Below are 57671 nucleotides of genomic sequence, written 5' to 3'. Positions count from 1 at the left end.
GCCGACGACCGGTGGCTGGCCCACGCGTTGGGCCAGCAGGCCGGCGAGGCGGCACGCCGCGAGGATGACCGCCAGCGCGAGAAAGAAGTGAACTGCCGTTGCCGCGGGCATGTCAGGTCCTACGTTCTGCAGTGCAGACCGTAGAGGTCCTATGGGGTTCGGAGCGCAGCGCTACGCGGGCGGGCTCCCCTAGTCCGTCTATGACTCACCTCATCGTTTCCGACCCGACGTGTGCACGTCTCGCCGGAGACGATGCATCTTCGATGCAGTGGTATTGACAGATTGAGCGGTCGCTAACCGTGGGAATTGTTTCCGATTGATGACGCGCGCTGATCGGTCGCCCGACCTGCGGTGTCAGGCGCCCGACTCGGCGCCGTTCGACTCGCCCTCGGCCCGCTCATCAATTTGCTCGTTGATGTAGCGAACGAGCACCGTGAGCATCGCGACCGTCGGTACAGCAAGGAAGGCGCCGACGATCCCGTACAGCGCGCCGCCCGCGGTCACCGCGAGCAGTACCACCGCCGCGTGTAGTTTCATCACGCGACTCTGCAGCAACGGCTGCAGCACATTTCCCTCGATCTGCTGTACGGCGATGATGACGGCGAGCACCAGCAGCGCATTGACGAACCCGTTGGCCACCAAGGCGATCAGCACCGCGAGCGCACCGGCGACGAAGGCGCCGATGAACGGAACGAACGCACCGATGAACGTCAGCACGGCCAGCGCAGGCGCAAGCGGGACACCGAGTACCACCAGGCCGGCGCCGATGAATACCGCGTCGATCAGAGCCACTCCCGTCTGCGCACGGATGAAGCCGCCGAGGTTGTCCCACATCCGGCCGAGCACCGTTTCCAGATGCTGGCCTGCGCGCCGCCCGGTCAGTCCGACAAGCCAGGGTGAGAACTTGCGGCCGTCCTTGAGGACGAAGAACGACAGCACGACGGTCAGCACCAGTGTCACCAGGACGCTGCCGACCGTGCTGACCCCGCTGACGACACCGGTCGCGATCGCCGAAGACCTTTCCCGCATCGCGTTGACCAGTGAGTCGGCGAAGCGGTCCAACTGCTCTTGTCGGAGGTTGAGCGGGGGTCCCGCGGTCCAGTCCTGCAGCCGAGTGATGCCCTCGGTCGCCTGGTCGATCAGCGCAGGCATCTGGTTCAGCAGTGGCGGGATGATCAGCGCGATGAGACCCGACGCGATGGCCAGGAACAGCAGCAGCGTCGTCAGCGCCGCGGCGGCAGGCGGCAGACCGGCGCGGTCCATCAGCACGCGCGCCGGCGGCCACAGGACCGTGCACAGGATGACGGCGAGTAGGGCCGGCAGGAAGATCACCCACAGCTGGGCCACTAACCATCCGAGCACCACCGCGCCCGCAGCGATCGCCACGATGACCCACGACCACTTCGCCATCCATAACGCGCCGCTGCCGATCAGGGCTCCACGATCCCGCTTGGGTGCTGCGCCGGGGCTGTGTCCGCTCACGAGCATCCCCTTCTCAGCGTCCACCTCAAGTCGACAGGACCGAGGTCGTCTACCCCGACCCGTTGTATCGAAACCGCACCGCTTCCACGCCGGGTCTCGCTGATCTGGCAGGTTGAGGAACTATCGCCCGGGGTGGTCGAATTCCACTCGGTCGGCACCCGCGCAGCGCGACGGGGTCTATCCGGCCGGTGCGAGGATGCGCCGGAGGAAGGCGACCTGATCGTTGACGACCCGCTCATGCCAACCCTCACCGGGATATACGTCGAAATGGTCGCAGGGGTAGTGATGAACCGTCGCGCGCATCCGTGTCGCAGCCGCGGTGGCCGCTGCAGGCGGGGCGGTACGGTCCTGATCACCGATCTGCACGAGGGCCGGGCAGGTGACTCGAGCGGCGCTCGCGATCGGTCGATGAGCACCGATGACCAACACCAATCGGGCGGCGAATTCATTGCGCCAGGTGGGTCCCGCGATGCGACGCATGCCTTCGAGGGACCCGTCGGCGCTCAGACCGGCCACCTCCCCCGGTGCACCCACCACCGGGATGAGCACCGGCGAGCGGCCACGCACCTTCGCCGTCACATCCCGTATGCCGTGGGCCATCACGCGCAGGACGTAGCGCGGCCCGAGTGTGCGCAGCATGTGTGCCACCACGGGTAGCCCGTCGGTGGCCGGCGTCAGCGAGATGATTCCTGCGAGGTGCGAGTCGTCGGCCGCAACCTTGATGACGTGCCCACCCGACAGCGACACACCCCAGGCCACGATCCGCGCCGGGTCCACATTCTCGAACCGCCGGGCGTGGTCGATTACCGCGTGATAGTCGGCGACCTGCCCAGACAGCGAGATCAATTGCCTTGGCTGTCCCGAGGATTCGGCGAAATGCCGGTAATCGAACGTGACGACTTCGGCGCCGGCACCGGCCAGCGCTTCGGCGAACGCGAACAGCCCGCAATCCTGGGTGGCGCCGAGACCGTGGGCCATGACGACGCAGGGGCGGCCCGCCGGGCCTGTCAGCGCGTCCGTCGTCGCGGCGAAGCGCCGCGCCGCGATGATGTCGCCGCCGCCAGGAATTTGAATCCGCGTGCCTGTCATTGCGCCGTTCCCTTCAACGACGCTGACCCCTTCAACGACGCTGTCCCCTTCAACGACGCCGTCCCTCGGAACAGCGCCGTGTGCCATACGTGAATGACCGCCGCGAGAAGCGGACCGGCGGCCTCCGGCCCGTCATCGGAGCGCACGTGACGGTCGAGGACCCGCTCGTTCATCGAGATCAGCGCGTGCGCAAGCGGTCCGGGATCTCCGACGTCGATGGCGGGCTGGGTGGTGATGAACTCGCAGACGAACTCCTCGTACCGCTGTAGCCACTGGTCCCAGATCGCCCGTGCCTCAGGGTCGGAGTCGCGGGCGTCGAGCATCGCCCGGAACAGGGTCCGGTGGGCGTGCCACGACTCGAACGTCCGCGTCATCGCGTCGGCCACCGACGCGCGCGGGTCGCCGCCGCCGGCCAGGAAACCGCCGATGGTGAAGACGTCGTCCTGGAAGATGTCGGTGAGCAGTTCGGTGACGACTTCGTGCTTACCGGCGAAGTAGAAGTAGAACGCAGGCCGCTTCAGACCCGCTGCCCGCGCCACCTCGGCGACGCTGATCTCGGCGAGCGACTGGGTCTGCAGTTGCTCCTCGAAAGCCTCGAGTAGCCGCAGTCGGCTTTCGTCCCCGCGCGGTTGCGGCCGGCGCGCGTTGCGGCGGGACGTCTGCGTCGACTCAGGCGGCACCGGCTGCCTCGCGTGCCCGGCCGGCCAGCTGGACCGGACCGAACTTCTCGACGCGGCGCCTACCTGCCGGCAGCTCACGCTTGCGCATGTCGCGTTCGTAATCCCAGTAGTCCACCTGCTGGGTGTGTCGCGGTTTGTCGGCGAAGTGACCGACGTACTTGCGTTCGTCGGCGGCGATGACGCGCCACATCTCGGCTTCGGACGGCGGCCGGTACGTACCGGCGAGATACGCGGCGGCCAACCGGGCCTGGCACTCCACGAAGGGGAACAGCGTGGGCACCGCCTGGGCGAAGCCGAGGAAGAGCAGGTCGTCGATCCCCGGTTTGAGGATCCGCTTGTAGAGCGGGAGGCGGTTGTCGGGAGCCTCGATGAAATTTCGGTCGAAGAACGGGAACGTGATGTTGTACCCCGTCGCGTAGATGATCACGTCGGCTTCCACGGTCGAACCGTCGACGAACACCACCGTGCGTCCGTCCAGGCGTTCGATATTCGGTTTCGCGGTCGCGTCACCGGAGCCCAACCGCATGAGCAGTTCGGCGGATTGGGTGGGGTGCGCCTCGAGGAAACGATGGTTGGGTTTGGGCAGCCCGTAGTTCTCGGGATCGCCGAACATGAACCGCGCGAACGGCTGCATCGCTCGCCGCTGCCACGACAGCGGGATCACCGGCAGCGAGCGCGCGACCCTGTCGGCGGTCTTCCCGAAGATGTACTTGGGCACGATCCACGCACCCGAGCGGGTGGAGAGATAAACCGTGTTGCGCCAAGACTTCTGGGAGAGCTCGGAGACCAGGTCGGCCGCCGAGTTGCCGATGCCGACGACGACGATGCGCTTGCCGCGCAGATCGAGCGGTTCGGTGGGGTCGATGTAGTGGTGGGCGTGGATGCTCTCGCCGGTGAACTCGCCGGGGAAGTCGGGGGTGCGCGGATCCCAGTGATGCCCGTTCGCGACCACCAGCGCGTCGTACCGTCGCGTATGCCCGTCCGCGGTGTCGAGTTCCCAACCGCCGTGGGGCAAACGCCGCGCGTGCTTGACCTCGTTCTGGAACTGAATGCGGTCCAGCAGGCCGAAGGTTTCGGCGTAGTCGTCCAGGTACTCCTTGATCTGGGAGTGATGCGGGAAGTCGGGGAGGTCGTCGCGCATCGGGAAGTCGCGGAACGACAGGCATTCACGTGAGGTGTCGATGTGCAGCGATCGGTACGCGCTGGAGTGGCCGTTCGGATTGCGGAACGCCCAGTTCCCGCCGATCCGGTCGGACGACTCGAAGCAGTCGTACTCGACACCGGCGTCCGCGAGGTTTTTACCCGTGGTCAAACCGCTGATGCCTGCGCCGATGATCGCCGTCGTGGGTGATGAAGACATGTTGCCTACCGTTGTCGTGAACTCCGTCACCGGCAACAGTACCAATTTTCTGACAGCTGTCAAAGAATGTGCGGGCCTCGCCGCGCCTAGCCGTGCGACCGCCCTGCCTAGACGGTGAAGCCCCCGTCGACGTTCCAGTTCGCGCCGGTCACGAACCCGGACTCGGGGCCCGCCAGAAAGCTCACGACGGCAGCGACATCGCCGACGTGTCCGTAGCGGCCTTGTGCCGTCACCTTCTTCAAGCGCTCGGGAAAGTCACCGCTGTTGTCGGGATTCGCATCGGTGTCGATCGGGCCCGGTTGGACGTTGTTGACGGTGATGCCGCGCGGGCCGAGCTCACGGGCCAATCCACGGGTGAAGGACGACACCGCGCCCTTGGTCATGGCGTAGACCGAAAGCCCCGGTCCCGGAACCCGGTCGGCGTTGATACTGCCGATGTTGATGATCCGCGCGTCCTCCCTTAGGTACTTCACCGCTGTGCGGACCGCCCAGAACATTCCGCCGATGTTGGTCGCGACCAGACGGTCGAATTGCTCGGCCGGGAAGTCGTCGATCGACGCCAGGTGGGCGACGCCGGCGTTGTTCACCAGCACGTCCAAACCGCCGAGATCGGCCACGCTCTGGTCGACCGCGGCGGCAACTTGAGCGGGATCGGCGGCGTCGGCATGGATGGCCACGGCCCGCCCGCCGCGGTCGGCGACTTGGGCCACGAGCTTTTCGGCATCCGTCGCCGATGCCGAGTACGTGAAAGCGACCTCGGCGCCGTCGGATGCCAAACGACGCACGATTTCCGCGCCGATCCCGCGTGAACCGCCGGTGACAAGCGCTCGCCGTCCGGCCAAGGGTGTGGTGCTCATGTCTTCTACCTCTCCGGGGAGTTGCGAACTCAGTACGTTTGACGTCAAGTCCCGGAGGGCGTGCCTCATTCCCGGTACAGGGAGCCGCGAAGAGTGCCAGCGTTTCGGTCGGCTAGGTGGTAATCCGCATCTCGGCATCCGGGTGCGAGCTGAGCGTGACGATGATCGTGCCGCTACCCGTCGCGAACGTGGCGTTCGCATATCCGATGAAGCCGTAGTGCCCGTCGATGGTCGAAACGGCTGTGATGTCGCTGCTTCCCGAGGCGCCGGTGTCGAGGTTCACCCAATCGGCCGTGACGGTGAGAGAACAGGAGCCGTCGTAGGTGCCGGCGTCGTAGCTGATCGCCACGCGGACCCCGTTCTCGACGCGATCGCCGAACTGGACCGGGGTTACCTGGGCTTCGGCGCTGACGCTGCCGCCGCATGTCGGCGAGGCCACCGCGGGAACACGGTCGAGTTGGGCGAATGGCTCAGCATGGGCCGTCGCCGCCCCCAACCAGAATGCAGCCAGCACGATGGCGACTGCGCCGGCGGCACGAAGCGAGCTCATGATCGTGTCATCGGCGATCGCGACGACGGCGTTAGCGGTTTTTCCATTCGTGACCGGTTTTCGAGAAGTTGGGGCGTCGATTCGCCCATGATTGAACCCTGAAAAGCCAACCGGTCCTATCCGTCGATTCGATCAGCACGTTGCGGCGCTGGTCGATGCTTGTCATGGCCCTCACGGCGACGTTGTGCGCCAATGTCTTTATCAACGGTGCGGCGTTCCTGATCCCGGAGTTGCACCTCGACGACGAGCTCCACCTTGCACAGGCCGGTCTGCTGTCCGCGATGCCCAGCTTCGGGGTGGCGACGACGATGTACGCGTGGGGCCACGTGGTGGACCGAGTCGGTGAGCGGACCGTGCTCACAGCAGGTTTGGCACTTACCGCCGCGGCGGCGTTCGCAGCGGCAGCAGTCGATTCTCTGGTGGCGACGGGGGCGTTTCTACTTCTGGGCGGGATGGCCGCGGCGAGCAACAGTGCCGCCAGCGGCAGACTCGTGGTGGGTTGGTTTCCGCCGAACCGGCGCGGCTTGGCGATGGGGATTCGCCATACGGCATCCCCGCTGGGCGTAGGGCTGGGGGCGCTGGTCATCCCCCAGCTCGCCCAGCACCACGGCGTCGCCGCGGCGCTGTTGTTCCCCGCGGTCTTGTGCGCGGCGTCGGCGGTGATCAGCGCGATCGGCGTGGTGGACCCGCCGAGGCCACCGCGGTCGGAGGCGCCGACCGAGCATCTGGCCAATCCCTATCGAGGTTCGACGGTGCTGTTGCGGATCCACGCCGTCTCGATGCTGTTGGTGGTGCCGCAGAGCGTGGTGTGGACATTCACCCTGGTCTGGTTGATGGCCGACCGCGGGTGGTCGGCCGCGTCGGCGGGGGTCGTGGTGACCGTCGCGCAACTGCTCGGTGCGGTCGGCCGGGTCGCTGCCGGGCACTGGTCGGACCGCCTCGGTGCGCGGCTGCGCCCGATCCAGATCATCAGTGTCGCCGCCGCGCTCGCCATGTTGGTGTTGGCGGTGACCGATCAGCTGGGCTCTCCGCTGAGCGTCGCCGTCATCGTGATCGCGTCGATGATCACCGTGACCGACAACGGGTTGGCCTACACGGCGATCGCCGAATTCGCGGGACCGTTCTGGAGTGGGCGCGCGCTCGGCGTCCAGTACACCGGTCAGATGGTGACGATGGGTGCTACGCCGCCGGTGTTCGGCGCGCTGATCGCTCCCGTCGGTTATCCGGTGGCCTTTGCCGCGTCGGCCATCTTCCCGCTCGTCGCGCCGCTTCTGGTTCCTGTCCATGCGGACCCGGAGATCGCCGACCGCGGTTGACCCACGGGATCGCCGCGAACGACACGATGCCGGAACCCCTGCGACACAGGCGGTTCTGGCACCGTGACCGTATCCGGTGTCAGCTCGCGAGCAGTTCGTCGATCTGGTTGATCGCCTGCGCCGTGCCCTCTTCGACGCCCATCTCGAGCACCTTCTGCAGGCCTTCGGCCGACTCGTATGTGCTGACGTAGGTCGCCCTGGTTGAGCCGTCCCCGATCGCCTCGAAGGTGTAGACACTGTGCGCGACCGGCATATCGGTTGCCGGCTTGAGGTCGTCATCGGCGAACCCGTCTTCGAAACTGAAGCTGCGCGGCTCGTCGACGGCCGTGACCTTCCAGTACCCGCCGTACTTCTCGCCTTCGGGTCCAGTCATGTAGTAGGTGACCGTGCCGCCTGGCGTGAGCGCATGCTCGACCACGGTGGCGGGGTAACCCGGTGGGCCCCAGACCTTCTCGAGTCGCCGAGGGTCGACGTAGATCTGCCAGACTCGCTCGACGGGGGCCGCGAACTCCGCGGTGATCGTCAGCGTACGGTTTTCGATGTTCTTGCTGATGTTGGTGACAGGCATGGTTATTCCTCGCTGAGTAGGTCGTCAATGCGAGCGATGCGACCGCGCCAGACGTCCTCGAGCTCAGTGAGCATCGAGGCGACTGACCGCACCGCCTCCACATCACCACTCGCCAGTTGCTCTCGCCCCTGGCGACGCTTGGAGATCAGGCCTGCCTTCTCCAGCACGGCGACGTGCTTCTGCACCGCGGCGAAGCTCATGTCGTACTGCGCCGCGAGCGCCGTGACCGAATGCTCCCCGGCCAGCACCCGACGAAGAATGTCTCGCCGAGTCCGGTCGGCCAGGGCGTGGAAGAACGCGTCCGCTCTGTCCTCGTCCTGATCGGTCACCATCAGAATATACAACCGATTGGTTGTATGTTGTCAACCGTGTTAGCGCCAATGCCCGGCGCGCGCCGCGGTCGGCGACGTTGCGACAAGATGGGGTGGTGAATCCGCTGGAGCAGTTGACCGTCGAGCAACTGCAACAGCGGACCAGCATGAAGTGGCGGGCGCATCCTGCAGATGTGTTGCCACTATGGGTCGCGGAGATGGACGTGCCCTTGGCCGACCCCATCGCCGACGCGCTGAATACGGCAATCGCGCTGGGGGACACCGGGTATCCGAGCGGAGCGGGGGCGTATGCCGAGGCCTTGTCCGGGTTTGCGGCGCGTCGTTGGGGCTGGGACGGACTGGCGGTGCAGCGCACCGCGCTCGTCCCAGACGTGATGCTGGGCATCGTCGAGGTCCTCAAGTTGATCACCAAGCCCGGCGACGTCGTGGTCGTCAACGCGCCCGTCTATCCGCCGTTCTACGCCTTCGTCACACACGCCGGCCGCCGCGTCGTCGAGGCGCGCCTCGGTATGGACGGTCGTATCGACCTGGAGTCGTTGGATGCGGCGTTCGGCACGGCCGCCACGGTGAGCGATCGGGCGGTCTACCTGTTGTGCAGTCCCCACAATCCGACCGGCGCCGTGCACTCGGCCGATGAGCTCGCACGCATCGCGACGCTCTCCCGCGATCGTGGCGTGCGCGTTGTTTCCGATGAGATTCATGCGCCATTGGTGTTGGCCGGAGCGGACTTTACGCCGTATCTGAGCGTCCCGGGCGCCGAGGACGCCTTCGCTGTCACGTCGGCCTCCAAAGCGTGGAACCTCGCCGGCCTCAAGGCGGCGGTGGTGGTTGCCGGCCCGGACGCGGCGGCAGACCTCGACCGGATGCCCGAGGAAGTCAGCCACGGCCCCAGCCACCTCGGCGTAATGGCACACACGGTGGCGTTCAACGAGGGAGAGGCGTGGCTCGATGCGCTGCTGGACGGCCTGTCGGCGAACCGCGACCTGCTCGGCCGACTGATCGCCGAACACCTGCCCCTCGTCGACCACATCCGTCCGCAAGGCACCTATCTGGCCTGGCTCGATTGCCGTCGACTCGGCCTGGGCGAGCCCGGTGGCGGCGATGGTCCGGGCGTCGTCTCCGAACTGGCAGGGCCGGCGCGGGCGTTTCTCGATCAGGCACGGGTGGCGCTCAGTTCGGGGCATGTCTTCGGCTCCGGCGGCGCCGGTCACGTGCGGTTGAACTTCGCCACCTCGCAAGCCGTCCTCGCCGAGGCGGTCAAGCGGATGGGCGCGCTCAGCCGGTAAACCCCTCGCCCTTCGTCGATAGGTCGTGGCTCGTGAAGGTCAGCGGGATCTGCCGTCCGCGGGCGATCTTGTTCAGCATCGCGATCCGCTCGCGCGCGGCCGCGCCGGTCTTCTTTCTCTGCTCGCGGATCGGGTTGGACCACGGCAGCTTGTCGGCCACCATCGCGATACGGACGTTGAGTTTGGCGATCTCGGTGAAGATCCGGACTCGGCGTTCGTAGTTGTACCCCAGCGGCTCGAAGAAACTGCCGGCCACCATCGCCTCGATCTGCTGGTAGCCGAACACCGCGCCCGCCGGGACGAGCGCGAGGGTCGCGGTGAGCTGGTTGGCGTGGCGAGCCACCAACTTCTTGACGAGGCCGGGAAGGGCGTCGGTCAGGGTCGTCAGGTGCGCGGGACCCGCGATCGCGTCGACGAGTTCAGCGCGCCACGGCGACGGGTTGCCGCCTCTGGCCAGCACGTAGTTCAACGACTTGATCAGCTCCAGACCCGTTGGGGAGTAGAGCCGTTCGGGCGCGCCCCACAGCCGCCCCGAGTACGACGAGTACTCGGCGAGGTCCTCGAGTTCCTGGCTGGTCAGCTTGCGTCCGAACGCATGGTCGACGAGCCGTCCGAGCAACATGCCGCTGCCGAATCCCAGCAGCGACGTCACCGGAATGGGCTCACCGAACTTGAGATAGACGTCGTCGCCCCACTTGCGGCGCAAGCCGCGACTGGCCAGCCCGTGCATCAACCGCACCCGGATCACATCCTGGAACGCCTCCGAGTGCCGGTCGAAGATGTCGGGCAGCGTGAACTCCGCGAACACCCGGGCCGTCTCGATGAAGCGCCGCGGGCCGTCGTCGGCGAACCGCCCTGTGGCGCCGGTGGATGCCGAGATGTCGCCGGTCATCGCGGTCTCGTAGAACGCCCACCCCTGGATGATCATGGTGGCGGTCTTGGTGGCCGACATCGCCAGCATGCGGCCGCGTTCGGCGGCCTCGAGGTCGAACTGGCTTGGCAGCTGATCGAGGTGCTCGAAGAACTCGACGAACTCCCGGGGCGGATCCTCCAGTGAGTCGATGCCCTGAGTCAGCGCCTGTTCGTACAGCGCGCGGCCCTTCTCGTAGCCGAGGCACTCGAACGCGTCGACCACGCCGATGATGTGCTCGTCGCCTTGCCAGAAATAGTCATCGCGTAGCCGCGTGAGCTCGTTGGGCTCGACCTCTTTGTCGATGTCGATCCACTGACCGAACATGAACTCGCGCATCTGCCGCCACTGGGCGGCGAAATGGTCGCGGCCCGGCGGGATGGGGCGCAAGGGCCGATCCGGGTGATCGCGCCGGTTGAATTCGACGTCGTCGAGCCGGATCTCTTGCCGCTCGCCAGTCACAGTCATGTAGCCGAATCCGATCTCATAAGCACAGGACACTGACTTCGACGTTATCGCACGACCTCGAAATATGTGAATCGCGATTCCGCGCTCACAGTCTCCGACACGCAGCGGTAGGCGTGCGTCTGGCGGAGTTCATCACGTTGTGTCGACACCGTGATCACCGCACGCTCTCCGGTTCCGCGGAGACGTCGGTGGCCCCGTCTACGATTCCTGCGGCACCCTTCTCGGCATCGACACAAAGGACCTGCAGTGAGTTACACCGCCGCCGACATCACCGAACTCGATGATGTCCAGCACACACGCCTGCGGCCGGCGGTGAACCTGGGGCTCGACGTGCTCAACACCGCGTTGCGTGAGTTGATCGACAACGCCATCGAGGAAGTCGCCGATCTTGGCAACGGTGGATCCACCGTGAGGATCACCCTGCACGCGGACGGATCGGTCAGCGTCGCCGACGACGGCCGCGGCCTGCCGGTCGACACCGATCCGGCGACAGGAAAGAACGGCATCGTCAAGACGCTCGGCACCGCGCGGGCCGGCGGGAAGTTCTCCGCGCACACCGATGCTGCGAGCACCGGGGCCGGTCTGAACGGAATCGGCGCCGCCGCAGCGGTATTCATCTCCGCGCGGACCGACGTGACGGTGCATCGGGGCGGCAAGACCTACGTGCAGAGCTTCGGGCGCGGTTACCCGGGGACGTTCGAGGGCAAGGAGTTCGACCCCGAAGCCCCGTTCACCCGGGCCGACACCCAGAAACTGCGCGGCACCGGAAACCGCAAGCCCGCCATGCAGGGCACCACCGTTCGCATCCTGTTCGACCGCGCGGTGGTCCCCGACACCAGCGTCGATGTCGGCGAAGTGCTGCTGCGGGCCCATGCCGCGGCCCGGATGTCCCCCGGTGTGCACCTGGTCGTGGTCGACGAAGGCTGGCCCGGCGATGACGTGCCCGAGGCGTTTCTCGAACCGTTCAGCGGCCCTTGGGGTACCGACACGCTGCTCGATCTCATGTGCACCGCCGCGGGCACTCCCGCGCCCGACGTCCGCGCCGCGGTCGAGGGTCGCGGCGAGTACACCACCGGTCGCGGACCGACGCCGTTCCGCTGGTCGCTGACCGCGGGCCCGGCCGAACCGGCGACGGTGGCCGCGTTCTGCAACACCGTGCGGACCCCCGGCGGCGGGTCGCATCTGACGGCCGCGATGAAGGGCCTGTCCGAAGCGCTCGCCGATCGTGCGTCGCGGATGCGGGATCTGGGCTTGGCCAAAGGCGAAGACGGCCCCGAACCACAGGATTTCGCCGCTGTCACCGCACTGGCCGTGGACACTCGCGCGCCGGATGTCGCTTGGGACTCGCAGGCCAAGACCGCGGTGTCGTCGCGGTCGCTGAACGTGGCGATGGCCCCGGACGTCGCGCGCAGCGTCACGGTGTGGGCGGCCAACCCGGCCAACGGCGATGCGGTGACCCTGTGGACCAAGCTGGCGCTGGAGTCCGCGCGAGCGCGGCGTAGCGCGGAAGGTGCGAAGGCACGATCACGCGCGGCTTCGAAGGCCAAGGGGCTGGGCACCAACCTGTCGCTGCCACCCAAGCTGCTTCCCAGTCGCGAGACCGGCCGCGGGTCGGGCGCCGAGCTGTTCCTGTGCGAAGGCGATTCGGCGCTGGGCACCATCAAGGCCGCCCGCGACGCCACCTTCCAGGCGGCGTTCCCGCTGAAAGGCAAGCCGCCCAACGTGTATGGGTTCGCGCTGAGCAAGGCGCGGTCCAAAGACGAATTCGACTCCATCGAGCGCATCCTGGGCTGCGGTGTGCGGGACAACTGCGACCCGGAACTGTGCCGCTACGACCGGATTCTGTTCGCCTCCGACGCCGACCCCGACGGCGGCAACATCAACTCCAGCCTGATCTCGATGTTCCTCGACTTCTACCGTCCACTGGTCGAGGCCGGGATGGTCTACGTGACGCTGCCGCCGTTGTTCGTGGTCAAAACCGCCAGCGAGCGCATTTACTGCCAGGACGAATCCGAGCGCGATGCGGCCGTGGCCAAGCTGAAGGCCGCTTCGAAGGGCCGCGTCGAGGTGCAGCGCAACAAGGGGCTGGGCGAGATGGACGCCGACGACTTCTGGAACACCGTCCTGGATCCCCAGCGGCGCACCGTGATTCGCGTCCACCCCGACGACGGTGAGAAGAAATTGCACCACACGTTGTTCGGTGGGCCGCCCGAGGGCCGGCGCACGTGGATGGCCGAGATCGCCGCCCGCGTCGACACCAATTCCCTGGACCTCGACTAGAACTTAGGCAGATACCGTGACCGCCACCCTGGACATACCCGAGCAGAACCCGGACCTGGTCGTCGACCAGAGCGCCGACGACTACTGGAATCTCTATCAGCTGACCTTCGCGCTCTACAGCGTCAGCGACCGTGCGATCCCGTCGGCCTACGACGGTCTCAAGCCGGGTCAGCGTCGTCTGCTCTACCAGATGCACGAGTCGAAACTGCAGCCCGGCAACAAGCCTCAGAAGTCGTCGAAGATCTGCTCCGCGGTCACAGGCAACCTCCACCCGCATGGCGGCACTTCGATGTACGGCGCTGCAGCGCTGATGGCCGCCGAGTTCCAGCGCGTGAAAGTCATTGACGGACAGGGTGCTTTCCCCCGTATCCAGGGCGACATTCCCGCCGCCGACCGCTACACCGAGATGCGGTTGTCGGCACCAGGTGCCGCGCTGACCGCCGAACTCGACAGCCACGCAGTGCCCATGGTGTCGACGTTCGACGGCGAGTGGATCGAGCCGACGGTGCTGCCGGCCCAGTGGCCGGTGTTGTTGTGCAACGGGGCCGTCGGTATCGCCGAGGGCTGGGCCACCAAGGTGCCTGCCCACAACCCGCGCGAGATCATGGCCGCTTGCCGGGCGCTGCTGAAAACGCCGAACATGACCGACGACCGGCTGGCCAAGTTGATCCCGGGCCCAGACTGGGGCTGCGGGGCGTCTGTGGTCGGGACCGCGGGCCTGCGTGAGTACATCACCACCGGGCGGGGCCAGTTCACCGTGCGGGGCACGCTCTCGGTCGACGGGAAGAACGTCCTCATCACCGAACTGCCGCCTGGCGTGGCGAGCAACACGGTGCAGGAACGGATTCGGGCCCTGGTCGAGTCCGGGGAGCTCGCTGGTGTGGCGGACATGTCCGATCTGACCGACCGCCGCAACGGGCTGCGCATCGTCGTCACCGCCAAACGCGGCCACAGCGCCGAACAGATCCGCGATCAGCTGCTGGCCCTGACACCGCTGGAGTCGACCTTCGCCGCAAGCCTCGTCGCCCTCGATGAGAACCGCGTCCCGCGGTGGTGGTCGGTGCGCGAGTTGATCAAAGCGTTTCTCTCGCTGCGTGATTCGGTGGTTTTGCACCGCAGTGAGTACCGGCTGGAGAAGGTCACGGCGCGACGTCATCTAGTGGCGGGTCTGATGACCATTCACCTTGACATCGACGCCGCCGTGGCGGTGATCCGTGGCTCCGAGACCGTCGACGAAGCCCGCCAAGGGCTGCAGGACCGGTTCAAGATCGATGCCGTTCAAGCCGACTATGTGCTGGCACTGCAGTTGCGCCGCCTGACCAAACTCGACGTCATCGAGCTGCGGGCCGAGGCCGAGAAGCTGGACACGGAGTTCGCCGAACTCACTGAGCTGGTGTCGAATCCGGATGCGCGTCGGAAGGTCATCGACAAGGAACTGGTGGAGACGGCGAAGCTGTTCAAAGGCCCGGAGTTCGATCGTCGCACCGTCTTGGACTTCGAGGCCGCGCCAGTCACCTCCAACGGCGGTGACGACGGGCCCCGTGAGCGCAAGGTCAATACCGCGTGGCGGCTCGACGACCGCGGCGTGTTCTCCGACAGCCACGGCGAGTTGCTCACCTCCGGGCTGGGTTGGGCAGTGTGGACCGACGGCCGGGTGAAGTTCACCGCCGGTGGCGGTCTGCCGTACAAGATTCGCGACATCCCCGTCGCGCCGGACATCACCGGGCTGGTGCGCTCCGGTGTGCTGCCGGACGGCTACCACCTGGCGTTGGTGACCCGACGCGGAAAAGTTCTGCGCATCGACCCGGCGGCGGTCAATCCTCAAGGCGTTGCCGGCAACGGCGTGGCCGGGGTGAAGTTGGCGGGTGACGACGACGAGGTCATCGCCGCACTGCCCGTCTCGTGCGCCAACGGCGAGGCCATCCTGTCGCTGGCCGAAAAGAGTTGGAAAGTCACCGAAGTCGCCGATATTCCGGTGAAGGGCCGCGGCGGCGCCGGCGTCGGGTTCCACCCGTTCGTCAAGGGCGAGAGCGCGCTGCTTGCGGCGTCGATCTCGGCGACCGGGTTCGTGCGTGGAAAGAGGGCGGTCCGACCCGAGAATCGGGCCAAGGCGTCGATCAAGGGCTCGGGATTGGATGTGACGCCGGCCGGATAGTCCGGAAGGGCGGCGACGGTGAGGTGGGCTGCGGCGACACTGCGTTTTGGGCAACGAGGCGAACACAAAACGATTTCGCTCGGCGTGGTAAGGCTGTTCACGCCAGTCACTTTGGTAACTTCGCGCCGTGCAGGTATCCCGGCGTGACGCACTGCGCTACGCCGCCACGGTGTCGGCACTGGCGGGGCTCGGTGCGGCATCAGCCGTTACGCACACGCCGAGGGCCGAGGCCGCCCGCCCAACGCTGATCGACTATGCGATGCGCCAGATTCCGGCGCAGGACATCCGGGCCGCCGGCCACTCCGGCGTCATCAACTACGTCTCGACGTCACGGCCCGGCTCCTCGTTCGGCGCCAAGCCGATCACCCTGCCTTACGCCAAGACGCTGGCCGCGGCCGGTTTGGTGATCGTCAGCAACTACCAGTACGGCAAACCGGGCGGGACCGCGCCATCGGACTTCACCCGCGGGTACGCCGGTGGCGTCGCCGACGCGAAAACCGGTTGGCACCTGCACACCGCCGCCGGTGGCGGACGCACCGCGCCGATCTTCTTCAGCGTCGACGACGACATCGACCGCCAGACCTGGAACGACCTGGCGCTGCCGTGGTTCCGCGGCATCAACTCGGTCATCGGCGTGCAGCGCACCGGCATCTACGCCGGTATCCGACCGTGCCAGTGGGCCGCCGCCGACGGTGTCATCGGCAGATCGGGCTCGGCCGGCCACGTCTGGGCCTGGCAGACCCGGTCCTGGTCCAACGGACAGCTTTACCCCGCTGCGGTTCTCTACCAGCGCATCATCGACACCGCCTCGAACCCCGGACCGGTGGTCGGCGGTATCCGCGTCGACGTCAACGATGTGCTGGCCCAGGACTGCGGGCAGTGGAACCTGCACCCGTGACCGCCTCGGCGGTCAGCGGCGTGGTGTCGTGGTGACGTGCACGTGGTCGTAGTGGCCGTAGCCTGAGCCCGCCGGACCGCTCGGCGTGTAATAAGTGCCGCGCCAGATAACGTCCTGTAACCCGAATCGGCTCGAGTTGCTCAGCATGAAGTCGCGGATCGCGTCGCCCAGCGCGATGCCCTCGGCGCTCTCGGGATTGGGGATCATGATGTCGATCGCCAGGCCGCTCGGATGCCACGGCTTGGAGTCGGGCCGCACGCCGTCGATGTCGGCGATCTGAGGGAATTTCGCGCTGATGGCCCGGGCGGCGAGCACGGTGTTGACCTGTAGGCCCGCCTCGTTCGCGACGCCGGCGGGCAACGCCTCCGGGACGTCGACGCGGGCGGCCGCCAGAGCTTGAGCAGGGTCCACGGGCGGCTGGCCGGGCAACGCGAGGATCGCCGGGTCTGGCGGGGCGGGCGCAGCGGGCGGCGGAGGCGGTGGTGCTGCTGGCGGGACGGCGTTGTCGACGACCGCTTGCTGTTGCGGTGTCAACGCCGCGTACTGCGCCTCCGCAGCCGCGATCTTGCGCAGCAAATCATTCCATTTGGCCTGCAGGTCCGCGCGCACCGCGGCGGCCTGCTCGGCCGCAGCGCGGGCGTCGGCGGCCGACTTCTCGGACGCCTGCGCGGCCGACCCCGCGCGGTCACGCTTTGCGTGGTACGTCTTCATTTGCTCAGCGGTCGTGGCGCCGACCACCCGCTGCAGCGACAGCTTGTCGAGCAACTGCTGCGGCGAAGACGCGGTCAGCAGCGCCGCCGCCTGACCGTTGCGGCCACTCATGTAGTCCATCGCCGCAATGCGGTCGACCGCTGCCTGGTAAGGCGCAAGCTCGGCGTTGACGGCGGCAAGGGCCTCGAGGTCGGCGCGGTGGCGCTCGTCGGCAGCCTTCTGAGCGGCCTCTTTGGTGTCGACATCGCGCTGCGCCGCCGTGACGGCCTCGCGAGTCTGCAGCGCCTGAGCGGACAACTCGTTGAGCTTGGCCAGCGCGTCGTCCGCCGGGTCCGCATTGACGGCGCCGATCGAGGCGACCAGCACGAGAACTGCGGTTGCAGCACCGCACACCGTTCGTCGGAGTGAGTGGCGCATGCCGGTCACGCGGATTGTCACGATCCTTTTATTGCAGGGACCAACACTTGGTCCGGCCACGTGTGTCTCGGACAGGTTAAGAACTGGCGTCGACAATGTCTACTCGTCCGTCAGTGTGAGCCCTTCCTCCCGCCGGCTTCCGACTCGCGACTAGGTTTCCGCGGGGGGCTCTTCGATCCGTTGGTGTTGGCGCCGTCGCCCAAGCGGGATGCCTCCCTCGGCCGGATCGTCCCCCGGTGTGCCGTCGTGAGCAGCCCGCTGAGCGCACCTCCACCGCAGAGTGGATGCCGCACGTGTGGAGATGCCTCGACTTTGCTGATCGTGTTTATTCAGCGTGGGAGGGGGCATGGGGTTCACCATGAGTCACGCCCCAACTCAAGGTCCGGCGATGGCTCTCTGAACGTCACCTGGAGAACGCCTGATGTGCTTGAGGGCAGGATTCCGTGACATCCAGTGCCCGATGGCACCGGGTGTTACCGACCCTGCCAGCCGAAGCCAAACCATGCAGGCCCGAGGACCGGAGCACACGAGATGAACGTCCGAAAGATTCTGCTTCTTGTAGCCACCTGCCTGGCCGCCACGCTCTTCTTGGCGCCGGGTGCCGCAGCAGTCCCACGGCCTGTGATCCCCGGAGCCGACGCCGCCATCGCCAAGGCCGAAAGCCTGCTCGGGACAGACCAATTCGGTCAGTACGGCTGTGAAGCTCTGGTGGCCTACGCATTCGGGGTGCCGCAAGAGCGATACGGTTGGGACGGCGCTTCTGAGACCATGTACCAAACACTTCTCGAGCAGGGGAAGATCCATACCGACATGAACCCCCCGCGTGGGGCACTTGTCTTCAGCGTGGGATCCATCGGCCCACATATCGACATTGCTCGCGGGGATGGGACCTACATATCCGGCGGCGTTCAGGGTCTCTCACCGGGATACGGCGACGGGCACAACATCCAAATTCTGCCCAGCCCGAATGTGGCAAGCGACTGGACCTACCGGGGCTGGAGTCTGGGCTACCCGGAGTAGGCCGGGGTTCTGGGAACAGAATGCCGGTGCGATCGGGACGGTGCATCGCTCAGTCGTCGAGAATCGCGACGGCCCGTGTCCACCCGGCCGACGCAGCGTGCACCTTCACCGGGAAACAGCTGATCTGAAATCCACTGTCCGGGAGCGACTCCAGGTTATGGAGCTTCTCCAGATGGCAGTACCCGATCTCGCGTCCCGCGCGGTGCCCCTCCCAGATGATCGAGGGATCCCGCTCACGGGAATACCGTTGTGCGGTGTAGACAAACGGCGCGTCCCAGCTCCAGGCGTCGGTGCCGGTCAGGCGCACGCCTCGCTCCAACAGCCACAGCGTCGCCTCACGACCCATGCCGCAGCCGGACGAAACGTAATCCGCCTCGCCGTAGCGGGTTCCGGCCGCGGTGTTGACCACGACGATGTCGAGGGGCTGTAGCTGGTGGCCGATGCGATCGAGTTCGTCTGCTACGTCAGCGGCGGTGACCACGTAGCCCGCTTCGAAGTGCCGGAAGTCAAGCTTTACCGCTGGTTGCAGACACCATTCGAGCGGAACCTGGTCAATGGTGATCGCCGGCGCGCCACCGTCCATCGTCGATGCGTAGTGATAGGGAGCATCGAGGTGGGTGCCGTTGTGGGTGGTGATCCGGACCCGTTCGATCGCCCAGCCCTCGCGATCCGGTAGATCATCGACCGTCGCGCCTGGGAAGAACGCGACGACTTCAGCCGCCGTGTCGGCGTGGCTGTAGTAGTCGATCTCCGGAAGATGTCCCGGCGGATCGGATGCGATCCCTGCCTGTAAAGGCACCGAGATGTCCACGAATCTACGCATCTGGCTCTCTCCCAATCACTTCTGCCGATGGCTGTCTGTCAGGGGATGTCCGTTCCGGCGACACCTTCTTCAAGCCGGTGCGGGGCCGATGAACTCGACACCGGCGCGAATCGCAGGACGGTGCCTCAAGATCCGGAAATGCGCCAGCCGGCCGAGGCCCTTGGTGGTCAGCAAGCGTGCACCCGGCCATGCCGCGACGATCTTTTCGCTTGTCACATAGGGAGTCTCGGGGTCATCGGGGTCGTGGATGAGCAGCATCGGCGGATAGTCGGTTCGGCCGGCAATCCGGACCATGTTGGTGTCCTCCAGCGGCATCCCGATCCGGCGTTCAAGACGTCGATGCAGGCCGGCGCGTATCCGTCGGCCGAAGCCGTGGCGCGCGGCGAACAGATCCAGATAGATCGGGAACTCGCCCATCGGCGCGAGAAACACCAACCGCCCGACCGTCGAGCCCCACGCCGCCGCCAATGCGGTCGCGTTGGCCCCGAGGGAGTGGGCGACAACCGCGCGGGCCGGTCCGTGGGTGCGGATCATGGCTGCAACCGCTTCGGCGCACTCAATGGCGGTGGTGCGACCAGGTGCGAGCGCGCCCGCATCGGACTCGTTGTGGCTGGGCAGGTCGAATGCGATGACACGATGTCCGGACTCGACGAGAGGTTTGACAAACATGCCGAGATGGTGGCGGCGCCCGCCCCAGCCGTGCACAAGATAAACCGGTGGCCCATCGCCCCAAGCCTCGCCCACGATCCGGTGTCCGCTCCAGTGTGCTTCCAATGGTTGACCGGGCGGGACACCGGGGGGCATACGCAGACTGGACTCGATGACCGGCGGCGTGCACCACAACTCGGTCGCCCACCGCGCCCCGACTGCGGGCGCGACTCGCTCCAGCAGCCAGAACATCCGGCGCACCCAGGTGGCGACCGGGGGTTGCACACCGGAACCCTTCACATCGAGAGCGGTTGGGCTTGGAGCACCGCCGCCACCTGAAGCAATGGTGTTCGCCTTGGGTGCAGCGATGTGCGTGGCAGTACCACAATCGTCAGAAGTAGCTCGACCTCGGCGAGCGGGCGGGCGGTTCGTCGAATCCGGCACACGTCGAGGTTAGCGAGACGATGCAGCCAGGCGACATCTCCTTGTCCAACGGCGTGGCCGCGCGGCGACGAGAAACCCGTTGGGGCGATGCCCAACAGCTTAACCACCGATGCCCGGAGAGACAGATTGCTCGGCTCAGGCTCGCGGCTGACCGACCTGTCAGACCCTTGGAGGACGCTGAACCAACAACAGTTAGCGCCATCAGCGAAAGGAGTTCTGCCGTGTGCTGGCAGTGCGACCACCCCGAGGCCACCCGGGCCGACTATCACGATGTACTCCGGCGGACGATTCTTGAGCACGGCTGGGCCGTGCAGTTTGTCGAGAGCAGCCGGAACCCGTTCGCCTACACCGTAGGACTGCATTCAGCCGGTCTGCCCGAACTGCTGGTGACCGGTGTTTCACCCGAATGGGCGGTGAGGCTACTCAACACCGTTGCCAACTACCTGATCCGCGAGCGGGTCCCGGCTCCCGGCGACACGATGCAACTACCGGACGGCTGGCAGGCCGAGTTCGTCGCGGTCGCGCAGCCGGACGCGCACTTGAAACTAGCGGTGGAGTTGTACGGCCCCGAGGTGCGCGCGCTGCAGCTCGTGTGGCGAGACGATGATGGACATTCGGCCTGGTGCCCGGACTTCAACAAAGGCGGCTGCCGACAACCGGTGCTCGGCGTTCGCGGTCCGCAACCTTAGCGGCGTGCGGAATCGTGGCCGTCGCAGCCGAGTTCTGGCCGGCTCATATCCCACGAATCGGCTTTCGCGACCAGTTAGTCATGGCCGGTGATGACGTCGAGTTTCTCAGTTGAGGATCTCCGCACTTTCGTCTGAGAGAAGCGCAGATAATCGCTCTCGCCACGACTGCAGCTGTTCGGGTGTCAGTCGCTACCACTCGGTGATCTCGCCGACAATCCGCAAAGGGGCCGTGCTGCGGTACGACTGAGTGGGGTTGCCGGGGAACTTCTTGTCGGTCACATTCGGGTCATTCTCCCCGGTCGGCTCTACTTTGTACACCCTCGGAAGCGCCTGACCCCCGGCGAGTTCTGCGGCGATCTCCGCCGCAAGGCCAGCCCCATCGACAAAAGCGGTGAAGTAGATGTGGTTCATCACGATCTCGGGACGGTAGTTCGACCTATGGCCCGCGGTGAGGAACTCGCCCACGCTCAACTTCGCGGTCGTGCCGTGAAAGAACGGGCCTTCATCAATTGATTCGGACACCTGAAGTCCTTCGGACGCACTGCTGAGACGCCCCAGCATGCAGCACTACCCGGCCCTTGCCGCAAGCCCTCTGTCAGGCCTTATCCTGGAAGTGAGAGCAGCTTCCGCGGGTTCCGTATGCCGGGCCTCATTCCGCCGAATGACCATACCGAAATGTTTACAGCCATCTGTTCCTGCTGAATCTCCCTCTAGTGCAACATGTTTCGTAGCCCTCCGAGTGCCGGTCTGGCGCCGCCACCACCCGGTGCGCGGCGTCGGCGCTGGGCTCGATGTCGTAATACCTCTCGTGGTGACGCCCCAGAAAGCGGGGTTGAGAAGGTGCCTGGACGGCTAACCTGCAGAGATGCCGTCGACGCCTCTACCCGTAGTGCTGGCCACGCTCGCCCTTCGACGGCGCCTCAAGCAGCTGGCAGACCGATTGGTGCCGCCTCAGATCGCAATGCTGGATCTCGGCGAGGGCGTCGGCGGCGTCCAGATCGCAGCGGCCATCGCCGAACTCGGAATTGCCGACGTGCTCGCCGACGGGCCGATGCCCGCGCCGCAGATCGCCGCGCGAATCGACTGCGATGAAGCCACCACCCATCGCCTGATGCGCGGCGCGGTCGGTTGCGGTCTCTGCACAATGAATCGGCGAACGGGTGCGGTGAAGCTGACCCGTACCGGAGCGGTGTTGCGCAGTGACCATCCCGCTTCGCTGCGGGCCTGGATGCGCTACAAGGGGATGCGGTCGACCGTGGACGCCTGGGGCGGCCTGGCCGCCAGCGTGCGTAGCGGCCGAAGCGCTTTCGAACTCGTGCACGGGATGTCGGTGTGGGAGTGGTTCGCCGCGCATCCCGACGAGCAACGAATCTTCGCTTCGACGATGCGCCAGGCCACCGAGATCGCCGCTCGGTCCATTGCTCGGGTTTACCCGTGGTCGGACGGTGCTGTGGTGTGCGATGTGGCCGGTGGCATCGGCACGCTGTTGTCGGTGATTGTGGGCGAGGCGCGCGCGGATCTGCGTGGGATTTTGGTGGACAGTGCGGGGATGATCGCTGAAGCCGAAGGATTTCTCGCCGACCGTGGTGTGGCTGATCGCATCGATCGCGTCGAGGGGGACATCTTCCACGCCATCAATGCCACCGCCGATGTGTACGTACTCAAGGATGTGCTGCACGACTGGGACGACAAACGCTGCGGAAGGATTCTCGCCGCGGTGGCGGCCAGCATGCCGAGTGGCAGCAAGCTGGTGATCGTCGAATACCTTCAGGAACTCAACCGCCCGAACCCGTTCTCGCCGCTCCTCGACCTCCACACTTTGACCCAACGAGACGGCGGACGTCTGCGTTCGGTCGACGAACTTTCGACTCTGCTCACGGGTGCGGGCCTACGGCCGACCGGCCGCATGTTCTCGGTTGTACCGCACGACCTCATCGAAGCCGAGAAGCCATGACCGGGGGTATTCCTTTGGGGCGGTATTCACCCAAGGCCTGATCGACCGCTGCCCTGACGCCGTTCTGGCGATCCTGCGCCTCGGAACTGAGTCATCAATGGTGGACGCACCGCAAAGTGTCTGATCCTCGGCAATGGCTCGCGTCCGGACGAGATCGCGGGATCCTTCAGCCGACCGAGGTGCCAGCCCGCCTGCGCTGGGTCAGGACCCGCCATACCCAGGTCGACGGTGCGACCCGTGCGGTCGCAACGTATTCCAGGGTCGCGGGATAGAACAGCGCGGCGGACAGCTCCACCAATCCGTCGTTCTTGCCGGCGAGCAACAGCTGATCCCCGACGCGTAGCTGCGTATCGTCGTCTGGCGTCATGATCAGCTCCGTATTACGCACCATGAGCAGCGTCACCAGCGGTAGCGGTCTGCAACGGTCATCGGGGCCGCGCAACAGGTCGCCTATAGTCAGCTCGTGGCTCCCCAGCCATTGCGTCACCGCGGGTGCCTCGGCAACCGACAGCGTGATGACGTCGCGCTGAGGCACCTGCATGCCGCAGCGCTCCAACAGCCGATCGCGCGTCCGCACCGCCCACGCCTCATCCTGTTGCACCGCTTCCTCGATGAACCGCCAGAAGTTCGGGTGCACGATCCGCGCCAGTACCTCGCGGGCCACCAGTTCCGTTGGGATGAATACCGAATCAACGTCGAGAGCCATCATCAACGATCGATGCATGCTGTCTTGCTGGCGGACCGAGACGAAAGCATCCGGGTTGGCCAACCGAGCACCTTCGGCCAGCGCGATGTTCAGCATGTCATTGTCTGTGCCGGCGACGAAGCCCACTGCATTGTCCAACTCCGGTCGGTCGTCGGTGGGGCCGATCTGGTCGACCTCCAGTCCCGAGGCGCGCAGGTCCGCGATGACCTGCTCGGCGAATTCGCCGGCACCGCACACCACCCAGCGCCCCTCGACCAAACCGGTACGCAGGCCGGGCAACTCGTGCTGATCGTTATCCATCAACCACATCAGTAATTGGTAGAGCACCGGTCGGTGTAACAGCAGCGCCAAATAGCCACCGTATCGATCATGCGGGTTGATCACCGCAGCCGGGGCGAAGTCCTCCATCCGTTGCTGCACCGCGGGATCGAAGCAACGGGCGATCACCGGCACATCGGGGCGCAAAAGGGCGACCGTCATCACGGCGGCCAAGTTCGCGTCCTCGTCGTCGGTGAGCGCCAGTACCCCTGCACAGTTGTTCCGGCCGAGCCCGGCCAGCCCGAGGACAGCCGGATTCTGACAATCCCCCTCCAGCGCAGGCACATCGGCGGTCAACGCGTCCGTCACGATCGAATCCACCCGGCGTTGTTGGATCTCGACGACCACGATGCGCCGGTGCTGCTGGTCCAACTCCAAAGACACCATCCGTCCGGTTTGGCCGTACCCCAGGACCAGTAAGAACGGCTCTTTAAGTCTGCGGACCTGCCGCCGGAACCGCTCGCTCGACAGAGCGTCTTGAAAAGCCCTGTCTCGCAATGCCGCCAATAGCGCGCCGATCGCGTAAGCCCAGGCGATCACCAGCATGAAGATGGACAACGTGAGCCACATGCGCTGCGCATAGCTGAACGGGTACGGAACCTCGCTGTAGCCGACAGTCGTCAATGTGATCGCCATCTGATAGAACGAATCGAACAGCGTCAGCCGCTGGGGGACTCCGTCGACGACGGGTCCGGGCATCAACATCATTCCGGCGACGTTGAAGCTGAACGTCACGATCACGAAGATGAACGGCGCTCGCATTCGGCGCAGCACGAGGAACAGGGCGCCGGTCGTCTCCACACCGGTCGGTACCTTCACCGGCTTGCGCGTGCGCGGCTGGACCTGCCGCGGCCGCAAGTTCAGCAGGTGAATGGGGCGGCCCATCGGTCAGCGGCGCCGGAAGGAGGATGTCTCGACAAGCAGCAGGACGACAGACACCAGGTTGGCCAACAGTGCTCCGCCGGAAAGCGAAACCATGCTGGCGGTGTGCGCGGCGTTCAGGCCGTCCGCGGATACCTGGGTGGCCCAAACCCATACCGCAGCAGCGGCGATCAGTTGCAGCACCGCGACCAGGCTGGTCGCTAGGTGCACGGCACCGATTTGGGTCCGGTCTCCGAATTTCAGCACGGTGGCGATCAGGTTGACGATCACGGCCGCGAACAGTTCGTAGACGTTGTGCACCTCAGGGTCGGAGATGTCGCCGACGAAAAAGCCGAAGTTCAAAGTTGCTGCCAGCACCACGAAGAAGCCGAACACCACTTTCTCCAGGTTCACGCTGAGCAGCCTATCGAGGAATTCCGGCGGCTACGGACAAAGCGTGATCGTGGCGTCCCACAATGCCCGCTTCGATGGAGCCCGGCACGCTGGGCGTAGAACGTTCTCGGAGCGATCTGCACGCCGGCCTCGAAGCGCGCGCGACAGGTCGGAGCGACCCCGAAACGATCCCGGTGAGCGGCGATGAGCGCGCCAATCGCGGCGGACCGCGGCGGTGGCGCGGGTCGCTCTCCCGCGCGAAGAGACTGGTGGCGCCTTCAAGATCTCGATGGTCTGCTCGAGCTCGGCGTTGCGACGCTATACGTCAGCGCGCCCGTCGTCTCAGACATTCTCGCGCGCGGAAGTCCTCTGGGTGTTCCTCACTGAAGTAGGCACGGGTTTCTCGATAGATCAGTGGCGACAGGATGAGCAGACCGATGAGGTTAGGTAGCGCCATTAGGCCATTCATGACATCAGAGAAGGTCCACACAGTCGTGAGGGCCGTGGTGGCTCCCACGTAGATCACGACGATGAACACAATCCGGTAGGGAACCACCGCTTTTCGTCCGAACAGGTACTCCATACACCGCTCGCCGTAATAGGACCAACCGAGCAGCGTCGAGAACGCGAAGAACATCACGCTGAGCGTGACGATGACGCTGCCCCATCCGCCGGGGAGGCCCTCTGCGAATGCGCGGGCGGTGAAGCTGGCCGCCTCCTCGGGTCCGGCGTCCTTCCACACGCCTGTGACGACGATGGTCAACGCGGTGAAGCTCACCACGACGAGAGTGTCGATGAAGGTCTGGGTCATCGAAACCAGCGCTTGACGCACCGGGTGCGTGGTCTTCGCCGCCGCGGCGGCAATGCCGCCGGTGCCCAAACCCGACTCGTTGGAGAAGATTCCGCGTGCCACGCCATACCGAATCGCGGCCGCCACGGCTGCTCCTGCGAAGCCCCCGGTAGCGGCGGTGCCGGTGAAGGCGTCGGTGAAGATGACGCCAAACGCCGCCGGCACTCGGTCGAGATTGCGGGCGAGCACCGCGGTCGCGCCAAGGATGTACACAACGATCATGATCGGGACAAGGAGGCTGGTCACTCGGCCGATGCTCTTGATGCCGCCTATGATCACCGCAGCTGCCAGCACCACCACAGCGATGGCGGTAATCGGCTCAGCAACACCCCACTCTTCGTTGACGTTGGCTGCAACGGTGTTCGCCTGGGTCATGTTGCCGATACCGAACGACGCGAACACTCCCGCAACGGCGAAGAATCCGCCGAGGAAGATTCCCAGCGGACCCTTGATGCCCCTCCGCAGGTAGTACATCGGACCACCGGATTGCTCACCGGCCGCGTCGGTGCGGCGGAACCGGACACCGAGGAAGGCCTCGCAGTACTTGGTCGCCATCCCCACCAGGCCCGTGCACCACATCCAGAACACGGCGCCGGGACCGCCGAGAGCGATCGCGGTGGCGACGCCGGCGATGTTGCCGACGCCGACCGTGGCTGCGAGCGCCGTGGACAGCGCCTGATAATGCGAGATATCGCCTTCGGCGCCCAGATCCTTGCGCTTGACGAACGCCAGCCAGAACGCGAGCGCGAGTCGGCGCACCTGTATCCCGCGCAACAATACCGTCAGATACAGGCCGGACAGGAGGAGCAGCGGGATCAACAGCCACGGGCCCCAGATGAAGCCGCTGGCATCGCTCAAAAGATCATCGAGAATCGCCATTTTACCGCCGTATCGCAAACGCCTTGGGACTTCTGAAACCGTAGTGCACCAGACCACCACCACGGGTGAAGAACTGACTTCGTGAGCTCACCGCGCAGTAACGTTTGGCAGAATAAGTGGCACGGACCACGCGCGCACGGTGTCCAACGGCCAACGAACCCGGCCCAGCCGCAGCATTCGCGGCCTGCACCCCGTTCACCCGGGCCTGGCGCCAGGCCGAGGACGCCGAAGTCAGTCCGGTGAGCAATGCGCCTCCGTCGGTGGGCACGAAGATAGAGGCGACACCCGGGTTCTCGGCTCTGGCGCAGCCCACCTGACTCCCTGCGCATGATCACCAGCGCTGGAAGTGACCACCGTCAACTCGCTCGTCGCTGGATAGTTTCGCGATTCGGCTACTACTCGCGGGTGGTTTGAACGACCCTGTGGCCTAGAGGTTCTCGCACCTGAAGAACAACTTTGGCAGGTCCGATTCGACAGCGCCCCGCGACGCGATTGCCGTGCGGTTGCAGGCTGGGTCATCGGTGGCCGGCCGGTCAGGTGCGCAGGTCGTCGCCCCCCGACGCGCGCCGCCGCTTCAACGCGTTCAGCAATCGATATTCGGCATCTTCGCCCGGCTCGATCCCGGTCGGGACGCGGAGCAGGAAGAACGCGCCGAGCAACCACCAGGCGCCGAACAAGATCCATGGCTGCACGTCGAGGAACGCGGGCATACCCGGCAGGTAAAGACTCAACAATCCAACGCAGAGCACGACAGCTCCGCCACCGATCACCAAGCCGCCCTTGCCATTTCCGCCGGCCCGGAGGGGCCGGTCCATCTGCGGCTCGCGTCGGCGCAGGACCAGGAAAACGATGGACACCAGCAGATAAGCGATGACGATGCTCGGTGACCCGGAGTCGACGAGCCACACCAGCATCGCCTCACCCAGGAACGGAGCGAGGAAGGACAACCCGCCAATGAACAACAGCGCGTTGAACGGAGTACGGAACCTGGGGTGAAGCTTGCCGAACCATTCCGGCAGCATCCCGGAGCGCGCCATCGAGTACATCAGCCGCGATGCGCCGAGAAGTAAGGAGTTCCAGGACGTGAGGATTCCGGCGATACCTCCGGCAATCAACACCTCGGCCATGAAGTCGCTGCCGAACAGCACTCCGAACGCGTCTGCGGTGGCGATGTCCACTTCTGCCAGTTCGCCAGCGGACATCGCCGACGAGGTGGTCACGATCGTGATGAGGTAGAAAATGGTCGCGAGGACCACCGCGATGACAACTAGACGTCCAACCTGACGGGCAGGGATGTTCACCTCTTCCGCGGACTGCGGGATGACGTCGAATCCGACGAAGAGGAACGGCACCACGACGAGGACCGCGAAGAATCCCGCCGCGCCGCCGGTGTAGAGCGGTTGCATGTTGTCGATGGACCCGCCGGTGAAGGCGCCGAAGATCAGCATCAGCGCAATGACCAATAGCAGCACGACGACGAATGTCTGTGCCACACTGGCCAATTTGACCCCGAGGATGTTGATGGTGGTGATTACGACCGCTGCAATCGCGCCGACCAACGCCCAGGTGAGATACACCTCGCTCCCGGCGACCTCCCACAACCGAACCTGGTTGAGGCCTGGGAAGAGGTATAACGCGGTCCTGGGCAGGGCCACGGCCTCGAAGGCCACGATGGTCACGTAACCGCCGACAATTCCCCAGGAACCGATGAACGACCACCGCGGCCCCATGCCGCGTAGCAGGAAGTTGTGCTCTCCGCCTGCCTTGGGCATGGCTGCCGTGAGTTCGGCGTACGTCAGACCGACCATCGCCATGATCACGCCACCGGCGGTCATCGCCAGCACGGCTCCGAAGGTGCCTGCCGAGCCGATCCAGCCCCCTGTGAGCACCACCCAGCCGAAGCCGATCATCGCGCCGAACCCGAGGGCCAGTACATCCCAATTGCCGAGCACCTTCAGTAGGGACGCGTCTTCAGGCTTATCGACGGTTCTTCTCTCCATGCGAGATGCGCCTTCCTGATTCTCGAACCGAATACAGCGAGGGATGGTCTCAAGCTAACCGCTGCGGTCGCCGTCGGTTCGCTGAACCGCGCACGGCGTCGGACGACGAGCGGCGTCGGTGATTCGGCGCTTTGGTTTCGCTCTCATATCGACTCTGAGGCGCGGACGGTTTGAGGCCCGCCGTTGTCGGAGACATCCTCGGATCGTGGACGTTTCGATCAACCAGCCCAAACCGACCACCGAGGAAATCCGCCTGATACAGCTGCCTGGTTTCGGGCGATGTTGCGGTACACACGGTTAGCCGACGGTACGGAGCCAGAAGTCCTGGCGTTTCGCCGCCGAATGGTGCGCCCAAGCTCAGTACCGCAGTGTCGAGGTGTTGTCTTCGAACGCACCCTCTACATCTGTGCCGAATGGGGTCCGCCGGCCACACGCTCAGGATCTGCGCCCGCGTATCTGCCTCCCACACGTCTGCCGATGGGATCGGCCGCCGCGTCATGAGTTCATCGTTACCCGCAGCCCACCCCGATTAGTTTGTGGCTTCCGGCCGGTCCAAGCTCGTGACACCACCAGACGCCCCCGGAAAGGAATCCCGATGTCTGAGCTTCTCGTCGATTTCATCACCTCCCTCGACGGTCACGCATCGGGAGAGGGATGGCCCGGGTTCTGGGGCCTCGAAGGCCCCGAGTACCTCGCATGGCTCGGCGAGCAACCCGAGGCCACGTACCTGATGGGGGCCAACACCTACCGTCAGATGTCGGGCTTCGCCGCCGGCGAGGTCCCGAATAACCAAGACGAATTCAGACCCGAAGAAGAAGCGTCCGTCGACGAGCTCACACAAGCGTCCAAGGTGGTGTTCTCCTCCTCACTCGAGGAACCACTGACATGGGCCAACTCCACGCTCGTCCGCGACGACGCCGTCGAGGCGGTCCGCGCCATGAAGGCGAGTAACTCAGGGCTCCTCAGCACGATCGGCAGCCTCAGCCTGTGCCGGTCTCTGTTACGAGCTGGACTCGTCGACCGCTTCCGGGTCGTGATGTTCCCGGTGATCACCGGAGCCACCGGCGCAGAACGCATCTACGACGGCTATCCAGACGTCGCCCTGAAGATGGTCGAGCATCGAACCTTCGACGGCAGCATCCAGCTGGTCGAGTACAAGCCCAGCGTGCTCGAGCACCCGCCGCTCGGTGCGCCTGCATGACGCGCCTCCGCCGGCCGGTCTGGACTGATCCCGAAATACGCAGGTCGCCAATGAGCCCCGCGGCCTGCGATCGACGTGCTGACAGAAGTCCTGCAATAGCCCGGGGCACTGCCCGAAACCAACGCCAGCACAGTGGATTCGACAAGACGGGCACGCGGTTCGCGCCGACCCAGCCGAGGGCGCTCCGCGTCTTTGTAGGTTCTGGTCTTCTCGTTCATCGGCCAGCTCAGCCGCGCTGGTCATTCCCGAGACCGTCGCAAGTCGGCTACACCGCCGTCGATTGACTAGGAGGAGTGGCCGCTGCTCGGAGCGCGGGCCCGCGTAGCCGATACCGATACGGGATCGATTGCCCCGCTGAGCATTCCGAGCACGGAGATCGTGGGCCCCCTTGTTGCCGCATGGCCTTGTGGCGTTCCACATGTGGGTGTTGCGAAATGTGTGGCGGTTTACGCAGCTGGTCGTGGGCCGGGATTCAACCTTCCCGCGGATCCAGACGGTGGACTGGCGGAGTCGGATGAGGTTCAGTGCTGCGGCGGCCAGGTGTAGTTCGGCGGTGACGGCTGCGAGCAAGAGCCACCGAAGTCACATCTGCGTTGGGAGCGGCGCGGAAAAGTACCGTCATGCATTCAGCGGTCCTGACCGCCGGCACCATATCTCCGCCCGCTACCACTCACGCTCGAACCTGCACCCGGATACATACCCAGAGGGATGGGCCCTCACCTCATCGGCGTGGCGCAAGTAGGTCGGCGTGCCTCATATCGACTTCAAATTGATGTCCGATTGAAATCGGCGGTGAGATTTGGAAGCGCGGCGTGAGAGCCTACAAAATTATTGCCGCCGCCAACGGGGGGAGGGCAGCCGTGCCGCCGCCTTTGGTTATTGCTTGGCCATGTTCGCGAAGCGACTCAAATGCAGCTGGTGCGCAACGGTAATCGTCTTCGTCGGACCATTCCGGTGCTTACCGAGAATCAGGTCTGCTTCGCCGCCCCGCGGATCGTCTCGCTCGAATGCATCAGGGCGGTGCAGAAGTATAACCATGTCCGCATCTTGTTCGAGCGAGTTATGTAGACTGACTAAGTTCGCGACGAAATTGTGTGTGCCGCTTACTGTTCCGTCGTACACGTCATGCTCGCCGATACTCATAATCTCAACGATCTCATCCCAGAACACATCATTGGTTGCGAGATCGTGAATCTCACGGTCTTCTAGTAATGCTGCGGCACGGTGCAATCGGGGCCTGCTCGGTGCGTGCTTCCACATCGTCGATCCGCAGAACTTCGTACCCATTGCCGCAGCAAACTGCCGGTGCGTCATCTGGTTGGCGCCGAGCGCTGGGCGCACGTTCGTCCACACTTCCTTCGGCACCGTATCGAGATCCGTGTTGCGCACCTTGCTCTCCAGCATGCCGATCACTTCGCGCACAGCGATCGCCTTCTCGCCGTTGACCCCGACATGTCGGAGGAACCGCAGTTGGTTCTCCGCGCCGTAGATGTACAGATGCCAGCAATCGCGATAGCCGGCTTTGCGCACAGGCTTGATTCGGCCAAACACTCCCAGCCGGGCCAACAGCCCGTTGACGTCGTCGATGAGACGCCGGCTCGCCGACGCGTAGTAGACACGTCCTTGGCCGACCTTCGCATCCCAAGATACCGAGCCGTCCGTCGCCCACAGATGCCGCAGGAACAACGCGATCTGATCATTTGGCAGCGCGAAAACCTCTGCCGGCACGAACTTGTCGTAGCTGCGCTTACCGAACAGGCCAATCTTATCCAGCCACGCTGCGATCGGGTTTCGCTTCCCGCGCGCCAACCGGTACGGCGCCGGCAACCGCAGTGTCGTCACACGAGCCGCTGGATAGTCGTCACGAATCCCCGTGACTCCGAAGTGTGTGGCCGCCTCAGCAACGGCGTGAAGGTTCCACTCGTCAATGCTCGCGTTCCGAATCGGCTGGCGCTTCACACATGAACCATCGCCAACCATGTGCGCCAGCAGGATGATCTCCGACCCCTCCATGCGCTGCGTCTGAACCGGTTCGGGCACTCGCCGCGGAGCCGCAACCGGCGCGCCAACCATCAACTCGCCCAACGGTACCCACCCGTCGAGCGTCATGAACGGATGGTTCGCCGTCGCCTCGACCTCACGGCCCGACGCCAACCGCACCTTGAACACTTCCTTGTGCCCGCTGTAGAACACGTTTGTCATCGGCCGCGCGACCATGCGCTTGCGCTCGTCCATCGACCACACCAGTGGCCGCTCCCCCGTGCGCATCAGCTCACCGAATGTCACCTCGGCACCTGTGTCGGCGCGCAGGATTCGCGTATTCGCCGTGAGACAGCCGGACTCGCGCAGGTCAGACACCATCGGCTTCTTGTCGGTGCGCTGTTCCGGTCCGCGGTTCAACTGGCTGATCGCGACCACCGGTACGTCAAGTTCCTTGGCCATCAGCTTGAGGCTTCGCGAGAAGTCGGAGACTTCCTGCTGCCGCGACTCGTACTTCTTGCCCGACGTCATCAGCTGCATGTAGTCGACGACGATCAACCGCAGGCCGGCCTTCTGACTCAGCCGACGGGCCTTAGCCCGGATCTCCATCATTGTCAGGTTCGGCGAGTCGTCGATAAACAAAGGCGCTTCGCTGATTTCGCTCATCCGCCGCGCCAGCCGCGTCCAGTCGTCGTCGCTCATCCGGCCCGAGCGCATATCGGCCAGCTTGATCTTTGCCTCGGCCGACAGCAGCCGCATCACGATCTCGGACTTGCTCATCTCCAGCGAGAAGATAACGCTCGGCATCTGGTGCTTGATCGAGCACGACCGCATGAAATCCAAACCGAGCGTCGAGTTGTGTGTCGGCACCATCTCCCGGCCCGCCAGGTACAGGTGCTCGGAGTTGGCCACCTCCACACACCGCACCGGCACACTGGGCACCCGGCGCACCGCCTCGATTCCCCACGCCGCCGGTCGCCGACCACCCGCCGCAGCGAACACCGGAGCCCTGGCCGCACTGATGACGTCGACCCCCGGACGCAACGCCGTGGTGATCTGCACACCGCGGTCCGTGGGCCACTGATGAAACGCATCCGCGACCAGCGTGGTGCCGTCGGCGAATTCCACCGCGTAGCAAGGACGCCCGAGCATCACCTCGGTAGCCGCCACCACCCGCGTCGCCTCGCCGTCTGCGCCGAGCAAGTAGTCCCCCACCGCGACGTCACCCATCGTCGTCCAGCCCGACGGCGTCGGCAGCGGCGTATCGAGCGCCAGCGCCTTCCCGACGCCGGGGCGCGCCGCGATGATGATCATCTGACCTGGGTGCAGGCCGTTGGTCACCTCGTCGAGTTCGACGAAGCCCGTCGGGACACCTCGCGCTATGCCGCCCTGCGACGCGATCGCATCGATCTCGTCCATCGTCGGCTGCAGCAGTTCCTCGAGTGGAACGAAGTCCTCGGCCGTGCGCCGCTCGGTGACGTCGTAGATCTCCGACTGCGCCCGATCCACGATCTCGTTGACGTCGGCGCCTTCCGCGCCCGCGTAGCCGTACTGCACGACTCGCGTGCCCGCCTCGACCAGACGCCGCAGCAGCGCCTTCTCCGCGACGATGCCCGCATAGAACCCCGCATTCGCCGCCGTGGGCACCGTCGAGATCAGCGTGTGCAGATACGGCGCTCCGCCGATGCGGCGCAGCAGCCCGCGCCGGTCCAGCTCAGCGGCGACGGTGACGGCGTCGGCGGGCTCGCCGCGGCCATACAGGTCGAGGATCGCGTCGTAGACGTTCTGGTGCGCAGGACGGTAGAAGTCACCCGGGCGCAGCTTCTCGAGCACGTCGGCGATGGCATCCTTGCTCAGCAGCATCCCGCCCAAGACGGCCTGCTCGGCCGCCTGGTCCTGAGGAGGCTGACGCCCGAAATCCTCGCTCGGCGGCGACGAATCCATGCCTGGATGGCCCAGGTCGTCCACGACGGCCAAAAGCGCGTCACCCCCTCTATTCACTATCGAACGTAGGTTCGATACCCGCTAATCGCGACTGTAAGCCAGACATCCGACAAGCCGCCTTAACGGCCCCGGATCCGCCCCGCCGACGGCTTACGCTAGACGTTGCTGGCGGGGGCGCAACCCGGCCCTGTTCATAGACCTGTGGATGGGGTGTGGATAGGTCTGGACAACCATGTTGAGTCGTTGGGGAGAACCTGTTAATCAACCACTTCGCTCATTGCATCTGCGCAGATAGCCGCACCATAAGCCGAGTGCGATCTTGTGGATGGGAAATGCCTCGGCGTGTCGTCCCGGGTTGCCAACTCGGGCGTGTTGTATTGCCGCCAGGCACCGCCAAGGTTAACAGCGGGTTATCTTCGCTACGGCTATCCGCCGCGCGAAGTTCGCCAGCGCGCACAGCAACGGCCGGGTGAAGATCGATCCCGTCTTCACCCGGCCGTATTTGACGCTGCGGTTACTGCCCGGCGACGACTTCCAGCGAAACCGTCGCTGCGATCTCCGGATGGAGCCGAACCGCGATCGGATGCGTGCCGGTCGTCTTGATGTGCGCCTTGGGCAACTGGACGGTGCGCTTGTCCAGATTGGGGCCGCCGGCGTTCTTGATAGCGGCGACCACATCGGCCGTCGTCACCGAGCCGAACAGCTTGCCACTGTCGGGTGCCGCCTTCACCTGCAGCTGCACCGGACCGAGGTTCTCGATCGCTGCCTTCAGCTCGACGGCGTGCTCGCGGCCCTGAATGGCCTTCTGCTCGCGGGCCCGACGAATCTCTTCGGCCTGGCGCTCGGCGCCGCGCGACGCCACGACCGCCAGCCGGCGGGGCACCAGATAGTTACGGCCGTAGCCGTCCTTGACCTCGACGATGTCGCCCTGGACGCCGAGGTGTTCGACGTCGGCGGTGAGAATCAGTTTCATCTTTGTTGTCCTGCCTATCGCGTCGACGAGGTGAACGGCAGCAGCGCAACCTCGCGCGCGTTCTTCACGGCGATCGCGATGTCACGCTGGTGCTGAACGCAATTGCCGGTGACGCGGCGGGCGCGGATCTTGCCGCGCTCGCTGATGTACGTGCGCAGCAGCGCGGTGTCCTTGTAATCGATGTCCTGCCCCTTCTTGGAGCAGAACACGCACTTGCGGGTCTTGACCGGCTTCTCGGGAGCCGGCCGACGCTTGGTGGCCTTGGCCATGTGTCTATCTCTTTCTTGCTTCTTTGGTGATCAGTTGTGGATCAGAAGGGTGGCTCGTCGTCGGCACCGGAGAACGAACCCGACGCCGGGGCGCTGCCCCACGGGTCGTCCTTCGGCTGCTCGGCTGGGCGCGAACCCCCGCCGCCTCCGCCGCCGAAGCCGCCGCCACCGCCGCCACTGCGGCTGGCTTTGTTGACCTTGGCGGTCGCGTACCGCAGTGAGGGACCGATCTCATCGACCTCGAGCTCGACCACGGTGCGCTTCTCACCCTCGCGGGTCTCGAACGAACGCTGCTTGAGCCGGCCCTGCACGATCACCCGCGAACCGCGAGTGAGGCTTTCGGCCACGTTCTCGGCGGCCTCACGCCAGATGTTGCAGCGCAGGAACAGCGCCTCGCCGTCCTTCCACTCCCCGCTCTGGCGGTCGTAGATGCGCGGCGTCGACGCCACGGTGAAGTTGGCGACGGCCGCACCCGACGGCGTGAAGCGCAGTTCGGGATCGGCGGTCAGGTTTCCGACGACGGTGATGATGGTGTCACCAGCCACGATGCCTCCTGGGATTGGCGGTGTAAGTCTCGGAGCGGTCGCAGGCGAGCCTACGGAAGCACTCCGACGCTGACAGCCTGTTCTTCGGGACTAGTGCTTGTCCGTCCGCATGACCTTGGTCCGCAGCACGGACTCGTTCAGGTTGAGCTGACGGTCCAGCTCGGTCACGGTGGCGGGCTCGGCCTTCACATCGATGACGGCGTAGATGCCCTCGGCGTGCTTGGCGATCTCGTATGCCAGCCGGCGCCGGCCCCAGATATCGACCTTGTCGACACTGCCGCCGTCCTTGCGGATGACGTTGAGGAACGTTTCCAGCGACGGAGCTACGGTGCGCTCGTCAAGGGTGGGGTCGAGAATGACCATGATTTCGTATGGACGCATGAAGACCTCATCACCTCCTACGGTCTGATCGGCCGCGGACTATCCGCGGCAGGAGGGTCGCCTGCGTCGGCAACCGGCCCAGGCTACAGGAAACCGCGCTGATCTGCGAAATCGTCCTGCGCGGGTGTGACCTGGCGCCGGAGTTGCCCTCCTGACCACTTCGCCGAATGTGCAACCAGCTGCGCTTCAGCAGCCTCTAGCGCAGGTAGGTTCACAATCGAGGCGGCACCGAGGCGGCGACTACCTCGAGACCGCATCCAGGTCGCGCTCCTCCACCGAATCCCGCTCTGTACGCAGCCTCGACGCGTCGGGCCGCAACCAGTCGGGCAGCCACCGAGGCGGCGCGTCCGGAGCCCGGTCGAACACCCCGCCCGCCGGGTCGTCGACCACTCCGCGAGCCCGGACCAGGTCGAGTTCGGGGCGATAGATCTGGCGAATCACCAACGCGCACAACGCCATCACGGCGATATCGCGCAGCAGTACGGTGATGGTGAACGGCTGTTCCGGCAACCCCATTTTTGCCTCGCCGTAGAGGTACAACATCCGTGGCACCCACACCAGCGCGTCGATCGTCATCCACGCCAACAGGATCCGCCGGTGCGGCAACGCCAACACCGCCAGCGGCACCAGCCATAGGGAGAACTGCGGGCTCCATACCTTGTTGGTCAACAGGAACGCCGCGACGACCAGGAACGCGATCTGCGCCACCCGCGGGCGCCGCCTCGCCGTCAGAGCGATGTACCCGATTGCGATACAACAGGACACGAACAGCAGCGCCGAGACGGTGTTGGTCACCGTCGGTGGTTCCCAGAAACCCAGATCGGGGTCGAACCCGCGCCAGCCGGTGAACGACTTGATGACGTTGTAGATCGAGTCCATGTCGTCGCCGCGACGGGTGTTGAGCCGGAAGAACTCCGACCATCCCCGCGGGAAGAGCACCATGATCGGCAGGTTCACCACCAGCCATGCCGCCACCGCCGCCGCGGCCGTCTTGCCAACCTCCCGCAGCTTGCCGGTTCGCACCGCCAGCACCGCCAGCGGCGCCAACAGCAAGAGCGGATACAACTTCGCCGCCACACCAAGACCGATCAGCGCGCCGGCCAGCACCGGTTTTCGTCGCGCCCACGCGAGCAGCGCACCCGTCGCGAAAGCCGTTGCCAGCGCGTCGAAATTCGTGAAGATCTGGAAGAGCACCAGCGGCGAGGCAGCCACCAACGCCGCGTCCCAGACCCGCCGCGGGCCGGCCAAGCGCGACGTCGCCCACACCGTGGCCAGCCACGCCAACGCCAGCCCCAGCGCAGCGATGTTGAAGAACATCACCACCTCGGCGATCACCGGCACCGACACCAGCTTCGTCAGCGCTGTGTAGGTCTTGGCCAACGACATCGCCACGTACTGGTAGATGCCGGTCAGCACCGGATACTCCATGTAGCGCACCGCGACGTTGCCGTCGTACTGGATGTGCGGCTGGCCGGTGGCGTCCTTCTCGATCCAGCTCGACTTGTACGGGAACTTGCCGAGGTTCAGCAGTTCGGCGGTGTACAGCGGGACCGTGTCGGAGTAACAGAGTTGGAAGTAGGCCCGTTGGTTGCTCCAGTCGGCCACCCGCTGATCGGCGGTTCCCGTGCCGGTGGTCTGCAGGCACGCGGCCTTGGTCGAATAGCCGAGCGCCAAGAACACCAGCGCGATGATCAGCATGACGCGCAGCGGGGTCAGGAACCGCTGCCTGCCGATCAGCGCATGCCTGCCGACCGGCCCGCCGACGACATCGGAGAGCGCGGCGCCGATGACGTCCGTGCGGCTCGGGAGATCGCGCTCGTCGAAGCTTCTGGTGTCGGCCGCCGGCGGAGCCGGCGATACCACTTCGGCCGGCGGAGCCGGCGATACCACTTCGGCCAGCCGCGCAGGCGACACGATGTGCGGCGAGGTCGTCGACGGCTCGCCGGTTTCCTCGCCCCCCGCTTCGGTCACGGAGGCGGTAGCGGCGCGCCTGGCGCCGGGGGTGCTCCAACGGGTGCGGGCGGCGGCGCTCCGACGGGTGCAGGCGCTGGGACGCCGGGGGCGGGACCACCCGGTACCGGGGCCCCGGGTACGGTGCCGCCCGGCGGCGGAGCCACCGGGACCGTCGTCGGCGGACCCCACGGAATCGTGATGCCGGGCGCCACTTCGATCGTCGGCTGGATGACGGTCTGCGACGGCGGAGTGACCTCCGTCGAGGGAGCCGTCGTCGACGGCGGCGGCGGCGCCTGCGGAACACCGGCATAGCCGCCGATCTCCTCGGGCTTGGGGAACGACTCGTTCTCGGTATCCTCCAGCGCGCCGTCCATCGTCGCCTTCCAGATGTCCGACGGCAGACCCGAGCCGTAAACCGGTGAGCCCCACTTGTTTTCCAGCGGCTTGGTGCCGTCTGTGGTGCCGACCCACACCGCGGTGGACAGCGACGGCGTATAGCCGACCATCCACGCGTCGCGGTTGCTGTCGGTGTCGCCCAGCTGGTTGGTGCCCGTCTTGGCCGCCGACGGGCGACCGCCGGCCAGCGCATGACCGTTGGAGTAGGCCGCGATCGGCTGCATCGCCGAGGTCACGTTGTCGGCGACCTTCTTTTCGATCCTCTGCTCACCCGAGTTGTCCTGCTGCGACGCGTCGAACAGCACCTCGCCCTCGGAGTTGACGACCTTCTGCACGAAATGCGGTTTGTGGTACACGCCGGAGGCGGCCAGCGTGGCGTACGCCGACGCCATGTCGATCACGCGGGACTGGTACTGGCCCAGCACGATTCCGTTGTTCGGCGGACCGCCCTGCCCGTCCTCGGACAGGGTGTGCTCGACGCCGGGGAAGCTCTCGGCGATGCCGGCCTGGTGCGCGGCGTCGGCGACGTCCTGCGGACCGTTCTTCAGCTTCAGCATGAGCCGGTAGTAGCTGGTGTTCAGTGAACGCTTCAGCGCCTCGGCGATGTTGCACGTGCCGCAGCCGCCGCCCTCGACATTGGTGATCTTGATGCCGTTGACTTCCAGCGGCGAGCTGTCGACCTGGGTGCCCAGGCCCATGCCCTGCTGCAGCGCCGCGACCAACGCGAACACCTTGAACGACGACCCCGTCGGCAGACCGGCCTGGGCGAAGTCGAAACCGTTGGCGTCGGTGCCGCCGTAGTAGGCCTTCACCCCACCGGTGCGGGGGTCTATCGACACGATCGCGGTGCGCATGTCGGGGTCCTGGCCCTCGAGGTACTCCGAAGCGGCCTCCTCCGCCGCCCGCTGCGCGTTCGGGTCGATGGTCGTGGTGATCTGCAGGCCTTCGGTGTTCAACGTCTGCTCGTTGATGTCGAAGAGCTCGAGCAGTTCCTTCTGCACCTGCCGTTCGATCAGGCCGTTGGGCCCCGTGGTCTGGTTCTGCGAGCGCGCCAGGTCGGGCGGGACCGTCGCCGGGAACACCTGCGCCGCCCGCTCCTCGGGGGACAGGGCGCCGATCTCGACCATGCCGTCGAGCACCCAGTTCCAGCGCGCCGTGGCGCCCTCGGGGTTAACCGCCGGGTCGAGCGCCGACGGCCGCTGGATCAGCGCGGCCAGCAGCGCGCCCTCGGCGACGTTGAGCTGTTCGACCGGTTTGTTGAAGTACGCCTTGGAGGCAGCGGCTATGCCGTAGGACCCGCGACCGAAGTAGATGATGTTCAGGTACGACTGCAGCACTTGGTCTTTGGACCACTCGCCGGACATCTTCGTCGAGATGACCAGCTCCTTGGCTTTTCGGATCAAGCCCCCGACGCCGGAGCGCTCGGAGCCGACCAGCGCGTTCTTGACGTACTGCTGGGTGATCGTCGAGCCGCCCTGCAAGTCGCCGCCGAACAGGTTGTTCTTGATGGCGCGCGCGAAACCGGTGAACGAGAAGCCCGGATTCGAGTAGAAGTCGCGATCCTCGGCGGCCATCACCGCGTTGCGCGCCTGCACCGGGATTTGGTCGATGTTGACGTCGACACGGTTGCCTTCAGGCGGAACGATTTTCGCGAGCTCGCTACCGTCGCTGGCCAGGATCGTCGACACCTGGTTGGTGCGGATGTCCCCGGGTTTGGGGACGTCGACGATCATGTAAGCCATTCCGAACGTGATGAGCGGCAACACGATGAACACCGCCGCCGCGATGAGGCCGCCGCGACGCACCCACGTCCAGTTGATCTGGCTGGGCAGCCCGCGCCGCGGACCCGACGGGCCGCTCGGAGGCCCGCCCCCGCCCGGCGGTCGGGGCGGCGGTGGTGGCGGCGTCGGGGGTTTACGCGTCGGAGTGCCGTCCAGCGCCGCCTTGACGACGTCGACGGGGTCGCGCAGATGCGGAGGACGCGCCTCGCGCACCGGCGGCAGCACCGAGGTGTGCCGGTCGTCGGGCGGCATCGGCCGTGTCCTGGAATCCGCCGGCGGTCGGTGTTGAGGTCCGTCGGGGGACGGGCGGCGCGGTGGTGCGTCGGCGGTGGGGCGCTGTTGCGGTGCATCCCCGGGAGGCCGGCGTCGGCCGCCGTCGCCGGTGTTGGGTTTGGGCGCGCTCACGCCATCAGCCCCGTGTCCTGAACGGACATCGTTGACTGACCGGTCGTGGCGCCCTTCGCTATTCACTGGCCGTGCGCGCCCGTGAGCGCGCGGTTCGAGTGCCGGGCTTTCCCTTGGGTGGTGGGACCGCACCGAGCACGTACGACTTGACCAGGTGATTCCAGCTGCAGGTGCGGCATACCTCCACCACGTGTACGGAGAACTCGTCGTATCGGGACGCCAGCAGGACCAACTCCTCGGCCGTTCGTGCGGAACCCGATACCGGGCCAAGATGGTCGCCGAATACCCACGACACCAGGGTGAGCTGTTCTTTCCGGCAGATCGGACACGTCACCGAACTGGGCTTGCCGTGGAATTTGGCGGCGCGCAGCAGATAGGGATTGGCGTCGCAGACCTCGGAGACGCCGGTGCGTCCCGAATAGACCTCGGCCAGCAGGGACCGTCGCCGAAGTGCGTAGTCCACCACCTGTCGCTGCAATCGCACGAGGACCAGAGTACGTCGGCGATGCGACTACCGGAGCGTGACGGCACGGTCACGCCCCTCTCTAAGGTGTTTGATCTGGACCGACGGCAACAGCAATCGGCCGTGTGCGGCGAACTTGAGGAGACTCGATGTTGGACGGGCGCGACTTCGCCCTCGACGGTGGGCCCTCCGGTGAAGGCTCGAGCCGATTCACCCGCGACCTCGGCGAACAGTGGTGCTTCGACGGTCGGGCCTTCGGCGGCTATACCTCCGCACTGGCGCTGGCCGCGATGTTCGCGCACAGCGGTCGGCCGGCGGCGGCGTCGCTGTCGGTGACCTTCGTCGACGCCGGAGCGCCCGGCCCGCTCGAGATCGACGTCCGCAGCATCCGCGGCGGACGTACCGCCGCGGCCGTCGAGGCCACCATCCGCCAGCGGGAGCGCACCATTCTCATCGCGAACAGCTGGTTCGCCGACGGTTGGCTCGGACCACCGTCGGTCGATGCACCCGTCCCCTTCGAGCGTTACGCCGTCCCGCTGCCCGAACCGGAGTCCGCTCCCCGGCTGGACTGGATCGGCGAGGAGTACCGGTCGCTGCGGTTCGCCCATCGCCGAGGCCTGGACTACCCGGCCAGCCTGACCCGCTTCGCGGACCGTCGGCCGGAGGTGGCGCTGTGGGTGAGCGCCGACAGCGATTCGCCCGGTGACCCGCTCACCCATCCGCAGATCGCCGACGTCCTGCACGCGGACGCACACCTCTTCGATGCGCCGGGCAAGGTCAGCGGATTCGTCGACGCCTGGCTGCTGAGTCTGGACCTCAGCCTGGTGTGGCAGCCCGGGGCGCACCTGGTGCCGTCCACGGCATGGCGGCTGCTCGAGGCGCGGGGTTCGGTCGCCAGCGGAGGTGTCTCGGCCTACGGTTCGCTGCGCGGCTCGGACGGATCGCTGCTGGCCGTGATGACTTCACAGGGACTCATCCGCTGACTTTTGCTTCTACGATCATCGGCGTGGCAACCCGGCAGACATCGGCGACGCGGGCCAAAGACAGCGACCGCAACGACACGTGCCAGATTCTCGACAGCGCCATGGCCGAGGGCCAGCTGTCGATGACCGAGCACGGCGAGCGAGTCAAGGCGGCGACGACCGCGACCACGCTCGGCGAGCTGCAGGCGTTGGTGGCCGACCTTCAGACCAACAACGCACCGGTGCAACTGCCCACGCTGAAAAAGCCGCGGGCACTGCCCATGGCCGGCAGCGGCTGGGGTCTGCGTCTCGCGGTGGCCGGTGTGCTGGTGGTGCTCGGCATCGCGATCGGATGGGGTCTCTACGGCAACACCCCGTCGCCGCTGAACTTCACCTCCGACCCGGGTGCGAAGTCCGACGGCATCACCCCGGTGGTGCTGACCCCGCCCAAGCAATTGCACTCGCTCGGCGGGCTGACGGGTCTGCTCGAACAGATGAAGCAGCGGTTCGGCGATACCAACGGCTACCGGCTCATCGTCTATCCGGACTACGCGTCGTTGACCCGGCCGGATCCGAACGAGGAGCGCCGCGAGCTGATCTACACCTACCGCGGCGGTTGGGACGATCCCTCGTCGTCCTCGAAGTCCAGCGATGCCGTCGAGGTCGACCTGGGCAAGTTCGACGCCAAGGCGGTCGTCGGCGTTCTGCGCGGCGCCCCGGAGACGCTCGGCATGAAACCCGAGGACGTCACGAGCACCTATCTGTCCATCGATCCGGCCACCGACCCGACGACCCCAGGTGCGCTGTCGATCGACGTCTACGTGTCCAGCGACTACGGCAGCGGCTACATCGAGCTGGCCGGTGACGGCACGGTCAAGCAGGTCAACTACCCCGGCTGAGGCCCGCAGCGTTCGCGCGACGGTTACCCGACGTTCGCGCCGAATATATCGGCGCGATACTATGGTGCGAGGTGTCGAACCGCCGTAACGGACCAGCAAAGGGGGTGTCTTCAGTGTTGGAACTCGCCATCCTGGGACTCCTGCTGGAATCGCCGATGCACGGCTACGAACTTCGCAAGAGATTGACGGGGTTGCTTGGCGCCTTCCGCGCATTTTCGTACGGATCGCTTTATCCCGCCTTGCGGCGCATGCAGAACGACGGGCTGATCGTCGAGGATGCAGCGCCGGACGGCACCCCGAAGATGCGCCGGGCGCGACGCGTCTATCAGCTCACCGAGAAGGGCAAGCAGCGCTTCTCCGAACTGGTGGCCGATACGGGCCCACAGAACTTCTCCGACGACGGATTCGGTGTCCATCTCGCCTTCTTCAACCGCACCCCGGCCGAGGCCCGGATGCGGATCCTGGAGGGGCGTCGTCGTCAGGTGGAGGAACGCCGCGAGGGTCTGCGTGAAGCCGTTGCGCGGGCCAGCAGCTCAATCGACAGGTACACCCGGCAGCTTCATCAGTTGGGGTTGGAGTCGAGCGAGCGCGAGGTGAAGTGGCTCAACGAGCTGATAGCGGCGGAACGTCTGAGCCAGGGGCGCTCAGACAACACTGTGCAGCCCTAGGCAGAACCGAACCAACTACGACAGGGATTACGAAGGGAAGAGACGTCATGTCATCCAACGGAGAGGTGCGGGTCGCGATTGTCGGCGTGGGCAACTGCGCGTCCTCGCTCGTACAGGGCGTGCAGTACTACCACGATGCCGACGAGACGGCGACCGTGCCCGGCCTGATGCATGTGCGCCTCGGCCCCTACCACGTGCGCGACGTCAAGTTCGTCGCCGCCTTCGACGTCGACGCCAAGAAGGTCGGCTTCGACCTGTCCGAGGCGATCTTCGCGTCAGAGAACAACACCATCAAGATCGCCGACGTGCCGCCGCTGAACGTCACCGTGCAGCGCGGCCCGACGCTCGACGGCATCGGCAAGTACTACGCCGACACCATCGAGGTCTCCGACTCCGACCCCGTCGACGTCGTCAAGGCGCTCAAGGACGCCGAGGTCGACGTCCTGGTGTCCTACCTTCCGGTCGGCTCGGACGAGGCCGACAAGTTCTATGCCCAGTGCGCGATCGACGCCGGCGTGGCGTTCGTCAACGCGCTGCCGGTGTTCATCGCCTCCGACCCGGAGTGGGCCAAGAAGTTCGCCGACGCCGGTGTCCCGATCGTCGGCGACGACATCAAGAGCCAGATCGGTGCGACGATCACCCACCGCGTGATGGCCAAGCTGTTCGAGGACCGCGGCGTGCAGCTCGACCGCACCATGCAGCTCAACGTCGGCGGCAACATGGACTTCCTCAACATGCTCGAGCGCGAGCGGCTGGAGTCGAAGAAGATCTCCAAGACTCAGGCCGTCACCTCCAACCTGCAGCGTGAGTTCAAGACCAAGGACGTGCACATCGGCCCGTCCGATCACGTCGGCTGGCTCGACGACCGCAAGTGGGCCTACGTGCGGCTCGAGGGCCGCGCGTTCGGTGACGTGCCGCTGAACCTGGAGTACAAGCTCGAGGTGTGGGATTCGCCGAACTCGGCCGGTGTCATCATCGACGCCGTTCGCGCGGCGAAGATCGCGCTCGATCGCGGAATCGGCGGCCCCGTCGAGGCGGCCTCGGCCTACCTGATGAAGAGCCCGCCCAAGCAGCTGCCCGACGATGTGGCCCGGGCGCAGCTCGAAACCTTCATCGAGGGCTGAGGCTCTTTCGTCGATACCGAAACCGACGTTTTGGCGGATTTGTGCGAGTGCGGACCGCCACTACGTCGGTTTCGGCGTTTTGTAGGGTCACCTGATGACCGACATCTCGCCTGACGACGAACTGGCTGCGCTCGACGAGTTCACCTTCCTGCGGGAAAACGCGCGCCAGGCCGGTGTCGAGGCGGTGCCGCCGGTGAAGCGTATCGACGCCGGGCCGATCAGCTCCCTGAAGTTCGGCGACGCCTCGCCGCGGGTGGTCTTCCTGCACGGCGGCGGACAGAACGCGCACACCTGGGACACCGTGATCGTCGGGCTGGGCGAGCCGGCGCTGGCCATCGACCTGCCCGGGCACGGCCGGTCGGCATGGCGCGAGGATGGTGACTACGGCCCGAAGAACAACGCCGTCGCGATCGAACCCGTCGTCCGCTCAGTGGCTTCCGACGCTTCACTGGTGGTGGGGATGTCGCTGGGCGGCCTGACGGCGTTGCGTCTGGCCGTCGCGGCGCCCGACCTGGTGCGCAGGCTGGTGCTGGTCGATGTGACGCCGTCGGCGCCCGAGCGACACACCCAGATGACCGAGGCGCAGAAGGGCACCGTCGCTCTGGTGCAGGGCGACCGCATCTTCCCCTCGTTCGAGGCGATGCTGGACAAGACGGTCGCTGCGGCGCCGCACCGCGACCGGGAATCGTTGCGGCGCGGCGTGTTCCACAACGCCAAGCGGCTCGACGACGGCACCTGGACCTGGCGCTACGACGAGATGCGCAAGGGTGAGGGCTTCGAAGGGCTGTGGGACGACGTCCCGCGGCTGGAGGTGACGACGACGTTGGTGCGCGGCGCCAACTCGTTCTTCGTCAACGACGACGATGCCGCCGAGTTCGCCCGTCGTGCACCGGGATTCAAGGATGTACAGATCGTCGAGGATTCCGGACACTCGGTGCAGAGCGATCAGCCGGGCAAGTTGATCGAAATCCTGCGGGCGGTTCTGGCCGAGTAGCCCGGCGCGGCGCGAGCGACCGCAATTGTTCGCGGATCGGCGGTGTGTCGGCGGGCGGACACGGTCGCTCGCGGGGTTTGGCGGTCGGGAGACTGACGCTGCGTACGGTTGAAGCGTGAGCTATCCGATCCGTGTCGGCGTGCAACTGCAGCCGCAGCACTCCCCGAAGTACAGCCATATCCGCGACGCGGTCCGACGCTGCGAGGACCTCGGTGTCGACGTCGCGTTCAACTGGGACCACTTCTTCCCGCTCTACGGCGATCCCGACGGCGCCCACTACGAATGCTGGACCATGCTGGGCGCCTGGGCCGAGCAAACGTCGCGCATCGAGATCGGTGCGCTGGTGACCTGCAACTCGTACCGCAACCCCGAGCTGCTGGCAGACATGGCGCGCACCGTCGACCACATCAGCGACGGTCGCCTGATCCTGGGCATCGGTTCAGGTTGGAAGCAGAAGGATTACGACGAGTACGGCTACGAGTTCGGCACCGCAGGCAGCCGGCTCGACGACCTCGCCGAGGCGATGCCGCGCATCACGTCGCGTCTTTCCAAGCTCAATCCGCAGCCCACCCGCGACATCCCCGTCCTGATCGGCGGCGGTGGTGAGAAGAAGACGCTGCGTCTGGTCGCCGAGTACGGCAACATCTGGCACAGCTTCTCCGACAGCGGCGAATATCCGCGCAAGGCCGAGGTTTTGGCGGGCCACTGCGCCGACGTGGGCCGCGATCCGAAGGCCATCGAGCGGTCGGCCGGCGTATCGGGCAAGACCGCCGAGGCCCTGATCGGCGAGGCCGACGCGCTCGCCGACCTCGGCGTCACGATGCTGACCGTCGGGGTCAACGGACCCGACTACGACCTGTCAGAAGCCGAGGCGCTGGTCCGGTGGCGCGACCGTCGTCGAAACGAAGGCGGCTGAACCGGCGTAACCCCTCCCGGCGGGGCGTGGTGCGTGAGAGACTGTCGCCGCCATGCCCAAAAAGTATGGGGTCAAGGAAAAAGACCTTGTGGTCGCGCACGTCGTGAACCTGGTCCTGACCGGCAAGCTCCGGTCGGGTGATCGGATCGACCGCAACGAGATCGCACAAGACCTCGGTTTGTCGCGCGTGCCGATTCAAGAGGCCGTCGTGCAGATGGAACACGACGGCATCTTGTCCACCCGGTACCACCGCGGTGCCTTCGTCGAACGCTTCGACGAGGCGTTCGTGCGTGAGCACCATGAGCTGCACGGGTTCCTGACCGGCATGGCGTCGGCGCGCGCCGCCGCCGAACCGGATCCCGGCGTTCTCGACCGGCTGGGCGCGCTGACCGATACGCTGCGCGGCACCCGCGACTCACGCGCCTTCTACGACGCCGCATGGCAGTACCGCACCGTGATCACCGACGCGTACGCCGGCCCCCGGCTGACGGCGCTCATCCGGTCGGTCCAAGCCTTTACACCCCGGGCGTTCTGGGTGACATATCTGAGCGATCACGACGAGATGCTGCCGTTCTACGAGGACGAGACCGCCGCGATCCGCGGCGGCGACGAGGAGGCCGCCCGCAACGCGTGCGTCACCCGCAGCGAGGCGATGGGTCGCATCATGGTCACCGAACTGATCCGACGGGGTGTGCTGCGCGGGGCGGGCGCCTCGCCGGTGACGTTCTGATCGATCCCAACCCGGCGAACGTGCGGCCCAGACCGATACGTTGCACAGATGACCACGTTCGCGCGGTTCGGCAAGATCTTCGTGGTGGCGCTCGTCGCGATGCTCATGACCGGCGTCGGTGTGGCCGGGCCCGCGCACGCCAACGTCGACCAGTGCGCACCTCCGGGCGTCGAGAGTGCCAGCGCCCTTCCTACCAACCTCGCCGCGGCGGCGACCGGGCCCGACGAGGACCGGTACACCACGCCATCCGTGGTGCCGCTCGCGGCGGTGGACGTGAACGCGTTGGGTCTGATCCAGCCGGGCACGCTGACTGTCGGCACCTTGTCGGACGCGCCACCGAGCATCTGCATCAACTCGGCCGGTCAGTTCACCGGATTCGACAACGAGGTGCTGCGCGCGATCGCCGACAAGCTGGGTCTGCGGATCAACTTCGTCGGCACCGAGTTCTCCGGGCTGCTGGCGCAGGTGGCGGCGCGACGCTTCGATGTCGGGTCCTCGTCGATCACCACGACCGAGGAGCGCCGCCGCACGGTCGGTTTCACCAACGGCTATGACTTCGGCTACTTTTCGCTCGTCGTACCCACCGGGTCGCCGATCACCGGTTTCGACAAACTGGCGCCCGGACAGCGCATCGGCGTGGTGCAGGGCACCGTACAGGAGTCCTACGTCGTCGACACCCTGGGCCTGCAGCCGGTCAAGTACCCCGACTACAACACCGTCTACGCCAGCCTGAAGACCCGGCAGATCGACGCCTGGGTCGCCCCGTCTCAGCAGGCGTCGGGGACGGTGCAGCCCGGCGATCCAGCCGAGATCATCGAAAACACCTTCAGTTTGGACAATTACATCGCATGGGCGGTGGCCACCGAAAACCGCCCGCTCATCGATGCGTTGAACTCCGGGCTGGACGCCGTGATCGCCGACGGCACGTGGGCGCAGCTGTACACGGAGTGGGTTCCGCGGGCGCTGCCGCCCGGCTGGAAGCCGGGGTCGAAGGCGGCTCCGCCGCCGCAACTGCCAGACTTCAACGCGATCGCCGGCGAGAACCAACAGACTTCGACCGGGCCCGCGGCGCCGAAATCGACTTTGTCGCAACTCAAGAACTCATTTCTGAACTGGGATCTGTACCGGCAGGCGATTCCCGACCTGTTGAAAACCGGTCTGCCGAATACGTTGATCCTGACCGTCAGCGCAGCCGTCATCGGCCTGGTGCTGGGGATGCTGCTCGCGGTCGCGGGGATCTCGCGGCACCGCTGGCTGCGGTGGCCGGCGCGGGTGTACACCGACATCTTCCGTGGCCTGCCCGAGGTGGTCATCATCTTGTTGATCGGCCTCGGGGTGGGGCCCATCGTGGGCGGGCTGACCGGCAACAACCCCTTCCCGCTGGGCATCGCCGCGCTGGGCCTGATGGCCGCGGCCTACGTCGGCGAGATCTTCCGTTCCGGCATCCAGAGCGTCGAGCCCGGCCAGATGGAAGCCTCACGCGCACTCGGCTTCTCGTACACCGCATCGATGCAGCTGGTCGTGATACCCCAGGGCGTGCGACGGGTGCTGCCCGCGCTGATGAACCAGTTCATCTCGCTGCTGAAGGCCTCGTCGCTGGTCTACTTCCTCGGGCTGGTGGCCGACCAACGTGAGCTGTTCCAGGTCGGGCGCGACCTCAACGCGCAAACCGGCAACCTGTCACCGCTGGTGGCCGCGGGCTTCTTCTATCTGATGCTGACCGTGCCGTTGACGCATCTGGTCAACTACATCGACAACCGGTTGCGACGAGGGCGAAAGCCCTCCGAGGAGGATCCGCTTCCGATGGCGACGTCTCAGGAGATGATCTGATGCGCACGTCCGGTTTCGATCCGGTGTCGTTGAGCGCCAACGACATCCACCTATCGTTTGGCCCCAACCCGGTGCTGCGCGGGGTGGACATCGACGTGCCCGCGGGCAGCACCACCGCGGTGATCGGGCCGTCGGGGTCGGGCAAGTCCACCCTGCTGCGCACGCTGAACCGCCTCTACGAGCCCGACCGCGGCGACATCCTGCTCGACGGCCGCTCGGTGCTCGCCGACAATCCCGACCAGTTGCGCCAGCGCATCGGGATGGTCTTCCAGAACTTCAACCTGTTCCCGCACCGCAGCGTGCTGGACAACGTGACCCTCGCGCCGCGCAAGCTCAAGCGGCTCAGCGCCGAGGAGGCCCGCGAGCTCGGGTTGGCGCACCTGGAGCGCGTCGGCCTGCGCAACAAGGCCGACGTGCGGCCGACGACGCTGTCCGGCGGGCAGCAGCAGCGGGTCGCGATCGCGCGGGCGTTGGCGATGGCGCCGCAGGTGATGTTCTTCGACGAGGCGACCTCGGCGCTCGACCCGGAGTTGGTCAAGGGCATCCTCGCGCTGATCGCCGACCTCGGCGCCGACGGCATGACCATGGTGGTGGTGACCCACGAGATGGGCTTCGCCCGATCGACCTCGGATGCCGTGGTGTTCATGGATCACGGCAAGGTCGTCGAGGCCGGACCGCCGGAGCAGATCTTCGATGCGGCCGAAACCGAACGTCTGCAGCGGTTCCTCTCGCAGGTGCTGTAACCGGGCCTCTGACGACTTTGAACTAACGCGTCCGTCACGCAACCTGGCATCACCTGACAGGTTAGACTGCCGAAATTATGGCGGAAGTCGTAGAACCGCAGGTCGCGGAGCTGTCAGGAGAGCTGCAGCGGGTTCTGTCCCGCGTGTTCTCCGTGCTGCGTCGCAGCGACACCAGCCGCACCGACGCGGGAGACCTCACGTTGGCCCAGCTCTCGATCCTGCTCACGCTGCTGGAGCAGGGCCCGATGCGGATGACCGACCTGGCCGCCCACGAGCGTGTTCGCACGCCCACGACCACGGTGGCGATCCGCCGACTGGAGAAGCTGGGCCTCGTCAAGCGCTCCCGCGACCCGTCCGACCTGCGGGCGGTGCTCGTCGACATCACCCCGGAGGGTCGCGCCCAGCACCAAGAGGCCCTCGAGGTTCGGCGCGCGCATCTGGCCAGCCTGCTGTCACGGTTGAGCCCGGAGGACATCGAGACTTTGACCAAGGCCATCGACCCGCTCGAGCGGCTGGCCGAGTAGCGGGCTAACCGAGCCAGTCCAGGACCGCGGCCGCCGTCCACGACTGCTGCATGCTGCCCAGTGGCTCGCCGGTGAAGGGTTCGTAGTATTCGGCGAACGTCCCGTCGCTGGCCTGGCGAAGTCCCTCCTGGCGCAGCAGACGCGCGCGTTCGGCCCAGCCGCGGCGCGCGAAGCACCACGAGAACAGCCACGTCATCACCGGCCACACCGGCCCGCGCCAGTATTCGCGCGGCCGGAATTCGCGCGACACCGGCGAGGTGGACGGAATGCAGGCGTACTTGAGGTCGGGGTGAGCGCAGAAGCGTGGGCCCTCCAGCAGCTTCACCAGCGTGCGTTCCTTGTCGTGGGGCAGACCGCCGCACAGCAGCGGGGCGAACTGCGCGACCGTTTCGGTGGCCACCCACTTGCCGGTTCGCACGTCGAAATCCCGTGCTGCGCCGGTTCTTTCGTCGGTGGCGTCGATGACGCCGTCACGGAATCGCTGGCCCCACGCGTAGAGGTCGCGGACGTCGGCGCGGGGGCGGCCGTAGTCCTCGCCGATCTCGGCGAGCACGTCGCAGGCGACTGCGAGGATGGCTGAGACGAACACATCCTCGACCGCGAAACTCATGACCTTGGGCAGCAATTCGTCGTCGTAGCGGGCCGACTTCATCTCCTCGAGCAACCAGAGGTAGCGGTCGTACTCGAGGTCGGACGGACGCTGGGTCGCGTCGGTGACGATCGTGTTGTCCTCGCGCTGGTACTCGGGCACGTTGCCCGGAATCACGTTGGCATAGGCGCTGTCCCAGCGCGGGGAGTTGTCCATACCCGACTCCCAGCCGTGGTACAGCGTGACGCGGCCGTGTTCGTTCGGGTCGCGGGCCTCGGCGAGCCAGCGGTGCCACTTGACGAGGTCGGACCAGCGGCGGTCCAGGAACGCCTCGGCCACAGCGCGGGTGGAGCGGCCGCGGGTGCGGGCGTGGTCGAGGATGCGCTGCACGGCGATCGCGTGCACCGGCGGCTGGGTGATACCGGACGTGTGCCGGTTGCGGGGTGCGTGCGCGGCCAGTGCGGACGTGGCCCAGCGCGCCGGGCCGGGAAAGTAGCCGTCGACACCGTTGGCGAAGACGATGTGCGGGATCATCCCGTTGGTCCACTGCGCCGAGAGCAGGGTGTCGAGTTCGACGACCGCGCGCTCGACGCTCAGCGGGGCCAGCCCGATCGCCACGAACGCCGCGTCCCAGCTCCACATGTGCGGGTACAGCAGCGGTGCCGCGGTGGTCATGGTGCCCAGGTCGTTACCCCGCAGCAGGTACGCGGCGCGGGCCGCGAGCTGGGTGGGCGCGAAGCTGTGGTCGGGTGGCATCCGTTCCATGATGCGACGCTTCGCCGCCGAACGCAGGTCGGTAGGGTTTCGACATGCCGACCGCGATGATCACGGGCGCCTCACGGGGGCTCGGGACGGCGATCGCCACGGCGCTCGCCGACAGTCACACACTGTTTCTGGCCGGGCGACCGTCGGCGGCGCTCGACGAGGTCGCCGCGCAGTTCGGCGCGACCACGTGGCCGATCGACCTGGCTGACGTCTCCGGTATCGAGGCCGCGGTCGAGCCGATCATCGAGCTCGACGTACTGATCCACAACGCGGGCGTGGCGTTCCCTGGCCGGGTCGCCGAGTCCACCGTCGACGAGTGGCGCACCTCCATGGAGGTCAATGTCATTGGCGCGGTTGCCCTTACACTCGCGCTGTTGCCGGCGTTGCGGGCCGCGGGCGGACACGTGCTGTTCGTGAACTCGGGGTCGGGGATCAACGCGTCGCCGGGATTGGCGTCGTATTCGGCCAGCAAGTTCGCCTTGCGGTCGTTCGCCGACTCACTGCGGGCCGATGAGCCGTCGCTGCGGGTGACGTCGGTGCACCCGGGCCGGATCGCCACGGAAATGCAGGAGGGTCTGGTCGCCTACGAGGGCGGCGAGTACGACCCGTCGCGGTTCCTGAGCCCGCAGAGTGTGGCGAAGGTGATCGCCGATGCGGTGCACACCCCGCCCGACGCCCACATGCACGAGGTCATCGTCCGCCCCCGCTAATAGTTCGGTGATTTCAGTGTAGTTTGTCGCGGCAGGCGCAACCAGTTACACCGAAATCGCCGATTTGATGAGCGCTATCACGCGGTCGGGGTACTCCGTGATGTCGAGCCACGTGAAGCGCAGCACCTGCCACCCCAGAAGGGTTATGTCGTTCTGTCGCACCCGATCCTGATGGAACTCGTCAGAACCGATATGGAACGCCAAGCCGTCAACTTCGATGGCGACCTTCGGGCCCTTGAATCCCACATCGACGCGATATTTGCCCACCGGGTAGTTCGCTTGCCACCCGGTGATCCCGGCTTCCCGGAGCAGCCTGAGCAGCAGCCGCTCGGCCGTCGATCGTGCGCCGTCCGACGCCGCCTGCAGAAGTACGCGCGCCGCGGGTGAACCGTAGCGGCCCTTGTTGCGGAGTTGGGCGCGCCACAGATCCCGCAGCGCTACATCCGCCTGGAGCGCGCGATCCATGATCTTTGCGCCATCGCGTGTCCGGACGGCGGCCTCAAGAACGGTCAATGGTCGGGAGGTGACGCGTAGCCCCTTGCATTCGACGATGTCCTCGGATGCAAGGTTCCGGCGGCGCAACCTCACGCCGCCGGGAGCTCGGCCGCTGCCGTTGCGAGGCATGGTGACGTCAACGAGATTCGGTGCGAAGCGGGCGAGGCTGTGCCACCACGCAGCTGTCAAGCCGCTCGCGACGGCAGTCTCCCCGCAACTCCACACCCCGACGCGTATACGCGCGGCGTCACTGAATGGCCGGTCGTCGACGAAGTAGACGCCGCGTGCGCACTGCCGCCACTGTCCGGACCGCACGCGCCTGTGAACGGCGGACCTGCTCATCCCCATGAGGCGAGCCTGGCTGAGCGTCAGCACACCATCGTGCCGACGGAGATGAGCGTTGAGCACTTAGTGATGGACGCGACAACCGCGCCTCCGGTTCCCTGTGCCGCTATTTCGGTGTCAATGGTTGCGCCAGTCGCGACCAACTACACCGAAATCGCGCGTTAGACGACGATGTTGACGAGGCGGCCGGCCACCACGATGACCTTCTTCGGCGTTGCGCCGTTGATGAACGCCTGAACCTTCTCGTCGGCCAACGCGGCGGCTTCCAGCGCATCGGCGTCCGCGTCCGCGGCGACCGTCACCCGGCCGCGCACCTTCCCGTTGACCTGCACGGGGTACTCGACGGTGTCCTCGACCAGATACTGCGGGTCGGCCACCGGGAACGGGCCCTGCGCCAGCGACGATTCGTGACCCAGCCGACGCCACAACTCCTCGGCCAGATGTGGGGCCAGCGGCGCGACCATCAACACCAGCGGCTCCAACGCCGCGCGTGCCGTCACCCCCTCCTTGGTCAGGTGGTTGGTGTACTCGATCAGCTTGGCCGCCGCGGTGTTGTTGCGCAGGCTCGTGTAATCGTCGGACACTCCGGCGATGGTGCGGTGCAACAACTTCAGCGTCGGCTCGTCGATCGCCTCGTGTTCGGCGACGCGGTTGGCGCCGGTCTCCTCGTCGACCACCAGGCGCCACACCCGCTGCAGAAACCGGTGTGCGCCCACGACGTCCTTGGTGGCCCACGGCCGCGACGCCTCCAGTGGCCCCATCGACATCTCGTAAACCCGCAGCGTGTCCGCACCGTAGTTGTCGCAGATCTCGTCGGGTGACACCGAGTTCTTCAGGCTCTTGCCGATCTTCCCGAACTCCTGGAAGACCTCTACTTCACCGTCGGGTCCAGGCAAGTAGAACTTGCCTTGCCGCTCAACCACTTCCGCGGCGGGCACGTATGCGCCGCGAGAGTCGGTGTAGGCGAACGCCTGGATGTAGCCCTGGTTCACCAGCCGGCGGTAGGGCTCCGAAGAGCTGACGTGGCCGAGGTCGTAGAGCACCTTGTGCCAGAACCGCGCGTACAGCAGGTGCAGCACCGCGTGCTCGACGCCGCCGACGTACAGGTCGACACCACCCGGGTCGTCGGCGCCGTGTTCGAGGGGCCGCGGCCCCATCCAGTAGGCCTCGTTCTCCTTGGCGCACAACTCCTCTGAGTTGTGCGGGTCGGTGTAGCGCAGCTCGTACCAGGAGCTGGCGGCCCACTGCGGCATCACGTTGGTGTCGCGGGTGTAGCGCTTGAGCCCGTCGCCGAGATCCAGCTCTACGTTCACCCAGTCGGTGGCCTTGCCCAGCGGCGGCGACGGCTCACTGTCGGCGTCGTCTGGATCGAACAGCACCGGCGAGTAGTCGGGTACGTCGGGCAGCTCGACCGGCAGCGCGGACTCCGGCAGCGCGTGCGCGCGGCCGTCCTCGTCGTAGACGATCGGGAACGGCTCGCCCCAGTACCGCTGACGCGCGAAAAGCCAATCGCGCAGCTTGTATTCGACGCGCTCCCGGGCGCGGCCCTCTGCCGCCAACCGCGCGGTGATGGCCTCCTTCGCCGAGGCCACGCTCAGCCCGTTGAGGTAGTCGGAGTTGACGATCTCGCCTTCTCCGGTGTACGCATCCTGCGAGACATCGCCGCCGGCAACGACTTCCACGATCGGCAGCCCGAACTGGTTCGCAAATTCCCAGTCGCGCGGGTCGTGTCCCGGCACCGCCATGATGGCTCCGGTGCCGTAGCCCAGCAGAACGTAGTCGGCGATGAAGATCGGCACGCGTTGACCGTTGGCGGGATTCGTCGCATACGCGCCGACGAACACACCGGTCTTGGTCCTGTTCTCCTGCCGCTCCAGGTCCGACTTGGCCGCGATCGCCGCGCGGTAGGCGGCGACGGCTTCGGCGGGCGTCGCGGCGCCGTACGTCCATCGCTCGTCGACACCGGAGGGCCACTGGTCGGCGACCGCCTTGTCGACCAGTTCGTGCTCGGGCGCCAGCACCATGTACGTCGCGCCGAACAGGGTGTCGGGGCGGGTGGTGAACACCTCGATGTCCCCGACGTCAGTGCCGAACAGGACGGATGCCCCTGTCGACCGGCCGATCCAGTTGCGCTGCATGGTCTTGACCTTCTCCGGCCAGTCCAGCAGTTCGAGGTCGTCGAGCAGGCGATCGGAGTACGCGGTGATCCGCATCATCCACTGCCGCAACCGTTTACGGAACACCGGGAAGTTCCCGCGCTCGCTGCGGCCGTCGGAGGTGACCTCCTCGTTGGCCAGTACCGTGCCCAACCCCGGACACCAGTTCACCAGCGAGTCGGACTGATATACCAGCCGATACGAGTCGATGACGTCGGCGCGCTCACCCTTCGACAGATCCGTCCACGACCGGCCGTCGTCGAGGCTGCGCGCACCCGACTCGAACTGCTCGACCAACTCCGCGATCGGCCGGGCCTTCTGTGCGGTCGGGTCGAACCACGCGTTGTAGATCTGCAGGAAGATCCACTGCGTCCACTTGTAGTAGTCGACGTCGGTGGTCGCGAAGCTGCGGCGCGAGTCGTGACCGAAGCCCAGCCGGCCCAGCTGGCGCCTGAAGTTGACGATGTTGGCCTCGGTGCGAATCCGGGGATGCGTCCCGGTCTGGATGGCGTACTGCTCGGCAGGCAGACCGAACGCGTCAAACCCCAAGGCGTGCAACACATTATGCCCGGTCATCCGGAAGTACCTGGCGTAGACGTCGGTCGCGATGTAACCGAGCGGGTGCCCGACGTGCAGGCCTTCACCCGACGGATACGGGAACATGTCCAGGACGAACATCTTGTCGGGGGGCACCGGCGAACCGTCGGCGGGCGCCAGCGACCCGACGGGGTTCGGCACGTGGAAGGTCCCCGCGTCGGCCCACCGCTGCTGCCAGGTGCGCTCGATCTGCCCGGCCAGCTCCGCGGTGTAGCGGTGCTGCGGGGTGTCTGTGGTCGGCGCGTCTGTCACGTGAACAGGGTATAAGCACCGATATTCGCGGTGCTTCGGCCACGGGTCGGTCTCGGTTGCATTGCGGGGAAGTCAGAACACGGTTGCAGGTCGATTCCGACGCTGGTCGCCGTGCTTCGCGGGTCGATACAGTCAGCGCCTGACCTCTTCCCGTGCAGCTCGGAAGGACCGACGCAGATGATCGAGATCGCCCCTCGCTGGCGGATATTGGCCGCAAGTGTGGCCACCGCCACCGCCGGCGTCCTCGGCTTTGCGGGCACGACCGCATCGGCCGAACCTCTCGTTCCGCAGCCACCCCAGCCCGCGTTGCCCACGGTCACGCAGACCGTCACGGTCACACCGAACGCCCAGCCCCTCACCCAACAGGGGGTGACCGCACCGGGTGTGACGTCTGCCACCGCGGGGACCCCGGTCGGCGCGGCGGCCCAAGCCGGCGCAGCGACTCCGGCGGGCGCGGCGACTCCGGCGGGCGCGGCGACACCGGCCGGTGCCGCGGCCCCGGGCCTGGCCGCCCGACCCGTCCCCCCGGCGCCGGTCGCGACGATCATGCCCGCCACCTCCGGCACGCTCACCGAGTTCTTCTCCGACAAGGAGGTCAAACTCGAGCCCCAGAACAGCCGCGACTTCAAGGCGCTCACCATCGTGTTGCCGATGCCGCGCGGCTGGGAGCACGTCCCCGACCCGAACGTGCCCGATGCCTTCGCGGTGATCGCGGACCGGGTCGGCGGTAACGGGTTGTACACCTCGAACGCTCAGGTCGTGGTCTACAAGCTCGTCGGCGACTTCGACCCCAAAGAGGCGATCGGCCACGGCTTCATCGACAGCCAACAGCTGCCCGCGTGGCGCAGCACCGACGCGTCGCTGGCCGAGTTCGGCGGCATGCCGTCGGCGTTGATCGAGGGGACCTACCGCGAGAACAACATGACGCTGAACACCTCGCGGCGTCACGTCATCGCCACGGCCGGACCGGACAAGTATCTGGTGTCGTTGTCCGTCACCACGAGCGTCGACCAGGTTGTCCCGGCCGCTGAGGCCACGGACGCGATCGTCAACGGTTTCCGGGTCACGGTCCCCGGGGCGCCCGCCGCAGCACCCCCCGCTCCGCCCGCCCCCCCACGTGCCCCCGCCCCCGCCGCC

General features: G+C 66.2%; 49 protein-coding genes and 2 pseudogenes (1 of these 51 running past the window's edge). 21 read left to right on the top strand and 30 right to left on the bottom strand.

Features of this window, described 5'->3' with window-relative positions; all coding sequences use genetic code 11:
• The 7 genes from A5790_RS10605 to A5790_RS10575 all read right to left on the bottom strand — a co-directional run.
• On the bottom strand, window positions 1–111 hold the start of the coding sequence (locus tag A5790_RS10605) for a cation:proton antiporter (RefSeq protein WP_066843350.1). The gene continues 1194 nt to the left of window position 1, outside the view; only the first 111 of its 1305 coding nucleotides appear in the window; its start codon is at window positions 109–111; its stop codon lies off the left edge, out of view.
• A 243-nt stretch (window positions 112–354) separates the two neighbouring features.
• Entirely contained in the window at window positions 355–1488 is a 1134-nt protein-coding gene (locus A5790_RS10600) for an AI-2E family transporter (protein WP_066843347.1), read from the bottom strand.
• A gap of 171 nt (window positions 1489–1659) precedes the next feature.
• A complete protein-coding gene (locus tag A5790_RS10595; RefSeq protein ID WP_082961668.1) occupies window positions 1660–2571 on the bottom strand; it encodes an alpha/beta hydrolase in 912 nt (303 codons plus the stop codon).
• Window positions 2568–3251 carry a TetR/AcrR family transcriptional regulator gene (locus A5790_RS10590; protein WP_082961667.1) on the bottom strand — a complete coding sequence of 228 codons (684 nt, stop codon included), beginning with the start codon at window positions 3249–3251 and terminating at the stop codon, window positions 2568–2570. Before A5790_RS10590 ends, A5790_RS10595 begins: the two co-directional genes overlap by 4 nt.
• On the bottom strand, window positions 3241–4611 hold the full coding sequence (locus A5790_RS10585; RefSeq protein WP_066843403.1) for an NAD(P)/FAD-dependent oxidoreductase: 1371 nt from the start codon (window positions 4609–4611) through the stop codon (window positions 3241–3243). Before A5790_RS10585 ends, A5790_RS10590 begins: the two co-directional genes overlap by 11 nt.
• A gap of 107 nt (window positions 4612–4718) precedes the next feature.
• The gene (locus tag A5790_RS10580) at window positions 4719–5468 is read right to left on the bottom strand and encodes an SDR family oxidoreductase (protein ID WP_066843344.1); all 750 of its coding nucleotides are present in this window, start codon (window positions 5466–5468) and stop codon (window positions 4719–4721) included.
• Between the two features lie 112 nt (window positions 5469–5580).
• Window positions 5581–6018, bottom strand: a complete 438-nt coding sequence (locus A5790_RS10575) for a hypothetical protein (RefSeq protein WP_066843342.1) — start codon at window positions 6016–6018, stop codon at window positions 5581–5583.
• A 164-nt stretch (window positions 6019–6182) separates the two neighbouring features.
• Between A5790_RS10575 and A5790_RS10570 the strand changes: the two genes are divergently transcribed.
• A complete protein-coding gene (locus A5790_RS10570) occupies window positions 6183–7334 on the top strand; it encodes an MFS transporter (protein WP_231987711.1) in 1152 nt (383 codons plus the stop codon).
• A 79-nt stretch (window positions 7335–7413) separates the two neighbouring features.
• On the opposite strand, the gene A5790_RS10565 is transcribed toward A5790_RS10570, so the two are convergent.
• Together A5790_RS10565 and A5790_RS10560 are read right to left on the bottom strand one after the other, a co-directional pair.
• Window positions 7414–7902, bottom strand: coding sequence for an SRPBCC domain-containing protein (locus A5790_RS10565; RefSeq protein WP_066843338.1), 489 nt, complete (start codon window positions 7900–7902; stop codon window positions 7414–7416).
• Window positions 7903–7904: 2 nt separating this feature from the next.
• Window positions 7905–8234, bottom strand: a complete 330-nt coding sequence (locus tag A5790_RS10560; RefSeq protein WP_066843336.1) for a helix-turn-helix transcriptional regulator — start codon at window positions 8232–8234, stop codon at window positions 7905–7907.
• A 146-nt stretch (window positions 8235–8380) separates the two neighbouring features.
• On the opposite strand from A5790_RS10560, the gene A5790_RS10555 reads away from it, so the two are divergent.
• A complete protein-coding gene (locus A5790_RS10555; RefSeq protein ID WP_066843399.1) occupies window positions 8381–9520 on the top strand; it encodes a MalY/PatB family protein in 1140 nt (379 codons plus the stop codon).
• Here the strand turns inward: A5790_RS10555 and A5790_RS10550 are convergent.
• Entirely contained in the window at window positions 9510–10898 is a 1389-nt protein-coding gene (locus tag A5790_RS10550) for an oxygenase MpaB family protein (RefSeq protein ID WP_066843396.1), read from the bottom strand. The two genes, A5790_RS10555 and A5790_RS10550, sit on opposite strands and share 11 nt — an antisense overlap.
• A 246-nt stretch (window positions 10899–11144) precedes the next feature.
• Here A5790_RS10550 and A5790_RS10545 point away from each other — a divergent pair, with 246 nt between their 5' ends.
• The 3 genes from A5790_RS10545 to A5790_RS10535 all read left to right on the top strand — a co-directional run bounded on the left by A5790_RS10545 (window position 11145) and on the right by A5790_RS10535 (window position 16231).
• On the top strand, window positions 11145–13178 hold the full coding sequence (locus A5790_RS10545) for a toprim domain-containing protein (RefSeq protein WP_066843334.1): 2034 nt from the start codon (window positions 11145–11147) through the stop codon (window positions 13176–13178).
• A 16-nt stretch (window positions 13179–13194) separates the two neighbouring features.
• On the top strand, window positions 13195–15333 hold the full coding sequence (locus tag A5790_RS10540) for a DNA gyrase subunit A (protein WP_066843332.1): 2139 nt from the start codon (window positions 13195–13197) through the stop codon (window positions 15331–15333).
• Between the two features lie 127 nt (window positions 15334–15460).
• Window positions 15461–16231, top strand: a complete 771-nt coding sequence (locus A5790_RS10535; protein WP_066843330.1) for a DUF1906 domain-containing protein — start codon at window positions 15461–15463, stop codon at window positions 16229–16231.
• 12 nt (window positions 16232–16243) lie between these two features.
• Here A5790_RS10535 and A5790_RS10530 read toward each other — a convergent pair whose 3' ends face one another.
• On the bottom strand, window positions 16244–17368 hold the full coding sequence (locus A5790_RS10530) for a glycoside hydrolase (protein ID WP_066843328.1): 1125 nt from the start codon (window positions 17366–17368) through the stop codon (window positions 16244–16246).
• A 522-nt stretch (window positions 17369–17890) separates the two neighbouring features.
• Between A5790_RS10530 and A5790_RS10525 the strand changes: the two genes are divergently transcribed.
• Window positions 17891–18379, top strand: a complete 489-nt coding sequence (locus tag A5790_RS10525) for a hypothetical protein (protein ID WP_066843326.1) — start codon at window positions 17891–17893, stop codon at window positions 18377–18379.
• 49 nt (window positions 18380–18428) lie between these two features.
• Here A5790_RS10525 and A5790_RS10520 read toward each other — a convergent pair whose 3' ends face one another.
• Both A5790_RS10520 and A5790_RS10515 read right to left on the bottom strand, forming a co-directional pair.
• Entirely contained in the window at window positions 18429–19202 is a 774-nt protein-coding gene (locus A5790_RS10520; RefSeq protein ID WP_066843324.1) for a cyclase family protein, read from the bottom strand.
• A 69-nt stretch (window positions 19203–19271) separates the two neighbouring features.
• Entirely contained in the window at window positions 19272–20195 is a 924-nt protein-coding gene (locus tag A5790_RS10515; RefSeq protein ID WP_156656359.1) for an alpha/beta hydrolase, read from the bottom strand.
• Window positions 20196–20515: 320 nt separating this feature from the next.
• Between A5790_RS10515 and A5790_RS10510 the strand changes: the two genes are divergently transcribed.
• Window positions 20516–20983, top strand: coding sequence for a DUF4262 domain-containing protein (locus A5790_RS10510; protein ID WP_066843322.1), 468 nt, complete (start codon window positions 20516–20518; stop codon window positions 20981–20983).
• A gap of 105 nt (window positions 20984–21088) precedes the next feature.
• Here the strand turns inward: A5790_RS10510 and arr are convergent.
• Window positions 21089–21544: pseudogene (gene arr, locus A5790_RS10505) on the bottom strand (NAD(+)--rifampin ADP-ribosyltransferase).
• A gap of 304 nt (window positions 21545–21848) precedes the next feature.
• Between arr and A5790_RS10500 the strand changes: the two are divergent.
• Window positions 21849–22937, top strand: a complete 1089-nt coding sequence (locus A5790_RS10500) for a methyltransferase (protein ID WP_082961666.1) — start codon at window positions 21849–21851, stop codon at window positions 22935–22937.
• A 166-nt stretch (window positions 22938–23103) separates the two neighbouring features.
• Here A5790_RS10500 and A5790_RS10495 read toward each other — a convergent pair whose 3' ends face one another.
• The 5 genes and pseudogenes from A5790_RS10495 to A5790_RS10480 form a co-directional block, all read right to left on the bottom strand.
• The gene (locus A5790_RS10495) at window positions 23104–24780 is read right to left on the bottom strand and encodes an NAD-binding protein (RefSeq protein WP_197696762.1); all 1677 of its coding nucleotides are present in this window, start codon (window positions 24778–24780) and stop codon (window positions 23104–23106) included.
• Window positions 24781–24849: 69 nt separating this feature from the next.
• Complete coding sequence (locus A5790_RS10490; RefSeq protein ID WP_066843317.1) at window positions 24850–25236, bottom strand: DUF6394 family protein; 387 nt, start codon at window positions 25234–25236, stop codon at window positions 24850–24852.
• A gap of 42 nt (window positions 25237–25278) precedes the next feature.
• A pseudogene (locus A5790_RS25760) lies at window positions 25279–25533 on the bottom strand (IS3 family transposase); the annotation flags it as partial.
• Between the two features lie 7 nt (window positions 25534–25540).
• On the bottom strand, window positions 25541–26944 hold the full coding sequence (locus tag A5790_RS10485) for a sodium:alanine symporter family protein (RefSeq protein ID WP_066843315.1): 1404 nt from the start codon (window positions 26942–26944) through the stop codon (window positions 25541–25543).
• A gap of 533 nt (window positions 26945–27477) precedes the next feature.
• Window positions 27478–28944 (bottom strand): APC family permease, encoded by a 1467-nt coding sequence (locus A5790_RS10480; RefSeq protein WP_066843313.1) that lies wholly within the window; start codon window positions 28942–28944, stop codon window positions 27478–27480.
• Between the two features lie 595 nt (window positions 28945–29539).
• Between A5790_RS10480 and A5790_RS10475 the strand changes: the two genes are divergently transcribed.
• The gene (locus A5790_RS10475; RefSeq protein ID WP_066843311.1) at window positions 29540–30145 is read left to right on the top strand and encodes a dihydrofolate reductase family protein; all 606 of its coding nucleotides are present in this window, start codon (window positions 29540–29542) and stop codon (window positions 30143–30145) included.
• Window positions 30146–31021: 876 nt separating this feature from the next.
• On the opposite strand, the gene A5790_RS10470 is transcribed toward A5790_RS10475, so the two are convergent.
• The 8 genes from A5790_RS10470 to A5790_RS10435 form a co-directional block, all read right to left on the bottom strand.
• Complete coding sequence (locus A5790_RS10470; RefSeq protein WP_197696764.1) at window positions 31022–34102, bottom strand: replicative DNA helicase; 3081 nt, start codon at window positions 34100–34102, stop codon at window positions 31022–31024.
• 481 nt (window positions 34103–34583) lie between these two features.
• Window positions 34584–35042: a 50S ribosomal protein L9 gene (gene rplI, locus A5790_RS10465; RefSeq protein WP_066843307.1), complete on the bottom strand. Its 459-nt coding sequence runs from the start codon at window positions 35040–35042 to the stop codon at window positions 34584–34586.
• A 14-nt stretch (window positions 35043–35056) separates the two neighbouring features.
• Window positions 35057–35311 (bottom strand): 30S ribosomal protein S18, encoded by a 255-nt coding sequence (gene rpsR, locus A5790_RS10460; protein WP_064395138.1) that lies wholly within the window; start codon window positions 35309–35311, stop codon window positions 35057–35059.
• Window positions 35312–35352: 41 nt separating this feature from the next.
• Window positions 35353–35856 (bottom strand): single-stranded DNA-binding protein, encoded by a 504-nt coding sequence (locus A5790_RS10455; RefSeq protein WP_064346102.1) that lies wholly within the window; start codon window positions 35854–35856, stop codon window positions 35353–35355.
• 90 nt (window positions 35857–35946) lie between these two features.
• Complete coding sequence (gene rpsF, locus A5790_RS10450) at window positions 35947–36237, bottom strand: 30S ribosomal protein S6 (protein ID WP_064395157.1); 291 nt, start codon at window positions 36235–36237, stop codon at window positions 35947–35949.
• Between the two features lie 240 nt (window positions 36238–36477).
• Complete coding sequence (locus A5790_RS10445) at window positions 36478–38127, bottom strand: glycosyltransferase family 87 protein (protein ID WP_082961671.1); 1650 nt, start codon at window positions 38125–38127, stop codon at window positions 36478–36480.
• Between the two features lie 77 nt (window positions 38128–38204).
• The gene (locus tag A5790_RS10440) at window positions 38205–40619 is read right to left on the bottom strand and encodes a transglycosylase domain-containing protein (protein WP_066843305.1); all 2415 of its coding nucleotides are present in this window, start codon (window positions 40617–40619) and stop codon (window positions 38205–38207) included.
• A gap of 211 nt (window positions 40620–40830) precedes the next feature.
• Window positions 40831–41256 (bottom strand): DUF5318 domain-containing protein, encoded by a 426-nt coding sequence (locus tag A5790_RS10435; RefSeq protein ID WP_064346105.1) that lies wholly within the window; start codon window positions 41254–41256, stop codon window positions 40831–40833.
• Between the two features lie 128 nt (window positions 41257–41384).
• On the opposite strand from A5790_RS10435, the gene A5790_RS10430 reads away from it, so the two are divergent.
• The 10 genes from A5790_RS10430 (at window position 41385) to A5790_RS10385 (ending at window position 50625) form a co-directional block, all read left to right on the top strand.
• A complete protein-coding gene (locus A5790_RS10430; RefSeq protein WP_066843303.1) occupies window positions 41385–42218 on the top strand; it encodes a thioesterase family protein in 834 nt (277 codons plus the stop codon).
• Between the two features lie 23 nt (window positions 42219–42241).
• Window positions 42242–43096, top strand: coding sequence for a DUF1707 domain-containing protein (locus tag A5790_RS10425; protein ID WP_066843301.1), 855 nt, complete (start codon window positions 42242–42244; stop codon window positions 43094–43096).
• Window positions 43097–43209: 113 nt separating this feature from the next.
• Window positions 43210–43764 (top strand): PadR family transcriptional regulator, encoded by a 555-nt coding sequence (locus tag A5790_RS10420; RefSeq protein WP_064346166.1) that lies wholly within the window; start codon window positions 43210–43212, stop codon window positions 43762–43764.
• A gap of 47 nt (window positions 43765–43811) precedes the next feature.
• Entirely contained in the window at window positions 43812–44888 is a 1077-nt protein-coding gene (locus A5790_RS10415) for an inositol-3-phosphate synthase (protein ID WP_064395143.1), read from the top strand.
• Window positions 44889–44982: 94 nt separating this feature from the next.
• Window positions 44983–45882 carry an alpha/beta fold hydrolase gene (locus tag A5790_RS10410; protein WP_066843300.1) on the top strand — a complete coding sequence of 300 codons (900 nt, stop codon included), beginning with the start codon at window positions 44983–44985 and terminating at the stop codon, window positions 45880–45882.
• Window positions 45883–45997: 115 nt separating this feature from the next.
• Complete coding sequence (locus A5790_RS10405) at window positions 45998–46798, top strand: LLM class F420-dependent oxidoreductase (protein ID WP_066843297.1); 801 nt, start codon at window positions 45998–46000, stop codon at window positions 46796–46798.
• 52 nt (window positions 46799–46850) lie between these two features.
• Window positions 46851–47528, top strand: coding sequence for a GntR family transcriptional regulator (locus A5790_RS10400; RefSeq protein ID WP_066843295.1), 678 nt, complete (start codon window positions 46851–46853; stop codon window positions 47526–47528).
• A gap of 99 nt (window positions 47529–47627) precedes the next feature.
• On the top strand, window positions 47628–49358 hold the full coding sequence (locus A5790_RS10395; RefSeq protein ID WP_156656358.1) for an ABC transporter substrate-binding protein/permease: 1731 nt from the start codon (window positions 47628–47630) through the stop codon (window positions 49356–49358).
• Window positions 49358–50101 carry an amino acid ABC transporter ATP-binding protein gene (locus tag A5790_RS10390; protein ID WP_066843291.1) on the top strand — a complete coding sequence of 248 codons (744 nt, stop codon included), beginning with the start codon at window positions 49358–49360 and terminating at the stop codon, window positions 50099–50101. Before A5790_RS10395 ends, A5790_RS10390 begins: the two co-directional genes overlap by 1 nt.
• A 77-nt stretch (window positions 50102–50178) precedes the next feature.
• Window positions 50179–50625, top strand: a complete 447-nt coding sequence (locus A5790_RS10385; protein ID WP_066843289.1) for a MarR family winged helix-turn-helix transcriptional regulator — start codon at window positions 50179–50181, stop codon at window positions 50623–50625.
• A gap of 4 nt (window positions 50626–50629) precedes the next feature.
• Here the strand turns inward: A5790_RS10385 and A5790_RS10380 are convergent, their stop codons facing one another.
• Complete coding sequence (locus A5790_RS10380; RefSeq protein WP_066843387.1) at window positions 50630–51970, bottom strand: amylo-alpha-1,6-glucosidase; 1341 nt, start codon at window positions 51968–51970, stop codon at window positions 50630–50632.
• Window positions 51971–52023: 53 nt separating this feature from the next.
• Between A5790_RS10380 and A5790_RS10375 the strand changes: the two genes are divergently transcribed.
• Window positions 52024–52689: an SDR family oxidoreductase gene (locus A5790_RS10375; RefSeq protein ID WP_066843287.1), complete on the top strand. Its 666-nt coding sequence runs from the start codon at window positions 52024–52026 to the stop codon at window positions 52687–52689.
• A 45-nt stretch (window positions 52690–52734) separates the two neighbouring features.
• On the opposite strand, the gene A5790_RS10370 is transcribed toward A5790_RS10375, so the two are convergent.
• Together A5790_RS10370 and leuS are read right to left on the bottom strand one after the other, a co-directional pair.
• On the bottom strand, window positions 52735–53592 hold the full coding sequence (locus A5790_RS10370) for a type IV toxin-antitoxin system AbiEi family antitoxin domain-containing protein (RefSeq protein ID WP_066843285.1): 858 nt from the start codon (window positions 53590–53592) through the stop codon (window positions 52735–52737).
• Window positions 53593–53690: 98 nt separating this feature from the next.
• Entirely contained in the window at window positions 53691–56534 is a 2844-nt protein-coding gene (gene leuS / locus A5790_RS10365) for a leucine--tRNA ligase (protein ID WP_066843283.1), read from the bottom strand.
• Window positions 56535–56711: 177 nt separating this feature from the next.
• On the opposite strand from leuS, the gene A5790_RS10360 reads away from it, so the two are divergent.
• On the top strand, window positions 56712–57671 hold a 960-nt coding region (locus A5790_RS10360; RefSeq protein ID WP_066843281.1), incomplete at its 3' end, for an LpqN/LpqT family lipoprotein.

It is taken from the genome of Mycobacterium sp. 852002-51152_SCH6134967 (genome assembly GCF_001667105.1).
Taxonomy (GTDB): Bacteria; Actinomycetota; Actinomycetes; order Mycobacteriales; family Mycobacteriaceae; genus Mycobacterium; species Mycobacterium neumannii_A.
The sequence above is the reverse complement of the archived record's forward strand: the minus strand, read 5'-3'. Positions and strand labels throughout refer to the sequence as shown.

Coding starts and splice junctions, on each gene's coding strand:
- A5790_RS10570 (WP_231987711.1), top strand. CDS start 6,183: ATGGCCCTCACGGCGACGTTGTGCGCCAATGTCTTTATCAACGGTGCG.
- rpsF (WP_064395157.1), bottom strand. CDS start 36,237: ATGCGTCCATACGAAATCATGGTCATTCTCGACCCCACCCTTGACGAG.
- A5790_RS10480 (WP_066843313.1), bottom strand. CDS start 28,944: ATGGAGAGAAGAACCGTCGATAAGCCTGAAGACGCGTCCCTACTGAAG.
- A5790_RS10565 (WP_066843338.1), bottom strand. CDS start 7,902: ATGCCTGTCACCAACATCAGCAAGAACATCGAAAACCGTACGCTGACG.
- A5790_RS10560 (WP_066843336.1), bottom strand. CDS start 8,234: ATGGTGACCGATCAGGACGAGGACAGAGCGGACGCGTTCTTCCACGCC.
- A5790_RS10475 (WP_066843311.1), top strand. CDS start 29,540: ATGTCTGAGCTTCTCGTCGATTTCATCACCTCCCTCGACGGTCACGCA.
- A5790_RS10525 (WP_066843326.1), top strand. CDS start 17,891: ATGAACGTCCGAAAGATTCTGCTTCTTGTAGCCACCTGCCTGGCCGCC.
- A5790_RS10585 (WP_066843403.1), bottom strand. CDS start 4,611: ATGTCTTCATCACCCACGACGGCGATCATCGGCGCAGGCATCAGCGGT.
- A5790_RS10555 (WP_066843399.1), top strand. CDS start 8,381: ATGAAGTGGCGGGCGCATCCTGCAGATGTGTTGCCACTATGGGTCGCG.
- A5790_RS10580 (WP_066843344.1), bottom strand. CDS start 5,468: ATGAGCACCACACCCTTGGCCGGACGGCGAGCGCTTGTCACCGGCGGT.
- A5790_RS10415 (WP_064395143.1), top strand. CDS start 43,812: ATGTCATCCAACGGAGAGGTGCGGGTCGCGATTGTCGGCGTGGGCAAC.
- rpsR (WP_064395138.1), bottom strand. CDS start 35,311: ATGGCCAAGGCCACCAAGCGTCGGCCGGCTCCCGAGAAGCCGGTCAAG.
- A5790_RS10595 (WP_082961668.1), bottom strand. CDS start 2,571: ATGACAGGCACGCGGATTCAAATTCCTGGCGGCGGCGACATCATCGCG.
- A5790_RS10575 (WP_066843342.1), bottom strand. CDS start 6,018: ATGAGCTCGCTTCGTGCCGCCGGCGCAGTCGCCATCGTGCTGGCTGCA.
- rplI (WP_066843307.1), bottom strand. CDS start 35,042: ATGAAACTGATTCTCACCGCCGACGTCGAACACCTCGGCGTCCAGGGC.
- A5790_RS10550 (WP_066843396.1), bottom strand. CDS start 10,898: ATGACTGTGACTGGCGAGCGGCAAGAGATCCGGCTCGACGACGTCGAA.
- A5790_RS10410 (WP_066843300.1), top strand. CDS start 44,983: ATGACCGACATCTCGCCTGACGACGAACTGGCTGCGCTCGACGAGTTC.
- A5790_RS10500 (WP_082961666.1), top strand. CDS start 21,849: ATGCCGTCGACGCCTCTACCCGTAGTGCTGGCCACGCTCGCCCTTCGA.
- A5790_RS10390 (WP_066843291.1), top strand. CDS start 49,358: ATGCGCACGTCCGGTTTCGATCCGGTGTCGTTGAGCGCCAACGACATC.
- A5790_RS10380 (WP_066843387.1), bottom strand. CDS start 51,970: ATGCCACCCGACCACAGCTTCGCGCCCACCCAGCTCGCGGCCCGCGCC.
- A5790_RS10385 (WP_066843289.1), top strand. CDS start 50,179: ATGGCGGAAGTCGTAGAACCGCAGGTCGCGGAGCTGTCAGGAGAGCTG.
- A5790_RS10520 (WP_066843324.1), bottom strand. CDS start 19,202: ATGCGTAGATTCGTGGACATCTCGGTGCCTTTACAGGCAGGGATCGCA.
- A5790_RS10375 (WP_066843287.1), top strand. CDS start 52,024: ATGCCGACCGCGATGATCACGGGCGCCTCACGGGGGCTCGGGACGGCG.
- A5790_RS10600 (WP_066843347.1), bottom strand. CDS start 1,488: ATGCTCGTGAGCGGACACAGCCCCGGCGCAGCACCCAAGCGGGATCGT.
- A5790_RS10485 (WP_066843315.1), bottom strand. CDS start 26,944: ATGGCGATTCTCGATGATCTTTTGAGCGATGCCAGCGGCTTCATCTGG.
- A5790_RS10430 (WP_066843303.1), top strand. CDS start 41,385: ATGTTGGACGGGCGCGACTTCGCCCTCGACGGTGGGCCCTCCGGTGAA.
- A5790_RS10395 (WP_156656358.1), top strand. CDS start 47,628: ATGCTCATGACCGGCGTCGGTGTGGCCGGGCCCGCGCACGCCAACGTC.
- A5790_RS10400 (WP_066843295.1), top strand. CDS start 46,851: ATGCCCAAAAAGTATGGGGTCAAGGAAAAAGACCTTGTGGTCGCGCAC.
- A5790_RS10440 (WP_066843305.1), bottom strand. CDS start 40,619: ATGCCGCCCGACGACCGGCACACCTCGGTGCTGCCGCCGGTGCGCGAG.